Origin of the sequence: Micromonospora sp. GCM10011542 (assembly GCF_042650685.1) — a bacterium.
Classification (GTDB): Bacteria; Actinomycetota; Actinomycetes; order Mycobacteriales; family Micromonosporaceae; genus Micromonospora.
Map to the genome: position 1 here is coordinate 167,868 of NZ_JBHSBO010000050.1, position 55,774 is coordinate 223,641.

The window sequence follows — 55,774 nt, forward strand, 5'->3', positions numbered from 1 at the left end:
CGGCGTCCCCATCACCGCCGACGGTCACCGTGACCATGGCGGCCACCAGGGCGACGGCAGCTCCCCCCACCGTCAGCCACATCAGCCGGCGCCCGTCGTCCGGAGCCCGGTGACGACTGCCGGCCGGGCGGACCAGCGGCAACATGCTCGTGGGCGGAGCCACATCGGCGCTGCGCGGATCATGGGGGGCGGACACGGCCGACATCATGCCACCCGACGACCCGGCCGGAGGGGCCGGCGTCCCGCCGTGCGGCAAGCCACGGCCCGACCTACGGTGGTCGGGATGCGCCGCGCCCTGCTGCCCGGAATCCTCGCCGTCGTCCTCGCTGGCGCGGCCGTGAGCTGTGGTCGCGGCGAGGAGTACGCCCAGCTGCGGCATCCGTTCCACCGGGCGACCCTGCTGGTGGACCCCGACAGCCAGGCCGCGCGTTGGCGGGACGACCACGAAGCCCGGTGGCTGGACCCGATCGCGGACACCCCGCAAGCCCGCTGGCTGACCGGTCCGGCGGACCTGGCTGACCTGCCCCCGTACCTGGCCGCCGCCCGGGACCGGCGGGCGCTGCCGGTGGTGGTGATCTATCACGTGCCGAACCTGGACTGCGCCGGTCGGGATGCCGGGGGCGCCGCGGACGCCGGGGCGTATGCCGGGTTCATCGACCGGATCGTCGCGCTGCTCCGCGGCGGCCGGGCGGCCGTCGTGCTGGAGCCGGACGCGGTTGCGTCCGAGTGCTTCGACGACGCCCGGGCAGCTCTGCTGGCCGACGCCACCCGCCGGCTGGCCGATGTCGGCCAGCACGTCTACCTGGACGCGGGACATCCGCGCTGGCGTACCCCGGAGGAGATGGCGGGGCGGCTGCGCCGATCCGGGATCCGCCGGGCGGAGGGGTTCGCGGTGAACGTGTCCAACCGGCAGTCGACCGTGGACAGCCAACGGTGGGGGCTGCGCGTGTCGGAGCTGGTGGGCGACCGGGAGATGGTCATCGACACCTCCCGCAACGGTCTGTCCGCCCCGCCCGACGCCCAGTGGTGCAACCCGCCCGGGCAGGCACTCGGGCAGCCGCCCACCACCCGGCCCGGACTGGCGCGGGTGGCGGCTCTGTTGTGGATCAAGAGCCCGGGGGAGTCCGACGGACCATGCGGCCGGGGTGAGCCGGCAGCGGGGACCTTCTCGCCCGCGTCGGCCCGCGCGCTGATCGCGGGCTCACCGTGGCTGCCGCCCGCCGACCGCCGGGCGGCGGCCCGCGCCACCGCGCCGGTCAGCTGACCGGCTGCGCCTGCATCGCCACCTCCCCGGTGCGGCGCAGCTTCTGCCACTTCAGGCGTCCGCCGCTGAGAGCGGTGACCACGGAGTGGACGAGCACCAGGTACATGACCTGCCGGTAGAGGAACTGCTGCAGCGGTAGCGCCCACAGCGGGCGCAACGGTTCCCGGTCCAGCCGGAAGGCCAGGATCGCGGTGAGGATCTGCGCCACCAGGACCGCCAGCCAGGCGAGGACGGTCTCGTACCGGTCGAGGAAGAACAGCCCGTACACGGCGAAGATGTCCACCATGGGTGCGAGCAGCGGCAGCAGTACCGAGAAGAGGGCGATGAACGGCAGGCCCCGGCGGCCGAACCGCCCCGACGGCCCGCGTTCCAGCAGGGCCCGGCGGTGCCGCCAGAGCGCCTGCATGGTGCCGTAGCTCCACCGGTAGCGCTGCCGCCACAGCTCCGGCAGGGTGCTCGGCGCCTCGGTCCGGGCGACGGCGCTCTCCTCGTACACCACGCGCCACCCGGCGCGCTGGATGCCCATGGTGAGGTCGGTGTCCTCGGCCAGGGTGGACCTGCTGAGGCCGCCGGCGGCGAGGACGGCCGTGCGGCGGAACGCGCCCAGCGCTCCCGGGATGGTGGGCATGCAGTGCAGCGTGTCGTAGAGCCGGCGGTCCAGGCTGAACCCGATGACGTACTCGATGTGCTGCCAGCGGCCGAGCAGTCGACGCCGGTTGCCCACCTTGACGTTGCCGGCGATCGCCCCGACCCGGGGGTCGGCGAAGGGTTGCACCAGACGGTGGATCGCGTCGCGATCGACCACGGTGTCGGCGTCGACCATCACGAGCAGGTCGTGTCGGGCCAGTGCCACCCCGGCGTTGAGCGCGGCGGCCTTCCCACCGGCGGGCACCCGGGCCACCCGCACGTTGGGCAGGCCGAGCCGTTCGACCTCCTTGGCGGTGCCGTCGTCGGACTCGTCGTCCACCACCAGCACCTCGATCCCGGGATGGGTGCCGGTGGCCAGGGACCGCACGGTCGCGGCGATCGTCGTCCGTTCGTCGTACGCCGGGACGATGATCGTCACCGGGTCGTCGACCTCGCCACCCCAGGACCAGGTGGGAGCCCGGCGCCGTCGGGCGTGCGCGAGGGCGTACCCGAAGAGCAGCAGGGTGCGGGCCAGGGTGAGCACTCCGACCACGATCAGCAGCAGCCACAGCACGCGGACCGTCGCGTCCGCGGCGCGCACCCCCCAGATCAGCAGCGCGCCCCGCGTCTCGTCGAGGGTGCCCAGCTGGGCGGCACCGCCGCCGGGCCAACCGAGTCCCTGCGAGACGGTGGTGAACCGGTAGCCCCGGGCCTGCATCTCCGGAATGAACCGGTCCAGGGCGACGACCGTCTGGGACCGGTCGCCGCCGCTGTCGTGCATCAGCACGATGGCCCCGCGGTCGCCCTCCGGTGTGGCGTTGCGGACGATGGCGGAGACACCTGGCCGCGCCCAGTCCTGGCTGTCGGTGTCGTTGAAGACCGATACGTAGCCCCACCGACCGGTCTCCCGCACCATCGGCCAACTCGCGTCGTCGATGGCGTCCACCCCGCTGGAGTACGGCAGCCGGGCGAGAGAAGTGGTGACCCCGGTGGTGTATGCGATCGCGGCGCGCGTCTGGGAATACTCCAGCTTGCGCCGCCATGACGGCAGATCGGTCAGCTCGGGGTGGGTGAAGGTGTGGATGCCCAACTCGTGTCCCTCGCGGGCCATCCGCTTGGACAATTCCGGGTACCGGCTGACCTGGGAGCCCACCACGAAGAACGTCGCCGGGGTGTGGTGGCGGGCCAGCACGTCCAGCACCTTCGGCGTCCACTGCGGATCCGGGCCGTCGTCGAACGTCAGCGCGATCGTCTTCGCCGGCATCCGGCGGGCGTCCAGGCGGCCGCCGCGCGGGTCGACGACCGTTCCACCCTCGCGGACCACCGCCGGCACCGCCTCCGTGCCGGCCGGGCCGGCCGCCTTGTGGTCAGGAGTGAACCGGGAATTCGCGTACGCGCCGACCGCGAGCAGGTTGAGCAGGATGAAGGTGGCCACCGCGGCCAGTACCCACCGGCGGCGGGTGCCCCGACGCTGAATCAGCGTCGCGGTGGACCGCGGCACGACGTGCTCGCGGTCGACGACCGGTCGCCACCCACGCCAGAGGCCCATCAGGTCCGCGATGCGAACACGTCCACGCCCTGCGCCACCCAGAACGCGAGAATGAGCAGGAGGGCGAGTGCGACCAGGGCGTAGGCGATCAGGCGGAGCCGCTCACCGCGGCGTCCGGAGCCGTCCACGAAGATCGCGGCTGTCACGTCCGGCGGCTGCAGCATCTCGGTGGCGCCGCCAGCGGGCTCGGCGGGGGTGATGGGCTCCACCCGGGCGACCCCACGATGGCCGGAGGCACCGACCGGGCCCCCTTCGACACGCTGGTTGATCGGAACATGGGCAACGCCGCGGCCGGAAACCGGCGGGCTGTTCGGCCGCGCTCGTCCCACATGGCGTGTTCTCGTCTTGTCCATGAACGGAACGAGTACCCGCGTAGTTTGATCGACTATCGCTGACCTGGGAATCAGGCACATCCTGCGCCGATGGTCCTCGCTCAGGCGGCGGTCGGCCGGACTGCCCACCGCCGGGTGCCGGGTGGTCCGGGGGTGGCCGGCCAGCCGCGCCGTCCCGGCGTCGGCGACCCGTCCGCCGCCCGCACCAGGATCGGTACCGGCACCGGTGGTCGCTCGTCCCCCCGTCCCCGACCGCCCGGCGCCGACCGGATCAGCTCGGGTCGACGGGCGGTAGGCCAGTCGCTGTCGAGCTGGAACGGGTCCGGTTCGACCAACTGCAGGGGGACGAGGTTGGTCGGCTCCAGCGGGAGGAGACTGGCCTGCTCCAGCGGGGCGATGCTGGCCGGCTGCGGGGCGAGGTCGGATCGGGCCGGCTCGAGGTGCTCGCTGGCCCGGCGGGTGAAGGCGGCCCGCAGCGTGCGGGGCAGCCGCTCGGCGGCGACCCGGCGCAGCGCCGGCGAGGCGAACGCGTACCCGCCGGCGGGACGGGGGAGCAGCAGTCCGGCGGCGGCGAGCCCGCGCAGCACCGGCCCGCTCCGCCCGGGCGTCCAGTTGAGGATCCGGTCCAGCGCCGCGTCGCCGAATCGGACTCCGAGGCTCGCGGCGGCCATCAGCACGGCCCGTTGCTCACCGTCGAGCCGGTCCAGTTCCGCGTCGACGGCCCGGCGTACCGACTCGGGCACCGGCGGAGCCGCCGGGTCCGTCTCGTCCACCAGCGACCGCACGTACGCCACGGCGTGCCCCGGCCGGCCACCCACCAGCGGCAGCAGCCGGTCGACGAGGCTCACCGGCTGGCCCGCCCGCACCAGCAGGTGACGCAGCAGCCGCCCGGACTGCATCGCGCCGAGCGGCCGCACCGCCAGCCGGTGCCGGCGCTGCCCTGCGACGGGCACGCTGTCGGCCCGGTGCGGCTGGTGCAGGCTCAGCACGGCCAGCGGCAGACCCCGGGCCGTGGCAGCGGTGAACAGGGCGTGCAGGAACCGGCTGACCGCCGGCGCCGCCCGGTCCAGGTCGTCCACCGCGACGATCAGTGGCCGGTCGGTGGCGAGGCGCAGCAGCGCGTCCCGGCAGACCGCCGCGCCGGCGAGCGCGGCGGGCGTACCGTCCGGCGAGGCAAGCAGACGCTCCAGCGCCGGCACCGCCTGGGCGACCCGGGCCGGCGGCAGCAGCGGCGCCAGGGTGGCGGTCAGCCGGTGGCGCACCGTCGCCGGTGGGTCGGTGTCCCGGATACCCGCGATCCCGCGGAGCAGCTCGGCGACCGGCCCCAGCACCTCGTCGGGGTACGGCGGGCAGGCCGCGACGCACCAGCGCACCGGCGTCCCGTCCACCGTGGCCAGCGTCCGGGTCAGCTCGTGCAGCAGCCGGCTGCGGCCGCTGCCCGACGGACCGACCAGCGACACCCAGCGCGGGCTGTGCTCGCGTACCGCCCGGGCCAACTGGTCGCGCGCGGTGGCCAGCTCGCGGCGGCGGCCGATGAGCGGGCCGTCGTGCCGTTCGGTCGGTGGCCGCAGCGGACCGGCGGCGTGCCACAACGGCACCGGCGGGACCCGACCGGCGACCGTCACCGCTGTCAGCCGGCGCAGTTCCACCAGGCCGGCGGTGGCGCGGGCGGTGGCCGCGCAGAGCACGACGGTGCCCGGCGCCGCGTACCCCTGCAACCGGGCCGCGGTGGTGATGACGGCACCGCTGGCCGCGGCGTGGCCGCCGCTGACCGCGGCCGCCAGGTCGACCACCACCTCGCCGGTGGCCACCCCGACCCGGATCCGCAGCGCGGTGCCGGCGACCAGCGGCCGGCGGTCGAGCGCGGCCTGGATCTCCAGCCCGGCGCGGACCGCGCGGTAGGCGTCGAAGCCGTCGGAGTGCGGCGCGCCGAAGATCGCCATCACCGCGTCGCCGATGTACTTCTCGACCACCCCGTTCCAGCGGTGCAGCACCCGGGCCACGGTGTCGAAGTAGGCCCGTTGCAGCGCCCGGACGTCCTCCGGGTCGAGCCGGTCCACCAGCGCGGTGGAGCCGACGATGTCGGCGAAGAGCACGGTGACCGTGCGTCTCTCCTCCGGCACCGGCCAGCGTGTCGACGGTGTGCGCTGTGTGGCGGCGGCGACCGTGGTCATGGGCATCGCACCGGCCTTTCCCCCCGTTGATGGCTTAGTACCTCCGGAGATTCGCACCCCTGGGCCGACGGGGGATCGGCAGAACGACGTATGTCGACCACCTGCAACCTTTAGTCGCATTGTCGACGCGAGGAGTACCACAACGGACACCTGACCGTAGAACGGTACGGGGGCCTGTGATTAGGCTGCGTGCCATGGCCAGCGATGTGGACACCGCACCGCTCGTGGGCCGGGCCGAGCTGCTCCAGACGGTTCGGTCCGCGCTGCTCGGCGACGTCGCGCAGGGGCACACCGCCGCCGTCTTCCTCACCGGCGAAAGTGGCGTGGGCAAGACCCGGTTGCTCGGCGAGGTCGGCACCCGCCTGCGCGACAGCGGCGCCCTGGTGCTGACCGGCAGCTGCCTGGACATCGGGGACGCCTCCCCGCTGCACCCGCTGTTGCAGGCGCTGCGGCGCTTCGACGCGGAACTGTCCACCTCGCACGCGCGGACCTCCTCGGCGGTGCGCGGGCTGTTGCAGATGTTCGCCGACGAGACGGCTGGTCCGGATGGCGCGGGCGCGATGCTGGAGCGGGTCTCCCGTGGGCTGCACCTGATCGCCGAGGGGCGGCCGCTGGTGCTGATCCTCGACGACCTGCAGTGGGTCGACCGGAGCACCCGGCAGCTGCTGCTCTACCTGCTCGCCGGGCTGGGCGACCTCCAGCTCTCGGTGCTGGCCGCGGTCCGCGCCGAGTCGTTGCAGGGCGCGCACCCACTGCGTCGGGTGCTGACCGAGCTGCGTCGCCTGCGGTCGGTACGGGTGCTCGACCTGGCCCCGCTGGACCGGGCCGGCACCGAGCAGCTCGCCGCCGCACTGATCGGCCGGGCGTTGCCGGCCGACGCGGCCGACCAGGTGTGGCAGCGCAGCGGCGGCAACCCGTTCGTCATCGAGGAGTTGGCCCGCGACCTGCGCGACGGCCGGGACGGGTTGTCCGAGACGCTGCGCGAGATCTTCCTCGCCCGGGTGGACGCGCTGCCCCAGCACGCGCACGCGGTGGTGCACGCGGTGGCCGCCGGTGTGGAGCCGGTCGAACACTGGCTGCTGGCCCGGGTGCTGCGGCTCGCCGAGGAGGAGCTGATCGAGGCGGCCCGGGCCGCGGTGGCGCACCGGTTGCTGGTCGGCGCCGACGACGGCTACCGGCTGCGGCACCGGCTCGTCGCCGAGGTGCTGGAACACGAGCTGCTGCCGGCCGAGCGCTCCGCGCTGCACCGCCGCTACGCCGAGGCGCTGACCACCGCGCCGGCCGAGCTGCACCAGGCCCGGCTGGCGTACCACTGGCGGCTCGCCGGCGAGCCGGCCCGGGCGTTGCCGGCCGCGATGGCCGCCGCGCAGGAGGCCGAGCGGCTGCACGGTTACGCCGAGGCGCACCGGCACTGGTCGGTGGCGTTGCAGATGGCCGGCAGCCCCGACGGGACACCGCTCGGGGTGGACCGGGCCGAGCTGCTCGGGCACGCCGCCGAGGCCGCCCACCACTGTGGCGAGCACGCCCGGGCGCTGGCCCTGCTGGAGGAGCTGGCCGAAGGCGGGCAGCCGTCCTGCGCCCTGCACATCCGCCGGGCCCGCTACCTGGCCGCCGCCGGCCGCTCCGCGCTGGCCGAGGCGGAGTACCAGCGGGCGCTGGAGGCCGCGGACTGCTCGCCGCGCGACCGGGCCACCGCCGCCGCCCACCTGGCCGAGCTGCTCCTGCACCTGGGGCGCTACGCCGACGCCGGCCGGTGGGCACGGGAGGCGCTGGAGCTGGCCGCCTCCGCGCCCGACTCCACCACCGAGGTAGTGCTGGCCAGCGCGGCGCTCGGTTTCAGCGACGCCTACCTGGAGGACCCGGACGCGGGGCTCGCCGTGATGCGCGAGGCCCTGGAGACCGCCGAGCGCGCTTGCCGGCCGGAGGACGTGGCCTGCGCGTACCTGCACCTGGCCGAGCTGCTGACCGGTCCGCTGAACATCCTCGAGGAGGGTGTGGTGGTGGCCCGTCGGGGCGCCGAGCGGGTGGCCGAGCTGGGCCTGGGCCGCACCTTCGAGACCCGGTTGCTGGCCATCGCCACCAACGGGCTGTTCCGGGTGGGCCAGTGGGCAGAGGCGGAGAAGGTGGTCGCCGCGGCGCTGCGGCACCGCCCGTCCGGCGCGGACGCCGTGGAGCTGCTGCTCGCCCGCTGCCGGCTGTCGGTGGGTTACGGCGACATCGAGGCCGCCGACCGGGACCTGGACGCGGTGGCCACGGTGCTCGCCGGCGGCGGCGCCCGGCACGTCATCCCGCTGCTCACCCTGCGCGCCGGCCTGGCCATGTGGCAGGGCCGGCACGACCTGGCGCGGCAGGCGGTGCAGCGTGGCCTGACCGAGAGCCGCTCCGACGACGTGACGATCCTCGCCGCGCTGGTCTGGCACGGGTTGCGCGCCGAGGCCGAGGCGCACGCCGGCCGGGCCGTGCCGGTGGACGCGACCGCGGTACGCCGGCTGCGGGACGTGGCCGAGCGGGTGGCCCGCAAGAGCCGTGACGCGGCCCGTCCGGTGCGCTCGGTGGTGGACGCCTTCCTGGCGCTCTGCGCCGCCGAGGTGAGCCGTCTCGACGCCAGTGACCCGGAGCTGTGGGCCCGATCGGTCGCCGAGTGGGACCGGCGCAACCACCCCTACCCGGCGGCGTACTCCCGGCTGCGGCAGGCCGAGGCGTTGCTGGCCCGGCGCAGCCGGGTGGCCACCGCCGGCAAGCTGCTGCGCGAGGCGTACGCGGTGGCGCAGGGGCTGGGTGCGGTGCCGTTGACCTCGGAGATCCGGGAACTCGCCGGCCGGGCGCGGGTGTCGTTGGAGCAGCGTTCGGCGCCGGCCGCCGCCGGGAGGGCGACGCCGGTCGACGACGAGCTGGCCGTGCTCACCGCCCGCGAGCGCGAGGTGCTCGCCGCGGTCGCCGAGGGGCTGACCAACCGGGAGATCGGGCAGCGGCTGTTCATCAGCGAGCGAACCATCGGCGTGCACGTGTCGCACATCTTCGACAAGCTCCAGGTCCGTACCCGCGTCCAGGCCAGCGCGATCCACCTGCGCAACCGGCGCGGCTGACCCACCCACGTATCCGCCGCCGTGTGCGCCGGGATACGTCGTTCTACTGATTCGGCGGACAGGTTCCGGCTGGAAAGCTGAGCTCCGCCGACGGCGGCACGGGGGTGCCGCGGACCACCATGGAGGAGAGATGACCGAACCGGTCTGGGGGCCCGTGCACCGGGACATCGTCGACCTGCTCGCCGACCACCCCGCCGACGTGCCGGCGGTGGTCGACCACCTCACCAAGCTTCAAGACCTGCTGGTCCGACTGCCTCCGCTGGAGGCGAGCTGCCCGCTGGCCGACTTCAACAAGCTCTACCTGACCATCACCAGCAGCGTGCTGGACGGCCTGTACGACGACCGCTTCGTCGACCCGGTGTTCCTGTCCCGGTTGGACGTGGAGTTCGCCGCCCGTTACTTCGACGCGATGCGACTGTGGACCGACTCCAGCCCGGGCACCCCGAAGGCGTGGTCGTGCCTGTTCGAGCGCATGTGCGGCCCGGACGCCCGCCCGCTGCCCTCGGCGGCGGCCGGTGTCAACGCGCACATCAACTTCGACCTGCCGTTCGCCCTGGTCACCACGTTCGACCACCTGGAGTCCGAGCCGGTGGACGGCAGCGACCAGCACCACGACTACCTCGAGATCAACAACATCTTCGCGGACAAGATCCCCGGGTTGCGCCGGGGCTATCTGGAGCGGTGGCAGCTGCTCCTGGACATGCTCAACGGCGACATCGACGACTGGTACCAGGGGGAGCTGGTCGAGTACACCCGCGATGTGGCCTGGCGCAACGCGCAGAAGATCTGGCGCTGCCGGCACGATCCGCACGCCCGAGAGTGTGAGCGCACGCGGCTGGACGACAACGCCGCGGCGCTCGGCCGGCTGCTGCTCTCGCCCCTGGGGGCGTTCCTGCAGTAGCCGGGACGGGGGGTCCCCGCGCTGCGCCCTGGGGGGAGCGCAGCGCGGGGACGCGTCCCGTCGGGACGAGCGGGCCGACGAAGGTCAGCCGCGGCGGGACCGGCTGCGGTAGGCCGCCGCGGCGGCCCGGTTGTTGCACAGTTCGCAGCAGTAGCGTTGTCGCGCCGAGCGGGTGCGGTCCAGGTACGGCGCCCGGCACGGGTCGGCGGCGCAGACTCCGAGCCGGTCCGGCCCGCCGTTGACCACGGCCCGGGCCAGCGCGCCGGTGACCAGCGCGGCGAACGCGCCGATCGGCACCGACGCGGGTGCCGGTGCGAGCCGCAGTCCGCCGTCGGCGTCCGCCTCGACGACGGTGCCGGCGCTGACGCCGGTCAGCACGGTGTTGAGCGTGGCGACCCGGTCCGCCGGTGTCGGCGCCGCGAAGACGGCGTAGAGCCGCTCGCGCAGCGCGCGCAGGTGCGGCAGGTCCTCGTCGCGCAGCCCCACCGCGATCTGGTGGAAGCCCAGCTCCCGCGCGGTCGCCCGGATGGCCGGCACGCTGAGCCGGTCGGCGGGCTCCTGGAGCACCCAGTAGCTGTGCAGCAGCGCGACGGCCAGCCGCAGGCCCGGTTCCAGCGGCGGCACCGGACTCATCGGTGCCCGTCCTGTCCGATCGTCGCCATCTCCCGACCGTTCCCTCGTCTTGACCCGCCGCCCGGCACATCCTACCGTCATCACTTATGAAACACGTTTAACAACTGACGGAGGTGGCTCGTGCGTCGACTGTCCGTACTCCTGTCCACGGCGTTGCTCCTGGTCACCGGCGCGGTCGCCGGCGTACCCAGGGCCGTCGCCGACGCGCCCGACGCCGCCGCGCGTCGGGACGCCGTCCTGGTCCGCGACATCGAGATCGCGGTGCCCGGCGGGCAACCCGTCCGGGCGTACCTGGTGCGGCCGGCCCGCCCGGCCCGTCCGGCCGCGCTGGCCGCAACGCTGTACCTGCACTGGTTCGAGCCGGGCAACGCCAGCCAGGACCGCACCGAGTTCCTGGCCGAGGCGACCGCGCTCGCCAGCCGGGGCGTGGTGTCGGTGTTGCCGCAGCTGACCTTCCCGTGGGCCGGCGACCCGGTCGGCGACGCCCGGGACCGGGCCGCGGTCGTGGCCCAGCTCGACGCCGTGCGGGCCGCGTACCGGACGCTGCTCGCTGAGCCCGGGGTGGACCGGCGGCGCACGGCCGTGGTCGGGCACGACTACGGCGCGATGTACGCCGTCGACCTGGCCGCCCGGGAGCCCGCGCTGCGCACGGCGGTGCTGCTCGCACCGGATGCCACCTGGGCCAACTGGTTCGACGCGTACTGGCTGCACCTGCCGGCCGAGGCGAAGCCCGCCTACCGGTCCGTCTTCGCCGGACTCGACCCGGTGGACGTGGTCGGGCCGCTCGGTGCCGGCGCGTATTTCCAGTTCGCCGGCGACGACCGCTTCGTCGGCCCGGCGACCCGCGCCGCCTTCGCCGCCGCCGCGCCGGCGGCCCGGGTGTCGCTGTACGAGCGGGCCGAACACGACCTGGGTGGCACGGACACCCGGGACGACCGGGTCGCGTGGCTGGCCGGTCGGCTGGCACTGACCGACTGACCGCGGCACCGGGCGGGGGCACGCCGACCCGCCCGGGCGCCACCCGTCCCGCACGGGCGGGCGGGGGAGTGGGCCGGCCGGCCCGGGGGGTGCCGGCCGGCCCACCGGCCCGTGTCGACCCGGGGGCCGCGTCCGCACCCGACGGGGGCGGCGGGCGCGGGGTGTCGGGCGGCCCGGACCGGGTACGCCCCCGGGCATGACCGTTCTGGCCCGGCGCCGCCCCGCCGCGCGACCCCGGCCCGCCCGGCCCGGCCCGCTGCGGCCGGGCGGCTCGGTGCCGCGCCCCATCAGCCGGCCCGGTCACGCGTGACCGGCACCGACGGGCGGCGGTTCCCGTTCCGCTTCGACCCGGTGTTCCGACCGGCGCTGGCGCTGCTCGGCGTGCGGCCGGCGACCGCCTGGGTCGCCGTCACGGACCGGGAGGTGCTCATCCGGTACGGCCCATGGCGGCTGCGCACCACCCGCGACAACGTGACCGGCGTCGAGGCCAGTGGTCCGTACCGCTGGTGGCGCGCGATCGGCCCGCACCTGTCGCTGGCCGACGGCGGAGTGACCTTCGGCAGCAGCACCGCCGGCGGGCTCTGCCTCCGGTTCGGCACGCCGGTGCCCGCCCTGGCACCCACGGCGTGGCCCCGCCACCCGGGGGCGACGGTCACCGTGGCCGACCCGTCCGGCCTGGCCCGGTTGTTCGCCGGCCGGGACGCATCCTGAGGACGGCACCCGCTTCCCCGGTTCCGCCGGGAGGCTCGGCGGGCACGGCCTACCGTCGGATCAGGATCTTCGAGGGCGGGACGGACCATGGGTGACGAACACGGGGCGAAGGCGCGACGCGGGCACGGGCGCCGGCGCCCGCCGGCCGGGCAGGACCCGGCCCTGCGCGCGGCCCGCGACCCGGCCCGCCCCGAACGCGGTGGACGCAGCGGGGTGGTCGTCCCGGAGCGGGTGCCGAGCCCGGTCCGACCGGTGCCGGCGGGTGGGCAACTGCGCCGGTGGCTCTTCGAGCACCGGGTGCAGCCCATCGGCCCGGAAGCCAGCACGGAGCAGGAGCGTACGCACGCCTGGTGGCAGGTGATGTGCCTGACCGGGGTGGACTACTTCTCCACCCTGTCGTACCTGCCCGGCATCGCGGCCGTCGCCGCCGGCGCGCTCTCCCCGCTGGCCACCCTGCTGATCGTCGCGCTCACCCTGTTCGGGATGCTGCCCATGTACCGGCGGGTGGCCCACGAGAGCCCGCACGGACAGGGCTCGGTGGCGATGCTGGAGCGGCTGCTCCCGTTCTGGCGGGGCAAGGTCTTCGTACTGGTCCTGCTCGGCTTCGTGGCCACCTCCTGGATCATCACGATCACCCTCTCCTCGGCCGACGCCACGGTGCACCTGCTGGAGAACCCGTACCTGCCCGACGTCCTGCACGGCCAGTTCGTCCCGGTCTTGGTGACCGTCGCGCTGCTGCTCATCCTCGGCGGGGTGTTCCTGCTCGGCTTCCGCGAGGCCGTGGTGGTGGCCATTCCACTGGTCGCGGTCTTCCTGGTGCTCAACGCCGTCATCGTGGCGGTCGCGGTGGCCCGGATCGGCGCCGACCCCGGCACCCTGTCGGACTGGACGGCCGCGCTGAGGGCCGACGCCGGGGGGCCCGGTGACGTGCTGCTCACCGCCGTGCTGGCCTTTCCCCTGCTGGTGCTGGGGCTCTCCGGCTTCGAGACCGGCGTCAGCATGATGCCCCTGGTCGCGGCACGTGGCGCGGACTCCGAGGCCCGGCTGACCGCCCGGATCCGCAACACCCGACGGCTGCTCACCACCGCCGCGCTGATCATGTCGGTGTACCTGATCCTGACCACCTTCGTGACCACCGTGCTCATCCCGCCCGAGGAGTTCCGCCCGGGCGGCGCCGCGAACGGTCGGGCGCTGGCCCACCTCGCGCACACGTACCTCGGTGAGGGCTTCGGCACCGTCTACGACGTGAGCAGTGTGCTGATCCTCTGGTTCGCCGGCGCCTCGGCGATGGCCGGTCTGATCAACATCGTGCCGCGGTACCTGCCCTCGTACGGGATGGCGCCGGAGTGGGGCCGGGCGGTGCGGCCGGTGGTCATCGTCTACACCCTGATCAGCGTCGCCATCACCATCGCCTTCCGGGCCGACGTCAACGCCCAGGCCGGCGCGTACGCCACCGGGATCCTGGCGATGATGGTCTCCGGCGCGATGGCGGTGACCATCTCCGCGTTCCGCCACCACCGCCGGGCCGCCACCGTCGGCTTCACCGTGCTCACCCTGGTGCTGCTGTACGCGCTGCTGGACAACGTCATCGAGCAGCCGGACGGGATCACCATCTCGGTGCTGTTCATCCTCGGCATCATCGCGGTCTCGCTGGTCTCCCGGGTCTCCCGGACCACCGAGCTGCGCGCCGAGCGGATCGAGTTCGACGAACCGGCCCGCCGGTTCATCGCCGAGTCGCTGGCGCACGACGGGCGACTGAACCTGATCGCGAACAAGCGGCAGGGCGGCTCGGTGAAGGAGTACACCGTCAAGGAGCGGGCGCAGCGCGGGATGAACCCGGTGCCCGGTGCCGCCGACGTGCTGTTCCTGGAGATCGACGTGGTCGACCCGTCGGAGTTCAGCCACGTGCTGCGGGTGCACGGGGTGGAGGTGGGTGGCTTCCGGGTGCTGCGGGCCAGCAGCCCGGCGGCGCCCAACGCGATCGCAGCGATCCTGCTGGCGCTGCGCGACGCCACCGGCGTCCGGCCACACGCCCACTTCGAGTGGTCCGAAGGAAGCCCCATCGCGCACCTGCTGCGGTATCTGATCCTCGGCCGGGGCGACACCCCGCCGGTGGTACGGGAGATCATTCGTCGCACCGAGCCGGACCGGTCGCGGCGCCCCGGCATTCACGTCGGGGGCTGAGCGCGCTGTCAGTCAGCCATGACGCGTCGACCCTTTTGAAGGTGAATGCCAGCACTATTCATGTTCACGCGTTGCTGTCCGTATTGCGGCTTTATCGTGGCCTTTGGTGGTCGGCGGTACGTCGAGCACCCCGCGCCCGGATCGGCGCGCGGTCACGTCATCGCAGGCAGGAAGGCAGGCACCTTGATGTCCACATACCGAGGAGGAGACCGCCCGGCACGACACCGCCGGCGGTCCCGATGGTTCTTAGCCGGTGGATTCCTGGCCGGGAGCCTGGTGGTCGGAGCGGCCGGTGTCGCCGGTGTCGCCGCCGCCGCCGACCGCGACCTTTCCTTCCCGGACCTGGGCCGGCTGGCCTCGGCCGCCCGGAACGACGACCCCCGGGGCGGCGACGAGGGCAAGCGCCCGGAGCGGGACAGGGGCCAGGAGGACGGCGCCGACGCCCGGGAGCACCCTCCCGGCACCGGCAAGCGGGGCGTGGTGTCGGTGCCCTGCGACTCGGCCAAGCTGGTGGCGGCATTGGTGCAGGCCAACGCCGAGGGTGGGGCCGAGCTGCGGCTCGCGAGCAAGTGCACGTACACGCTCAGCGAGGCGTTCCACGAAATCGACCAGTACGACGGCGGGATCCGCGACGCCCGGGAGGCGGCCGACGCCGCGGAGACCCCCGGCGACGCGGACGCCCCGCCGCACAACCCGGCCGACGACACCGCCGGCCTGCCGGTGATCTACCAGCCCATCGTCATCGACGGCGCCGGCGCCACGATCGCCCGCGAGGCGCAGGCCGCGGCGTTCCGCTTCTTCACGGTCCGCGACGGCGGCGAGCTGACGCTGCGGGACGTGAAGCTGCACAACGGCCGGTCGGCCATCGAGGGCGGCAGCGTGCACGTGGTGCACGGCGCCACCGCCGTTCTCGAGCGGGTCACCGTCACCCAGAGCACCTCGCTCTCGCCGGAGGGCGGCGGCGGCGGGGTCTTCAACGACGGCAACATGGTGGTCACCGACTGCACGTTCGTCGGCAACAGCGCCGCCGGCGCCGCGGGCAAGGGCGGGGGCCTGCTCAACGGCGGTGTGCTGACGCTGAAGCGCTCGGAGTTCCACCGCAACAGCGCGAACGGCTACGGCGGCGGGCTCGGCAACTACCGGGGCGCGGCCGACGTGGAGACCAGCACCTTCGAGCACAACAGCGCGGCGCAGGGTGGCGGGCTGGCCAGCTTCTCGGCCCGGACCAAGGTCTACGACAGCGAACTGCTGCGCAACACCGCGCAGATCGGTGGCGGCGCCGCCAACTCCGACGCGGTGCTGGTGATGCGCAAGATGACCATTCGCGGCAACACCTCCACCGTCAACGGCGGCGGCATCTCCACGGTCAAGGGCCTGCTGCCGCTCGACGACAGCGTGGTCGACAACAACACCACCCACGGGCTCGGTGCCGGCATCTACGCCGACAAGTCGAACCTGCTGGTTCGTGGCAGCGACGTGACCGGCAACGAGGCGGCCGGCGCCGCCTCGAAGGGCGGCGGGATCTACGCGACCGCGGGCACGGTGTCGATCTACACCAGCAAGGTCATCCGCAACGCGGCGACGGTGAAGCCGGGCGGCATCTTCGCCCAGCACGGCCAGGTCAAGATCGATGACGAGAGCGCGGTCGTCGACAACGAGCCGACCAACTGCGAGGGCAGCGCGGTGCCGATCGCGCACTGCTTCCGCTGATCCTGGCGGTACCCGCGGAACGCATCCGCCGCTCGGCCGATCCTCGTGATCGACCGGGCGGCGGACCCGTTCCGCCGGGCGGTGCCTCAGCCCAGCGCGCGCAGCGGCTCCGCCAGGTCCGCGGCGAAGAAGTCCAGGAAGCCGTCCGGGTCGGGCCCGGCGTTCTGCAGCACGATGTGGTCGAATCCCGCGTCGACGTACGACCGGACCTTGGCCACGTGCGCCTGCGGGTCCGGTCCGACGGCGAAGAGCTGGCGGATGTGCTTTTCCTCGACGTGGGAGCTGGCCGCGTCGAAGTTGACCGGGTTGGGCAGCTCGCTCATCACCTTCCAACCGGTGACCATCCACCTGCTGGTCTCGAGCACCGCCCGCACCGCCTCCTGCTCGTCGGTGGCCCAGGCCAGCGGCACCTCGGCGTAGCACGGCCCCCGCCCACCGGCCTGCTGGTAGTCGCCGACGATGGACGACTCCGGCTCGGTGGCGAACAGCCCGTCACCCAGCCGCGCGGCCATCTCCGCCGACGCCGCACCGCTGGCCGCCACGGCGATCAGCGGCGGGTTGTCCGGCAGGTCGAAGATCCGGGCGTCCTCCAGTTGGAGATGCCGGCCCTCGTAGGACTGGTAGCCGCCCTGCCAGAGCAGCCGGATGATCTCCAAGGCCTCGTGCAGCCGCTCGTGTCGGCCCCGGACACTGGGGAAGCCCTGCGCGACCACGTGCTCGTTCAGTCGCTCGCCGGCGCCCACGCCGAGGGTGAACCGCCCGTCCGAGACCAGCGCCATGGTCGCCGCCGCCTGCGCGATGATCGCCGGGTGGTACCGGACGGTCGGGCAGGTGACGCCGGTGGCCAGCTTGAGGGTGCTGGTCTTCGCCGCGATCGCGCCGAGCACGCTCCAGGTGAACGAGGAGTGGCCCTGCGCCTCCAGCCAGGGGTGGTAGTGGTCGCTCATCTCCACGAAGTCGAAACCGACCTGCTCGGCCCGGACGGCCTGGCGGATGATCTCCTGCGGCCCGTACCCCTCCGAGGCAAGCTTGTAGCCGATCTGCATGCCGCGCTCCCCGTTGTCCCGTCCGGCCACCGACGCCGGTCGGTTCCCGGCCTCGCCGCCGACAAACGCGACGGGGTCCAGCAATCCAGCCTCCTAGGACGCCCGAGAGGGTGTGCGCCGGAGGATCGAAGGCAGGCGGAGTACACCCGGATTTCTTGAAGTTGGCGGCGCCGAGGCGGAGACCGCCAACTGCATGATCGAGGCGGGGGAGCGCGGGGGGACAGCAGGAGGCCCGCGCCCCAACGGGGGCGCGGGCCGGGGCGTTTGGGTCCTACTTGGACGGCTGGGGCAGTGCGCAGTCCACCTTGGGGTTGGCGCCGATGTAGTTCAGCGGCCCGGCCACGATGGTGACCAGGATGGTGCCGGCCTCGGCGCAGTTGGTGTCGTCGCCGCTGTAGTAGCCGCGCTGACCGGCGGCGATCGCGCCGATGATCAGCCAGATCACGACGATTACTCCGAGTATCGAGGTGCCGCGCATCGCTGCCTCCTGGGGGAATGTGGTGGATCGAGGTGCAGGCGTTGTACCCAATCGCGTCGAATCGCTAACGGTGGCAGGCGGTCGCCGGCCCCACGCCTCCCCGCGACAGGGCGGGCACCCGCCGCCGGGATCGTGCTCGATCGGGGATGTGGTGACCGCCCGCGGTCGTCCGTCCGGCCGATGTCGCCCACCGTCGGTACGGCCGCGCATCGGCCACCCGCCCGGGGTGCCAACCGTCGGCTATCGGATCGACGACGGACCCCACCGCGGTACGGCCCCGGCGACGTAGAACTGGCTCACGGCCCAGCCGAGGAGGAGCCATGGACGCCGCGACACCGACCCTGTACATCGACCGCGCCGAGGACGTCGCGGCGGCGGCGCGGGCGCTGGCCGGCGGTGCGATCGTCGCGGCCGCCTTCGCCAACTTCTACGTCATCGTCACCCGCCCGGACGCCGCCACCGTGCGCCGGGTCAACCTGGCCAAGGGGCGGCCGGTCGACCAGGTCGGCAGCATCACCACCGCCGCCGACCGGATACCGGCGATGTTCGACTGGTCCCGGATCTCGCCCCGGCTGCCGCAGGCCCGGGTCCGCGCACTGATGGACACCCTCTACGACACCGGTCCGTTCGGCTTCCGCGGCCCGGCGGTGGACCGGCTGGCCGCGCACCTCACCCAGCTGGACGGCGGGCTGCGCACCACCCAGGTGATCGCGCCCGGGATCGCCTGCCCGTCCAACGCCTTCTTCGAGCGGGCGCTCGCCGAGTCCGGGTCGGACCACCTCTACATCACCTCGGCGAACCGGTCCCGGCATCTGACCGGCGCCGTCGAGGAACCGGCGCACTGGAAGGCCCATCCGCTCGCCGCCGACTTCGCACACGTGGACGACCTGGTGGTGCTCGCCCACTCCGAGGAGGCGGTGGCACGCGCCGCCTATCCGGGGTACCTCACCACGTCGGTCACCCTGCTCTCCTTCCACGCCCCCGAGGGTGAGCTGGAGGAGCCGCCGGTGCTCACCGTGGACCGGCACGGCTCGCTGCACGTGGACGAGGTGCGCCGCGCCGCCGCGCCGCTCGGCCTCCAGGTGCGCCTCGGCGCCACCGCCGGGCAGCGGTTGCGGGTCCGGGCGTACGCCGGGGCGCTGGTGTGACCGGTTACCGGATCGGCCTGGTGGTGCCCAGCTCGAACACCACCATGGAGACCGAGATTCCGGCGATGCTGCGCCGCCGGGAGGTCGTCGACCCGACGGTCCACTTCACCACCCACGCCAGCCGGGTCCGGCTGCACCGGGTGACCCCGGACGAGTTGGCCCGGATGAACCGGTCCAGCGTCCGGTGCGCCGCCGAGCTGGCCGATGCCCGCTGCGACGTGCTCGCGTACGCCTGCCTGGTCGCGGTGATGTGCGCGGGGGCCGGCGCGCACGAGCGGGCCGAGCGGCGACTGGTCCGCGCCGCCACCCGGGCCGGGCACGGCATGCCGGTCGTGACCAGCGCCGGCGCGCTGGTCGCCGGGCTGCGCGCACTGAACGCCCGCAGGGTCGCGCTCATCGCGCCCTACCTGCCGCCGCTGACCGCGACGGTGGCCGGCTACCTCGCCGGGCACGGGGTACGGGTGACCGAGGCGGTCAGCCTGGCCGAGCCGGACAACGTCGCGGTGGGTCGGATCCCGGCGCGGCGCCTGGTGGAACTGGCCGACCGGCTCGACCTGACCGACGTGGACGCCGTGGTCCTGTCCGCCTGCGTGCAGTTGCCGTCGCTGGCCGCGGTGCCGGAGGTGGAGGCGCGCCTGGGGCGTCCGGTGATCACCGCGGCCACCGCCACGGTGCACCAGCTGCTCATCGGCCTCGGCGTGGACCCGTACGTCCCGGACGCGGGCCGCCTCCTGGCCGGGGCCTGACCGGGGGGTCAGTGCGGCGGGGCGGGAGCCTCCGGCGGGCGGCCACGGCTGCGCCGGAAGTCCGCCAGCGCCACGCCGGCCAGCACCAGCATGCCGCCGAGCGAGGCGAAGACCGGCGGCAGGAACAGCGCCGCGGGCGCGACGGTCAGCAGCGCCAGCAGGCCGCCGGGGCGGGACAACGAGACCCGGCTGAACACCTCGTACTCGAAGGCCGACCGTCCGAGCAGGAACAGCGCCGGGCCGCCGAGGATCACCGCCAGCCAGGCGGGCGGCGTGTGTCCGGTCGGCTCGTGCAGCACCAGGTCGAACCCGGCCGCGGTCGTCACCACCCCCGCGACCATCAGCAGGTGGGTGTAGGGCGCCGTCAACAGGAATTTGCTCGGCGAGCGCGACACCTGGATGGCCTCCGGCAGCAGCTCCCCGGACTTGTGCACGTAGATCCGCCAGAGCAGCAGGGTGGTGAGGAAGGCGACGGCGAAGGCGCCGATGTTCTCCGCCTCGGAGTGGGCCAGGCTGAACATGGTGCCGATGGTCAGGATGGCGTCGCCCAGGGCGATGATGAAGAACTGCTGGTACCGCTCGGACAGGTGCTCCGCGGTGACGTTGCGCTGGGCGGTGGGCACCACGCCCAGCCCCGGGACGGGGTACGCCAGCCGGAAGCCGCCGTAGTCGATGGCGAGCGCGAGCGACCAGAGCGCCAGTCGGGCGTTGTCGCTGGCGTAGGCGCCGGCGATCCAGGGCACCGCCGAAACGGCGAACCAGACGAAGATCCGCGCCGCCCGTTTCTGGGTCTGTGGCTCGTGGCGCACCATTGGCATGAGGAACAGTCCGCGCCCCAGGTGGATCGCCACGTAGGTGGCGGCGAAGACGATTCCCCGGGCACCGAACGCCCCCGGGATCGCGGTGGTCATCAGCAGCGCGCCAGCCATCACCGCGACGATCAGCAGCTTGATCTCGGTGCGTTCCGGGTCGTACATGTCGGTGACCAGGGTGGTGATCGCCCAGGTCCACCAGACGGCGGACAGCAGGATCAGCGCCTTACCGGCCTGGTGCCAGTCCAGGTCCTTGACCATCCCGCGCGAGATGAGCGCGAGCGCGACCACGTAGACCAGGTCGAAGAAGAGTTCGAGCAGCGTCACCCGGCGCGGGGCCTCCGGGTCGCGCAGCGGGGGACGGGCCCGTCGGGGGTCAGGCTCCGGAGCGGCGACGTGCACGGGCTGCTCCTGCGGTGCCGGTCGGCTCGGTGGGCCGTCCGACCCACCCCGACCGACGGTAGCGAGGAGCGCGCCGCCCCACGCGGCATATGCCTGTTTTGCCTGATCGGCTCGGCGTCCGTCCCGGTGGACCGTCCGAGGACGGCCCACCGGGACGGTGGGGAACTCAGCCCTGGGCGTCGCCCGGCAGCACCCCGGCCAGTTCGTCACCCGCGCCGGCCAGCACCCGGGCCTGCTGCGGCCAACTGGCCAGCCCCGGCGCGGCCCGCAGACCGGCGGCCCGGATCAGGTCGCGCAGGGCCGGCTCGTCCAGATCGCCGAGCTGCCGGTAGGTGCGCACCCCGGCGGCCTGCAACGCCGCGGCCATCTTCGGTCCGACGCCCTGGATCCGACGGAAGTCGTCGGCCGGCGCGTCCGGGTCGCTGTCACCGGTGGCGGGCAGGGTGGCGCCCGCCGGGCGGACCGGCGGGGTGGCGGCGGTGGTCGGCCGGACCGGCGGGGTGGCCACCACCGGCCGGGCCGGCTCCTCGGCGGCAACCGCCGGCTCGGCGGCAACCGTCGCGGCGGTCGGCTCTGCCGCCACCGTCATCGGGACGTCCGCCGGCTGCTCGGCGACCGGGGTCGTTGCGGCCACCGGTGCGTCGGCCACGTCGGCGACCCGATCGTGCGACCGCTCGTCGGCGACGGGCGCGACCTGGACCGGCTCGTCGGCGACGGGCGCGTTCTCGACCGGCTGCTCGGCGACGGGCGCGTTCTCGACCGGTGCGGCCTCGACCGCCGTGGGCTCCGCGTCGGTCACCGGGGTGACCTCCGCGGGCGCGGTCGAGTCGGAGGGCGCGACATCGCTGTCGAACCGCTCGGCTTCCGGGGCCGGCCGCGGAGAGATGACGGTCGGGGTCGCTGCCACCTCGTCCACCGGTGCGTCGGTCAGGGCCATGTCGGCCGGGTCGACCGTGCTCGGAGCCTCGGCCGGCGGGAATCCGTCCGGCGTGGCGCCGGCGGTGACCGTGGCCGGCGCGGTGACCGTGTCGACCGGGCTCGGCTCGTCGGCGACCGCGCTGGGGGCGGGATCCACCGTGGCCGCCGGGCGCACCGGGTCGGTGGTGGCCGGGGCCGCCGGGGTGGAGACCACCGCCAGCCCGGCGACCGGGTCACCGTCCACGATCGACGAACCCCGCCCGCTGCCCCGCACGCCCTGCCGGCCGCGCAGCAACGAGCCGGCCACGAAGCCCAGCAGTAGAGCAAGTACCACTATCAGCGAGTGTCCGATAGACCACGCCACGGCGAACCTCCCTCTCACCTAGTCGGAAAAGTCACGAGAAAAACTCGCCGCAGCTTCGCACACGCCCGATGGCGACGTCAGGGAGGACCGGCGTCCAATGGCACCGGTGGGACGGCCACCTCGGCGGGTGCGCGGCGGATGACGCAGCGTGGCACCCGGACGTGGCGGAGCCCGGGCCCGGCAGTTGCCGAACCCGGGCTCCGGGCACAGTCCGGGTCGGGCGGGATCCGGGCCGCGGTGGGTCAGTCGTCGTCGCCCTCGTAGGTGTGGAAGTCGTCGACGAATTTGCGGCGCAACCGGGGCACCCGGCTGGTGACCCCGAAGTAGCCGCGGGCGCCCAGCAGCGCGATCCGCCCCACCACCGGTTTGTACATCCGGTCGTCGCCGTTGGTGCCGCTGCGGTTCAGCGACTCGGCGACCCGTCGGAAGCCGTACGGCACCATCGCCGCCTCGTAGTCGGCGACCGCCTGGAGCAGCGTCTTGTCGCCGGCGGCGGCCCGGGTGAGCTCGCGGCAGAGCAGGCGGGCGTCGCGCAGCGCGGTGTTGGCGCCCACCCCGCGACCCGGCGTCATGGTGTGGATGGCGTCGCCGAGCAGCGTGACGGTGCTGCTCTTCCATGGCGGAACCGGCTCGGAGGTGGACACCTTGATCGGCAGGGCGCTGCCGGCGTCGGCGCGGGTGAGCAGCTCCCGCAGGTGCGGATGCCAGTTCCGGGTGAGGTCCCGGGCGACCCGGAGCAGGTCCTCGCCTCGGCGCTGCAGCACGTCGGCCGGGAACCGTCGCGCGGTGCTCCAGATGATCAGGTTGATGTTGTCGACGGTGGTGTCGTGGGACAGCCCCGGCCAGTCGCGCAGCAGTGCCGCGTCGGCGGCGGCCACCCCGGGTTTCAGCGCCCGGGCGGCGTCCCACTTGAACTCCATCACGTGCAGCACGCCCATCATCCCGCCGGTGCCGAAGATCAGCGAGATGCCCTGCCGGACCCGTTCGGGCAACAGGTCGCGGGTGTGCGGGGCCAGCGGGATCCGGGTGGCGATGTTGATCGTGCCGGCGTCCCGGGTGACCGCGTGCGGCAGGTACTGGCGGCGGACCGCGGAGTGCGTGCCGTCCGCCGCCACCACCAGGTCACCGGTGGCGCTGGTGCCATCGGCGAAGTGCGCGGTGACCGTGCCGTCGTCGCGCTGGTCGTAGGAGACGAAGGTCTTGTCGAAGTGCACCACGTCGGACAGACCGGTCAGCAGGACCTGGCGCATGGTCATCCGGGCCACCGAGTGTTCGCTGTGCTCCGGGCCGGCGTCCGGCCGCAGCTCGAACGAGGCGGTCTCGCTCAGCTTCTGGGTGACCACGTTGAAGTAGCGCGGCGGGCGGGCGCAGGTGGCCAGGAAGGTGGCGAACAGTGACGGCGGCAGGCACTCGCGCAGCGCCCGCGCGCCGGTGGGCCCGATGCCGACCCGGTACCCGAGCAGCCCGTCCGCCCGGTCGCGGTGGCGTTCGTACACGTCGACGCCGATGCCCGCGCGGCGCAGCCCGTGCGCCAGGCACAGCCCGCCGGTACCGGCTCCGATGATCAGGACGTGCGGTGGCGGGGGAGACACGACGGCCCCGCCCGCTCAGCCGGCCGCGTGCGGGGCCGGCGCGTCCGCGGCGTCCCACCGGTAGAAGCATCCGGCGATGGCGTCGCGCGGCGAGCGCCACGTCGGCACGTACGGGGAGGTGTGCGCGGAGAGCCGCTCGTTGACCTGCCGGTACAGCGGGTGGTTGCGGGCGCCGGCCAGCGCGTCCGGATCGACGTCGGCGGTCTCCATCAGGTGGATGAACACGTCGTGCAGGCAGTACAGGGACCGGTGGGTGACCCCGGTCAGGCCGGGCAGTTCGGTGGCGTCGGACTCGGCGAAGATCTGCGCGACCCTTCCCTCCGCGCCCGGGACGATCCGGCTGACGACGAGTAGACGGCTCATGAGGACCCCTTCCGGCGGTGCGCCCCGCCCTCGGAGCGGCAGCCACGACTGGTGTGCCGCCCACCGTGCCGCAGCCCCTGTCACCTCACCGTCACGTCCGGCGCCCGGCCGGTGACGGCCGACCGGCGGTGGCGTCACGGCTGGCCTCGCGGATCGGGGCCAGGGTGTCGTCGAGCAGCGCGCTCATCGTCGCGCTGGGCTCCAGGCGCAACTCCCGCCGCAGCAGGTCGCGGTAGACGTAGAAGGCGTGCACGGCCTCGAAGGCGTTGCCCTCGGCGAGGTGGATGCGCACCACCAACCGGTGTGGCGTCTCGCGCAGCGGCTCGGCCGCCATCGCCTCCAGCGCCGCCTCCAACGCCTCCCCGTGCCGCCCCGCCGCCAGGTTTTGCCCGGCCACCTGTTCCAGCATGTGCAGGCGCAGTTGGCGCAGCCGCTCCCGGTCCAGCAGCACCCAGTCGTCGTACCAGCCGGGCAGCAGGTCGTGTCGGCCGGCGGCGAGCGCCCCGGCGGCGCTACGCGGGTCGCCGCCGTCGCGGACCCGGGCGGCGGTGCCGACCAGCTCGTCCACGTCGAGCCGGACACCCGGGCCCAGCCGTACGGTGTCGCCGGCGATCGTCATCGGGCAGCAGGGATCCTGGCGCAGCCGCCACAGCGCGGTGCGCAGCGACGAGAGCGCCCGGTCCTCCGGCGCCTCCGGCCAGAGCAGCCCGGCCAGCTCGCTGCGGGTGGCGCCGGGGCGCAGCCCGATCAGCGCGATCACCCGTTGCAGCCCGCGCGGCACCACCACCGGCGTCGTACCGCGCAGCAGCCGGAAACCGCCGAGCAGGTGCAACGAGACACCCGGGCCGGGGTGGTCCCCGGCGGTCGGCATGGGCGGTTCAGCGGCCACGGCGGCACCCCCTGCGGAACGCTCGTCCCGACTGTCTGCTGTGTCCCCGGATTGGTTGCCCGTGACGCCACTGTCGACTCGCGCCGCGGGACGCGGCCCGGTGCTCGGGCGTGGTCCCGTCCGTCGAAGTCGTCGGGCTGACCGCGATGAAGATTATCAATAGCCGTCACTGTCAGTCAACGGCGCAGTGATCTCGCTGTCCGCACGGTCAACCATGAGATTGCTTCTGAACTGGGAAAAGTTGAGACTGCTCCGATCCCCTGGCCTGCAGAAACACCTAGCCAATACACAGGTTGCGTCAACGCAGCGTCACGAGGGAGCGTCGCGAACCGGCCGGCCACGGTGACGCTCCCGTGACGACGGCTGCCGCATCGTGTCGGCAGTCGTCCAGCGCGTCCGGGGCTTCCCGCCGCCGGCCCGGACGCCGTGGGGGGAGGCCCAGCAATGGACCGTTCGCTGATCGTCGCCAAGGTCGACCCGACCGCCGAGGAACGGGTCGCCGAGATCTTCGCCGAATCCGACGCGACCGAGCTGCCGCGCCTGGTCGGTGTCCGGCACCGGTCGCTGTACCGGCTGCACGACCTCTACGTGCACCTGCTCGAGACCGAGCAGCCGGCCCACGGCGCGGTGGAGGCGGCCCGGGGGCACCCCGAGTTCATCCGGGTCAGTGACCGGCTGCGCCCGTACGTGTCGCCGTACCTGCCGACCTGGCGCTCGCCGCGCGACGCGATGGCGCACTGCTTCTACCGCTTCGACGCGGCGTCCACCGGACGGTCGTCGTGACCGCCACCGCGCCGCGCGAGGAGCAGCTCTGGTCCCGGTGCGCCGGCTGCGCCAGTCTGCTGTACCGCAAACGGCTGCGCCGCAACCTGGACGTCTGCCCGGAGTGCGGCGCGCACGCCCGACTCGGCGCGCCGGAGCGGCTGCGCCAGCTCGTCGACCCTGCCTCGTTCCGTCCGCTGCCCGACCACCTGCCCGACCTCGATCCGATCGGCTTCGTCGACGTGCTGCCGTACCCGTACCGGCTCACCGGCGCCCGGGCCGCCACCGGCCTGGTCGAGGCCGTGATCTGTGGCACCGCCACCATCGGCGGGCAGCCGACCGCGCTGGCGGTGATGGACTTCCGGTTCCTCGGCGGCAGCCTGGGCTGCGCGGTGGGCGAGCTGATCACCCGGGCCGCCGAGCAGGCGCTCGACGACCGGGTTCCGCTGATCCTGGTCACCGCCTCCGGCGGCGCCCGCATGCAGGAGGGGGCCCTGTCGCTGATGCAGATGGCCACGGTCAGCCAGGCGATCGCCGCGCTGCGCGAGGCGGGCCTGCTCACCGTCAGTGTGCTCACCGACCCGACCTACGGCGGGGTGGCCGCCTCGTTCGCCACCAACACCGACGTGGTGCTCGCCGAGAGCGGCGCGCGGATGGGCTTCGCCGGGCCCCGGGTGATCCGCCAGGTCACCGGCCGGGCGTTGCCGGAGGGGTTTCAGACCGCCGACTTCCTGCTCCAGCACGGGCAGGTCGACATGGTGGTGCAGCGCCGCTCGCTGCGCGGCCGGCTGGTGGCGCTGCTCGCCGCGGCCCGCGCCGGCCGGCCGGCGCGTCCGCCCGTACCCCGGCAGGAGCCCGCACCGCGCGGCGGCTGGCCGGCGGCCGGCGCCGACCGGGCCGCCGCCACGGCGCAGCCGGGCGGCGCCGATGGGCCGGCGCCCGAACGCGACGCCTGGGACACCGTCCGGCTGGCCCGGCACCCCGGCCGGCCGACCACGCTGGACTACCTCGACTCCACCTTCGACGGCTTCGTGGAGTTGCACGGCGACCGGCTCGGCGGCGACTGCCCGGCGGTGGTCGGTGGTCTGGCCCGGCTCGACGGCCGGCACCTGATGGTCATCGGCCACCAGAAGGGGCACAGCACCGCCGAACTGGTGGCGCGCAACTTCGGCATGGCCAGCCCGGCCGGGCACCGCAAAGCACTGCGGCTGATGCGCCTCGCTGCCCGGCTCAGCCTGCCGGTCGTCACCCTGGTTGACACCCCCGGTGCCGATCCCGGCGTGCGCGCCGAGGAACAGGGGCAGGCGGCGGCCATCGCCGAGAACATCCTCAGCCTCACCATGCTGCCCACACCGGTGGTCGCCGTGATCACCGGCGAGGGTGGCAGCGGCGGGGCGCTGGCGCTGGCGGTCGCCGACCGGGTACTGATGCTCCAGCACGCCGTCTACTCGGTGATCAGCCCGGAGGGCTGCGCGGCCATCCTCTGGCCGGACCGCTCCGCGGCGCCGCAGGCGGCCCGCGCGCTGCGGCTGACCGCCCCGGACCTGTGTCGACTCGGGGTGGTCGACGAGGTGGTGCCGGAGCCGGCGGCGGCCGCGCAGGACGACCCGGCGGAGACCGCCCGCCGGCTGCGCGCCGCGCTGCTGGCCAATCTGCTGCCACTGCTCGACGTGCCGACCGCGACGCTCATCCGGCGACGCCGGCAACGGTTCCGACGCTTCGGCGCGGCGCGCGCCGGCATCCGGGCGGGTGCCCGGTGACCGCCGGACCGGCCGCGGACGGGGCCGTGCGTACCGCCGAGCCGTCCGGCAACGGCGCGAGCCACCCCGACGGCGCCGACCCGGACGGTCGCGCGACCGGGGCCCGCCCCGACCCGGAGCCGCCCGCCGGACACGACGGCGCGCGCCCGGAGCGGCACGGGGCCGCCGGGAAGGGCGACGTCCGCCCCGACCCGGCAGTGCGGCCGGACACCGCCCGACCCGGCGTCGGGCCGGCCGGCGAGGAGGTGCTGGCCGGTCTGCGCCGGCAGGCGCGGCAGCTGGTCGCGGAGCTGGCCGGTCCGGTGCGGCGGATCCGCCTGCGCAGCGGCCCGGCCGTGCTCGAGGTGGAGTGGCACCCCGGCGCCGCGCCGCCCACGCCCGCCGCGACCGGCGGCGGCGAGGCCCGGCCGACGAACGGCGCCGCGCCGGCCGCGCCGGTCCGACCGGCCGCGCCGGAGCCCAGCCGCAACGCGGTACGGGCCCCGATCGTCGGGACCTTCTACCGGGCGCCGGAACCGGGCGCGGCGCCGTTCGTCGCGGTGGGCGACCTGGTCCGGGCCGGTCAGGTGGTCGGCATCGTGGAGGCGATGAAGCTGATGAACGAGGTGAGCGCCGAGCGCGCGGGCCGGGTGGTGGCGGTGCTGGTCGAGGACGGCCAACCGGTCGAGTACGACCAGCCGCTGGTCGAGCTGGATCCGGCCTGATGGCGCGGGTGGGTGGGTCATGTTCGAGACCGTGCTGATCGCCAACCGGGGCGAGATCGCGCTGCGGGTGCTGCGTGCCTGCCGGGAACTCGGGGTCCGTACCGCGGTGGTCTACTCCGCGGCGGACGCCGACTCGGCGGCGGTACGCCTCGCCGACCAGGCCGTGCGGATCGGGCCGGCGTCGAGCCGCCGCAGCTACCTCAACGCCGCGGCCATCGTGGAGGCGGCCCGGCAGGTGGGCGCCCAGGCCGTCCACCCCGGCTACGGGTTCCTCTCCGAGGACGCCGACTTCGCCGAGATCTGCGTCGACAACGGGCTGACGTTCATCGGCCCGCCGCCGTCGGTGATGGCCGCGCTGGCCGACAAATCCTCGGCCCGGGCCCTGATGAGTCGCGCCGGACTGCCACTGCCGCCGGGCAGCGTCGCCCCGGTGGCGACGGTGGCCGCGGCGGTCGAGGTGGCCGCCAGCATCGGCTACCCGGTGATCGTCAAGGCCGCCGCCGGCGGCGGAGGACGGGGGATGACGGTGGTACGCAGGCCGGGCGAGCTGCCCCGGGCGTACGCCCGCACCCGGGCCGCCGCGCAGGCCGCGTTCGGTGACGACCGGGTGTACGTCGAGCGGTACCTCACCGAGGCCCGGCACGTCGAGGTGCAGGTGCTCTGCGACGGGCACGGCAACGGGGTGCACCTGGGCACGCGGGACTGCTCGGTGCAGCGGCGCCACCAGAAGCTGGTCGAGGAGGCCCCCGCGCCGGCGCTCTCCGCCGCCACGCTGGACACCATCGCGGAGGCCGCGCTGCGCGGCGCCCTGGAGGTCGGTTTCGTCGGCGCCGGCACGCTGGAGTTCCTGGTCGACGCCGAGGAACGGTTCCACTTCCTGGAGATCAACTGTCGGATCCAGGTGGAGCACCCGGTCACCGAGATGATCACCGGGGTGGACCTGGTGCACGAGCAGTTGCACATCGCCGCCGGGGTGCCGCTGCGCTTGCGGCAGGAGGAGATCCGGCTGCACGGCGTCTCGGTGGAGTGCCGGGTCAACACCGAGGACCCCGAGCGGAACTTCGCCCCGACCCCCGGCCGGTTGGAGCGCTTCGTGCCACCCGGCGGCCCGTTCACCCGGGTGGACACCCACGCCAGCACCGGCTATCTGGTCGGCCCCTGGTACGACTCCCTGCTGGCCAAGGTGGTGGTCTGGGCGCCGGACCGGGAGCTAGCGCTGAACCGGCTGGAACGCGCCCTGGACGAGTTCGACATCGCCGGGCCCGGCATGCGCACCACCATCCCCTTCGTCCGGCGGGTGCTCGACGACGCCGGCTTCCGCAAGGGCCGCTACACCACCGGCCTGGTCGACCGCCTGCTCGCCGCGTCCAAGCCGGCGCCCGCGCGGCCGACGGCCACCCCCGCATCCCGCTCCGCGCCCGCCGCGGAGCCCGAGGCATCCCACAGGAGGACCCGATGACCGTCACCCATGGTCGCCCACTGGCCGCCGAGATCACCGACATCCTGGTGGCCAACTGCGGACTGGACGCCGACGCCGCGGCCCGGGCGCCCGCCGCGTCGCTGGAGGAGCTGGGCATGGACTCGCTCGCCCTGCTGGAACTCTCCGCGGTGGTCGCCGACCGGTGGCAGGTGCGCATCCCGGAACAGGCCGGGCAGCTCACCATCCCGGCGGTGGCGGACCTGGTCGCCCGCCGGGTCGACCCGCCGGGGCACACGGAGAACAGCGTGCTGATCTCCGCGCCGCTGCCACTGGTCTGGGAGATCACCAACGACGTGGAGAACTGGACCGAGCTGTTCACCGAGTACGCGGTGGTGGAGATCCTGCACCGCGACGGGCACACCGTGCGGTTCCGGCTCACCATGCACCCGGACGAGAACGACGTGTCCTGGAGCTGGGTCAGCGAACGCACCGCCGACCCGGTGAGCCGGCAGGTCCGGGCGCACCGGGTGGAGACCGGGCCGTTCGAGTACATGCGGATCCACTGGCGCTACACCGAGGAGCCCGACGGCACCCGGATGACCTGGGTGCAGGACTTCGCCATGAAGCCGACCGCGCCGCTGGACAACGTGGGGATGACCGACCGGATCAACGCCAACAGCGCCATCCAGCTCGCCGTCATCAAGGACCGGGTGGAGCGCATCGCCCGGCAGCGCGCCGACGAGGCCGGCGCCGAGCCGCAGCGCGCCGACGGGGGCCGGCGATGAGTGACCTGACCACCCGCACGGTCGCCGCCCGGGACGTACCGGCCGATCGGCGCCGCGGCGGGGAGCTGCGGGTGCTGCTCGGTCCACGGACCGTCGGCAGCACCTCCGGCTTCCTCGGGGTAGCCACGCTCGCGCCGGGGGAGCGGATCGCCGAGCACTACCACCCGTACAGCGAGGAGTTCCTGTACGTGTCGCGCGGCGCGATCACCGTCGACCTCGACGACCAGCCGACTCCGCTGGCCGCCGGGGAGGCGCTATTCGTGCCGGTCAACGTGCGGCACCGGCTGCGCAACACCGGCGCCGAGCCCGCCGAGGTGGTCTTCCACCTCGGACCCCTGGCCCCGCGCCCGGAACTGGGTCACGTCGACACCGAGCCGGCCCAGCAGCGGGGCGGGTCATGAGCGGACGCCGCACGGTGGTGACCGGCGTCGGGGTGGTCGCACCCGGCGGCGCCAGCCGGGACCGGTTCTGGAAGACGATCACCGAGGGGCGCACCGCCACCCGGCGGATCAGCTTCTTCGACCCGTCGGCGTTCCGCTCCCAGATCGCCGCCGAGTGCGACTTCGACCCGGTGGCCGCCGGACTCACCGAGGCCGAGCTGCGCCGCGCCGACCGGTACGTGCAGTTCGCGCTGGCCTGCTCCGCGGAGGCGGTCGACGACGCTCAGCTGGTGCTCACCGACGCCGAGCGGGACCGGGCCGGGGTGGTGCTCGGCACCGCCGTGGGCGGCACCATGGCGCTGGAGCAGGAGTACGTCCGGGTCAGCGACGGTGGCCAGCGATGGCTGGTCGACGCGGCGCGCGGTGGGCCGTACCTCTACCAGGCCCTGATTCCCAGCAGCCTGGCCGCCGACGTGGCCTGCCGGCACGGGCTGCACGGCCCGGCCCAGGTGGTCTCCACCGGCTGCACCTCCGGCATCGACGCCATCGGCTACGCCCACCAGTTGATCGCCGACGGCGAGGCGGACATCGTGCTCGCCGGGGCCGCCGACTCGCCGATCTCCCCGGTCACCGTCGCGTCGTTCGACGCGATCAAGGCGACCAGCCCGGACAACGACGACCCGGCGCACGCGTCGCGCCCGTTCGACGCCGACCGGCACGGGTTCGTGCTGGCCGAGGGCGCGGCGGTGCTGGTGCTGGAGGAGGCCGGGCACGCCCGCCGGCGCGGCGCGCACGTCTACTGCGAGGTGGCCGGGTACGCGAGCCGCAGCAACGGCTACCACATGACCGGCCTGCGTCCGGACGGGCTGGAGATGGGCCTGGCCGTGAGCGACGCGCTCAAGCAGGGACGGATCGCGCCCGAGCAGGTCTCCTACATCAGCGCGCACGGCTCCGGCACGCGGCAGAACGACCGGCACGAGACCGCCGCGTTCAAGCGGGCGCTCGGCGAGGCCGCGTACCGGGTGCCGATCAGCTCGATCAAGTCGATGGTCGGGCACTCGCTCGGCGCGATCGGCTCGATCGAGATGGCCGCCTGCGCCCTGGCCATCGAGTTCGGTGTGGTGCCGCCGACGGCCAACTGGAGCACCCGGGACCCGGAGTGCGACCTGGACTACGTGCCGAACGAGGCGCGGGAGGTGCCGGTGGACGTGGCGCTCTCGGTGGGCAGCGGGTTCGGCGGCTTCCAGTCGGCGATGGTGTTCCGTCGGCTGGCCGGGGCGGTGGAGGCGTGACCGGCGAGGCGGCCCGTCGACGGGTGGTGACCGGATGACCGCCCGGGCCGTGGTGACCGGGATCGGTGTGGTCGCGCCTAGTGGCATCGGCGCGGACGCGCACTGGCGGACCGTGCTGGCCGGAACCCGGCGCACCGGGCCGATCACCCTGTTCGACCCGGCCACCTATCCCACCCGCTTCGGCGGTGAGGTGCCCGGCTTCGCCGCCGACTCCTACGCCGACAGCCGGCAACGGGTGCAGACCGACCGGTGGACACACCTGGGCTTCGCCGCCACCCGGCTGGCGCTGGACGACGCGGAGCTGCCCGAGCGGGCCCCCGACCCGTACGGCTACGCGGTGACCCTGGCCAGCTCCTCCGGCGGGAACCTGTTCGGCCAGCGGGAGCTGCAACGCCTCTGGGGTGGCCCGACGCGCACCGTCGGCGCGTACCAGTCGATCGCCTGGTTCTACGCGGCCAGCGTCGGGCAGCTCTCCATCCACCACCAGTTCAAGGGCCCGAGCGGGGTGCTGGTCGCCGAGACCGCCGGTGGGTTGGACAGCCTGGCGCACGCCGCGCGGGCGGTGCGCCGGGGCACCCCGGTGGTGATCGCCGGAGCGACCGAGTGCCCGCTGAGCCCGTACGCGCTGGCCTGCCAGCTCCGCTCCGGGCTGCTCAGCGACGTGGCCGATCCGGAGCGGGCGTACCGGCCGTTCGACGTCGCGGCCAGCGGCTACCTGCCGGCCGAGGGGGGCGCGGTCTTCGTGGTGGAGGAGCTGGGGCACGCGCTGGCCCGGGGCGCCCGGATCTACGGTGAGGTGAGCGGCTGGGGCTCCACCCACGACGCCGCGCACACCACGGCGGACAGCGCGGGCGACCCCGCACAGTACGCCCGGGCGATGCGGCTGGCGCTGGACCGGGCGGGCGTCGGGGCGGCGGGAATCGACCTGGTGCTGCCCGACGCGCTCGGCGTCGCCCGCTACGACCGCAGTGAGGCCGAGGCGCTGCGCGCGGTCTTCGCCGACCGGCCACCCCCGGTGAGCACCCAGAAGCCGCTGACCGGCCGGGCGCACCAGGGCGGGTCGGCGCTGGACGTGGCGACCGCGCTGCTGGCGTTCGCGCACGACACGCTGCCCGCCTCGGCCGGGCCGGACGAGGTGGCCGACGGGTGCGAACTGGACTTCCTGCGGGAGCACCGCCGGCCGCGCAGTCGGTTGGCGCTGGTCTGCGCGCGGGGCTTCGACGGGTTCAACAGCGCGCTGGTCCTGCGTGGGGCCGCGCCGACGAGGGGAGCGACGCCATGAGCGAGCACAGCGACCGGCTCGACCGGCTCGACGAGCAGCGGGCCCGCGTGGTCTTCCTGGTGCGGGTGCCGCAGGCGCGCACCGAGCAGTTCCTGGACGCGTACGAGGCCGTCCGGCACCTGGTCGCCGGCGGGGTCCCGGGGCACCTGGTGGACCAGGTGTGCCGCTCGTCGACCGACCCGGAGCAGTGGCTGATCACCAGCGAGTGGGCCAGCCTGGCGGACTTCGAGAGCTGGGAGCGCAGCCCCGAGCACCGCGACCTGGTGCGACCGATGCGGGAGTGCTTCACCGACGCCCGCTCGCTGCGCTTCCACGTCCACGCCCAGACTCCCACCCCGGCCCCGGCCTGAGCGGCCACCCGGCCGACGCTCGCGCCGGGACGGCCCCGGCGTGTTTGACTACGGCCATGGCGTCCGGCCCGCATCCCATGCAGGTGGCGGTCTGCGGGCCGGCCACCGCGACCGAGGCGGAGGCGGCGTCCGCCCGGCGAGTGGGGGAGCTGCTCGCCGACCGGGGCGTCACCGTGCTCTGCGGAGGCGGCGGCGGGGTGATGGCCGCGGTCGCCGCCGGCGCCCGGGCACACGACGGCCTGGTGATCGGGGTACGCCCCGACGACGGCGCCGCGCCCGGCCCGGTCGCCGAGGTGTCGGCGACGATCGTCACCAACCTCGGCCAGGCGCGCAACGCGGTGCTGGTGTGGAGCGCTGACGCGGTGATCGCCGTCGGCGGCTCCTGGGGCACGCTCAGCGAGGTGGCGCTGGCGCTGCGCCGGGGCACCGTCCCGGTGGTGGTGCTGCACGGCTGGCGGGTCCTGGACGGCGCCGGCGATCTGGTCGCCGGTCCGACGTACGCCACCAGCCCCGAGGACGCCGTCCGGTTGGCGCTGCCGGATTGACGTCCGTGCGCGGCCGCGTCGGCGTGGTGGGCCGCCGGGAAGCAGCGCCACCGCCCGGGCTCGGCTGCGCTGCCCAGGCTACCCGGTCCACCCACCGAGACTAGCCGGCGGCCGGGTCCCGCTTGGCCTGGTGGGCGGCGGCGAGGCGCTTCGGCGCCCGGTCGTACCACGCCTCGGTGATCAGCTCGGTGAGCTCGGCGAGACCGATCCGGTCGAGCCGGACCAGCACCGCCGGGTAGTCATCGAAGTGCGGTGTGGTGAAGTAGACCTCGGGGTCGTCGGCGAGCAGCGCCTCCTTGACGCCGAGATCGGGTACCCGGGCTCCGAGGATCGGGCCGTCCGGGGCCGCGTCGCCCAGGGCGGCCAGGTCGGCGCGGCGCAGCGGCCGTTCCCAGACGAACGCCTTGTCCCGTACCCGCCAGGCGGGCAGCCCGTCGTAACTGCCCCGCTCGGTGGTCTCGGGCAGGGCGAGGGCGATCCGGCGGACGTCGTCCCAGCTGGCCATGTCCACACCGTACGGGGATTCAGCGCGCCGCGGCGTGCTCCGCGAGCAGTTGGCCGAGCACGTGCCGGGCCTCGGCGGCCTTGGCCTGGTCCGGGTTGTCCACGGTGATCAGCGCCTTCCAGAGCGCCCAGCCGCGCCCCCGGGCCCAGGTAGCCGGGTCGACGTCGAGGGCGTCGCGGAAGGCGTCCCGGCTGGCGCCGTGCAGCAGGGTCCAGGCGATGACCGTGTCGCAGGCGGGATCGCCGACCCCGCAGCAGCCGAGGTCGATGACCGCGGCCAGCCGGCCGTCCCGGACCAGCAGGTTGCCGGACGCGACGTCGCCGTGGAACCAGACCGGCGGTCCGGCCCAGGTGGCGTCCAGGGCGCTCTGCCAGATGGCGGTTACGGTGTCGACGGGCAGCCCGTCGCGGTGCGTCTCGATCGCCGCCCGGGTCTCCGCGTCGTACGTGGACAGCGGCGTGCCCCGCCAGGCGCTGTGCCGGCCGGCCGCCGGGCCACCGGTGGCGTCGACGCCGCGCAGGGCACGCAGGAAGTCGGCGAGGTCGGTGGCGAACCGGGTCAGGTCGTCGATCCGCTCCGCCCGGGCGGTCCGCCCGTCGATCCAGCGGTAGATCGACCACGGGTACGGGTAGCCGGCGCCGGGGCGGCCGGACCCGAGCGGGGCGGGCACCACCAGCGGCAGCAGCGGGCCGAGCACCGGCAGCCAGCGCTGCTCCTTCGCGACCTGGAGGGCGTACCCCTCGCCGCTGGGCAGCCGCACCGTCATCCGGTCGCCCAGGTGGAAGGTGCGGTTGTCCCAGCCACCCTCGTCGACCGGTCGCACCGGTAGCCCGGCCCAGTGCGGGAACTGCTCGGCGACCAGCCGGCGCACCAGCGCCGAATCGATCCGGTCGGCCACCACGACATCGGCGTGCGGTACCTCGGGGAACCCCTGTCCACTCATCGCCCCGAGCCTCACCAACCGCCCGAACCCCCGCAACCGCTTTACACCTCGGCGCGGCGGCGTCCCGGCTGGAGGGACGCCTCGCCCTGCCCCGGCTCTGCGCCCGATTCCCCGGCTCGCGGTCACCGGCGTACAGCGGTAGTCTCCTCGCCGAGGCGCGCGCGGCGGACCTGGCCGCGATCCGCGCCGGCGGCGGCGCGGACGAGCCGGGCGGCGCGTCCGGGTGCGCCGAATCGGTCGCGGCGACGGTGAGCAGGGGAGGGCGCGGTGGCTGAGCCGAGTCTGGCCGACCCGCCGGCGGTGTCCCTTGCCGACTACGCCGAGCGGGCCCGCGCGGTGCTCCCCGCCGACGTGTGGGACTACGTGGCCGGCGGCAGCGGCGCCGAGGTGACCCTGGCCGCGAACCGGGCTGCCCTGGACCGGGTGGCGGTGCTGCCCCGGATGCTGCGCGGGTTGGACACGGTCAGCCTGGGCACCCGGCTGCTCGGCCGCCCGTACGCGATGCCGGTCGGGGTGGCGCCGATGGCCTACCAGCGGTTGGTGCATCCGGAGGGGGAGCTGGCCCTCGCCGCGGCGGCCGGCGCGGCCGGCGTGCCCTACCTTGCCAGCACCCTGGGCAGCACTCCCATCGAGCAGGTCACCGGCGTCGGCGCCGAGGTCTGGTTCCAGCTGTACTGGCTGCGCGACCGGGCCCTGGTGCGCGATCTCCTGGACCGGGTCGTCGCGGCCGGCTGCCGGGCGCTGGTGGTCACCGTCGACGTCCCGGTGCTCGGCCGGCGCCCCCGGGATCTGCGCAACGCCTTCCGGCTGCCGGCCCACGTCGTCGCGGCGAACCTGCCCGAGGGCCGCGACGCGCTGGCCCACGCCGGCGCTCCCGGGGTGTCCGCGGTCGCCGCGCACACCAGCGCGTCATTCGCTCCGGCGCTGCGCTGGTCCGACCTGGCCTGGTTGCGCGAACACGTCGACCTGCCGCTGGTGGTCAAGGGGCTGCTGGACCCCCGGGACGCGGTCGAGGCGGTGCGCAGCGGCGCGGACGCGGTGGTGGTCTCCAACCACGGCGGACGGCAGCTCGACGGGGCGCCGCCCAGCGTCACCATGCTGCCGGAGGTCGTCGACGCGGTCGGCGAGGAGTGTCAGGTGCTGCTGGACAGCGGCATCTGCGGTGGCACCGACGTGCTGCGGGCGCTCGCGTTGGGCGCGGCCGGGGTGCTGGTCGGCCGGCCGCTGCTCTGGGCCCTCGCCGCAGGTGGTCGACCCGCCGCGCAGGACGCCCTGACGCTGCTCGCCGCCGAGCTGTGCGACGCGTTCACCCTGGCCGGCTGCGCCGACCCGGCGGACGCCCGCGAACTCCGCACGATAGCGGTGGGCTGACCGGTGATCGTCGCGAATGGGTCGACCTGACCCTCGCCGCCGCAGATCGACCTCGAGCTGGACCGGCTGGCCGCCCAGATCGCCGACGAGCTGGCCCGCCGGCCGCTGGCACGACGGGTTGACACATCGCGTTCACCGCGTGGCAATGCGCGACGGCCCGCGTACGCGGGTCCTCGGTGGACGGTCATAATGGGCCACATGGTTGCCTGGGAGTACGCCCTGCTCGTCCGCCGCTATCAGGGACAGGGCCGCAATTTCACCGTCTCGTTCATCTGGTACGGCCCGGACGGGTCACGCAAGGACATCACCCCCTACGGCGACACCGCCATCGCGCACCTGAACCGCGCCGGCCGGGAGGGCTGGGAGCTGGTCTCCGCCGGTGAGGACGTCAACAACGTGCAGGGCAGCACGGAGGTGCACCGCTACCACCTCAAGCGGCCGCTCAACTGATCCCCAACCGGCACACCTGGCGACGATCATCTCGTCACCGAACCCCCGCCCCGGCGTTGATCAAGAGGTTTGGGTCCGGAACCTCTTGATCAACGCCGGGGCGGGGTGGAGCCGGCCGTCAGGTCAGGTCGACGGTGGGGTAGAGGGGGAACGGGGTCAGCAGGTCCGTCGCCTGGCGGGAGATCTTGTCGGCCAGCGCCGGGTCGAGGGTGTACTTGGCCTTCGACGGGGTGCCGTCGGCGTTTGCGCCGGGGGTGGTCTGGGTGAGCACGGCGTGGATCAGCTCGGCGGTCTGGTCCATCTCGGCGGTGCCCAGGCCGCGGGTGGTCAGCGCCGGGGTGCCGATCCGGATGCCGGAGGTGTACCAGGCGCCGTTCGGGTCCTGCGGGACCGAGTTGCGGTTGGTGACGATGCCCGAGTCCAGCAGCGCCTGCTCGGCCTGCCGGCCGGTGAGCCCGTAGCCGGACACGTCGATCAGCACGAGGTGGTTGTCGGTGCCGCCGGTGACCAGCTTCGCGCCCCGGCTCAGCAGCCCCTCGGCGAGGGCCTGCGCGTTGTCCACGATCCGCTGGGCGTAGTCGGCGAAGTCGGGGCGGCGGGCCTCGGCCAGGGCGACCGCCTTCGCGGCCATCACGTGCGGCAGCGGACCGCCGAGCACCATCGGGCAGCCCCGGTCCACCTGGTCGGCCAGCTCCGGCTGGCAGAGCACCATGCCGCCGCGCGGGCCGCGCAGCGACTTGTGGGTGGTGGTGGTGACGATGTGCGCGTGCGGCACCGGGTCGAAGTCGCCGGTGAACACCTTGCCCGCGACCAGGCCGGCGAAGTGCGCCATGTCGACCATGAAGGTGGCGCCCACGGAGTCGGCGATCTCCCGCAGGATCCGGAAGTTGACCTTCCGCGGGTACGCCGAGTAGCCACCGACGAGGATCAGCGGCTTGAACTCGCGAGCCACCTCGGCGACCCGGTCGTAGTCGATCAGACCGGTCGCCGGGTCGGTGCCGTAGCTGCGCTGGTCGAACATCTTGCCGGAGATGTTCGGGCGGAAACCGTGGGTGAGGTGGCCGCCGGCGTCCAGCGACATGCCCAGCATCCGCTGGTTGCCCAGCTCACGGCGCAGCGCGAACCAGTCCGCCTCGGTGAGGTCGTTGACCTGGCGGACCTGGGCCTTCTTCAGCGCGGGCGACTCCACCCGGTCGGCCAGCACCGCCCAGAACGCGACCAGGTTGGCGTCGATGCCGGAGTGCGGCTGCACGTACGCGTGCGCCGCGCCGAACAGCTCCCGGGCGTGCTCGGCGGCGAGCGCCTCGACGGTGTCCACGTTCTGACAGCCGGCGTAGAAGCGGCGGCCCACGGTGCCCTCGGCGTACTTGTCGCTGAACCAGTTGCCCATGGCGAGCAGCGTCGCCGGGGAGGCGTAGTTCTCGCTGGCGATCAACTTCAGCGACTCACGCTGGTCGGTCAGCTCGGCGCCGATGGCGTCGGCCACCCGCGGCTCGACGGCCCGGATCACCTCGAGGGCGCTCCGGAAAGCGGTGGACTCGGCATTGCGCGACATGCGACCTCCTACAGACGTGCGGAAGGCCCAGGCGCTCGGCAAACGTCCACGTGACGAGGCCGCTCCCCGATGGTTCTCCATCCCCACGCGCCAGTAACGGCCCGCGGCGATCCTACCGGGTCTTCCGGGGACCACCCGGCCGACCTCCGCATTCGCCGGCCCGCCGGGTGGTTGGGCGGTCCGTGTCGGGGCACGGTACGCAGGCGGGTCGTACCGGTGCGGGTGCGACCGCCACCGGGACGAGAGGAGTCAACCACCATGACCACACCGAGCACCGACCGGCCGCTCGCCGTGGTGACCGGGGCGTCCAGCGGGATCGGGTACGAGCTGGCGGTGCAGTTCGCCGAGCACGGCTTCGACCTGGTCGTCGCCGCCGAGGACGACGGCATCACGGCGGCGGCCGGGAAGCTGCGTCGCGACGGCGGGCCGCGGGTGCAGCCGGTCCGCGTCGACCTGGCCCGTGAGCAGGACGTGGAGGAGTTGGCGGCGGCGGTCGCCGCGACCGGCCGTCCGGTGGACGCGCTGGCGCTCAACGCCGGGCGCGGCGCCGGCGGCGCCTTCGTCGGCGGCACCGACCTGCGCGACGAGCTGGAGATTGTCGATCTGAACGTGCGATCGACCGTGCACCTGGCCAAGCGGCTGCTGCCCGCGATGGTCGAGCGCGGCGCCGGCCGGGTGCTGTTCACCTCGTCGATCGCCTCCACCATGCCGGGGCCGTTCCAGGCGGTCTACAACGCGTCGAAGTCGTTCGTGCAGTCCTTCGCCGAGGCGCTGCGCAACGAGCTCAAGGACACCGGCGTCACGGTGACGTCGCTGATGCCCGGGCCGACCGACACCGAGTTCTTCGACCGGGCCGACATGCAGGACACCCGGGTGGGCTCGGGGAAGAAGGACGACCCGGCGAAGGTCGCCGCGCAGGGTTTCGAGGCGCTGATGAAGGGCGACCAGACGGTCACCGCCGGCTCACTGATGAACAAGGTGCAGACCGCGGCCGGGAAAATCGTCCCGGACAAGCTCAAGTCCGAGCAGCACCGACGGATGGCCGAGCCCGGTTCGGGCGGCTGACCGGCCGGCTCGCCGGCCTCCGGCACAACACGACGGGCCCGGCTGCGCCGCCGGGCCCGTCGACGTGCGCGGGTGGGTCAGGCGTTCACCGCGTCGAGCGCCTTCTTGATCGCCTTCGGCTCGGTCGGCGTACGCGGCGCGTCCGCGCGCAGCGCGATCATCTTCTCGCCGATCTCCTGGAGCTGCTTGCGGCCCAGCGCCTCGCGCACCTTGGGGAACCACTCCTGCTCCTCCTCCTCGACGTGGTGCGTCACGTTCTCGATGAGCACCGTGGTCTTGGCGGTGAAGCGCTCGTCGTCCGCGTCCATCGTGGCCAGCTCGGCGCAGAGCAGGTCGGCGACGTGGTGCTCCTCGTACGACTCGAGGATGTCGTCCTCCAGGTCGGGCAGCAGCCGGCGGACCTCGGGGTACATCACCTCGTTCTCCAGGTAGGTGTGCACGGTCAGGGCCTCCAGGATCTGACCGACCAGCTTCTGCCGCTCGCTGGCAGGGCCCTCCTCGGCGTCGGCGAACGCCTTGAACAGGCGGCGCATCTCCTTGTGGTCCTCTTTGAGCAGGACGATGGCATCGGTGGACACCGGTTGACCTCCTAGGTTGTCTGGTGGTCGTCCGGTACCCCGGGTTTGAGCTGGAGAAACAGTTTTCCCCCGGACGGGTGGGGCCCGGCGCCGAAGCGCCGGGCCCCATCACTGGTCGTGCCTTTTCGTTACTTCACCACGTTGTACGCGTTCACCATGCCCGCGCCGTAGAAACTGTTGCGCTCGCCGCCGGAGCAGGTCGCGTTGTAGACGGCACCGAGCAGCGGAGCCGGGTTGTAGACACCCTCGGGGCAGCTCTTCGCCTCGGCGGTGCGCTCCAGGAACGACGCCAGCTGGCCCGGAGACATGCCCGGGTGGGCCGACAGCGCCAGCGCCGCGACGCCGGTGGCGTGCGGGCCGGACATCGAGGTGCCCTGCTTGTAGCCCCAGCCGTTGGTCCGCGTCGCGGTGTTGAAGGTGGTGGACAGGATGCCGTCGGTCAGGGTCGACCGGGCACCCTGGGTGCGGAACCGGGTGTCACCACCCGGAGCGGTGACGTCCACGACGCCCTGCCCGTAGGAGGAGTAGTAGCTCTTCTCCCCGGTCGGGCCGACCGCGGAGACGGTCACCACGCCCGGCGCCTCGGCCGGCAGGTCGAGGCAGGCGCTGTTGATGTCGCGCACCTCGGGGGTCCCGTCGCCCGGGCTGAGCGAGTCGACCGTCTTGTGCGCCAGGTCGACGTTGGAGTTGCCGGCGGACGCGACGTTCAGCACGCCCTTGCTGTTCGAGTAGCGGATGGCCCGCTGCACGGCCTGCCACACCGGGCGCTGACGCGCGTCGTTGCGGCAGTTGAACTCCCACGGGTCGATGTAGTAGCTGTTGTTCGTGACCTGCATCCCGTGCTCCGCCGCCCAGAGGAAGCCACAGACCGCCGCCTCGGGGTAGATGAAGCCGTCGTCGTTGACCACCTTGACGGCGGCCACCTTGACGCCCGGGGCGACGCCGGTGACACCGACGCCGTTGATGGCGGCGGCGATGGTGCCGGCCACGTGCGTGCCGTGGTCGGACGTGGTCGGGTTCCAGGCCGCCTCGGTGGTGTCGGAGACGCCACCGATGCAGGACGTGCTCCTGTCCCTGGCGATCTGGCTGGCCAGGTCGGGGTGGGTGGACGAGATGCCGCTGTCCAGCACGCCCACGACGACGTCGGCGCTGCCGGTCGTGACCGCGTGCGCCTGCGGGACGTCGATCATCGGCATGTCCCACTGCTGGCCGAAGAGCGGTTCCTTGGTCGGGTCGCCGGTGGCGTTGGCGACGGCGGGCGCGGAGACCTCCACGGTCTCGCCCTCGTCGAGGGCGGTGCCGAGCCCGGTGGTCGCCGCCACCGACTCGACCCCGTTGCCCACGACCTTCGCGGCGAAGTCGGGGTTGGTGGAGCGGACGACGAGCACACCGATCTGCTCGTAGTTGGCAACCACCGTGCCCTGGGCGGCGGCCACCCGGGCGACCGCCTTGTCGTTCGTCGCACCCTGCGGGGCGAGAACCAGGAACGTGGTGTCCGGGCCGGCGGCCGCCGCCGGTGCCAGTCCGCCGGTGACGGCGAGACCGACCCCGAGCGTCACGGCGGACGCGGCGGCCAGTGTCTTGCGACGGAGGTTCTTCACACAGACTCCCAGAGGCGGGGTACCGGCCGGTGCGCCCCCTGGCGGGGAGCGTCGGCCGGAGGCGGGCGGGATGCCCACCTCCGGTACTCCAGCGTGGATGGTCGGTGTGGCGTTACACACACTCGTCCGAGTGGGACGAAAGGTGTCAGATGGTGGCCAGGGTCTGCGGGATCTCGTCGAGCAGCTCCCGGGCCAGGAAGCCGATCCGGCCGTAGCGGGGGACGAGCCGCTGGCCGCTCACCGCGTGCGCGAACGCCCCCCAGCAGGCGGCCTGCGCCGGCTCCGCGCCCCGCGAGAGCAGCCCGGCCAGCAGTCCGGCGAGCACGTCGCCGCTGCCCGAGGTGCCCAGCCCGGCGTCACCGCTCTCCTCGCGCCAGCCCCGCCCGTCCGGGGCGGCCACGTGCCCGTAGAGCGAGACGACCGCCTCGTACCGGTTGGCCAGCTCGGCCGCCGCGGCGTCCAGGTCCTCGCCCGGGTCCCGGCCGAGCAGGTGCCCGGCCTCGGTGACGTTGGGGGTCAGCACCACGGGGCGGCCGGAGCCGACCAGCAGGTCCGGCTCGTGGCTCAGCGCCCCCAGCGCGTACGCGTCGAGCACGAGCGGAGTTCGCGGGCCGGCCGTGTCGAGGACGAGGTGCAGCAGCCGCCGGGTCTCGTCGATCTCCTTGAGTCCGGGGCCGAGGGCCACCACGTCGGCGTCGGCGAGCAGCTCGCCCAGTTGGTCGTCGGACCGGCCGGCGACCGCGCCGCCGGCCGTCTCCGGCAGCCCGACGACCAGCGCTTCAGGCACCTGGATGCTCAGCGCGGCGGCGGTGGACTCGGCGGCGGCGAGTTGGAGCACCCCGGCGCCAGCGCGCAGCGCGGCCACTCCGGCGAGCAGGACCGCCCCGGGGGTGAAGCGGGAACCGCCGACCACCAGGACGGTGCCCCGGCTCTCCTTGCCGCCGGCCGGCACCGGCAGGGCCCAGTCCCGCAGCAGTCCCGCGGTGATCACCCGGGCCTCAGACCGGTTCGGCATGGACCTCGTCCTCCTTCGTCTGGCGGGCACCCCGCGCGTGCAGGTGGCCGACCTCGTTGAACCCGCCCAACGTCAGCTGGCCCTGCGCGTCGGCGGACCAGTGGGTGATCGAGCAGTTGGCGATGACGTGCTCCCGGGTGAGCGCCATCAGCTCCGGCTCGGTCAGCCCCTCGATGAGATAACGCAGCAGGAAGACAAGCGCGTCGTGGCCGAAGAGCAGCACCCGGCGGCCCTCGTGGTCGCGACGCAGGTCGCCGAGCAGGGTCCGCAGCCGAAGCGCCACGTCGGTCCACGACTCCCCGCCGGGCGGCCGGTAGTAGAACTTGCCCAGCCTGGTGCGGCGCTCGCCCTCCTCCGGAAACCGCTGGTGCACGCCGTGGCCGGTCAGCCCGTCGAGGATGCCCAGCTCGCGGTCGCGCAGCCGCTCGTCCCGGCTCACCGGCACGCCGGTGCCGTGCAGCGCCAGCTCGGCGGTGTGGACCGCCCGCAGGTACGGCGAGACCACCGCCACGTCCGGACGCCGGTCCGCCGGTAGCCCGGCCAGCCAGTTGCCGGTGGCCCGGGCCTGCTCCTCGCCGGTGGGGGAGAGCGGCACGTCCGCGTCCCGGTGGGTGAGCCCGATCAGCTCCGCGCCGGACGCCTCCGCCTCGGTCGCCGCCACGTTCGCCGTGCTCTCCCCGTGCCGGATGATCCACAAGGTTGCCAGTTCGGCCATGCGGCACCCCCTACCCGGCCCGGGTGCCCGGTAACCGCGCCGTGGGCGTACCCGGGCGGCGGGCGTGAACCCCACCCGGCCGGGTAAGCGCGGGCTTCACCGTGAGCCGACAGGGGAGGTACGCCATGACGACCATGGCCAAGGAGAAGATCAGCCCGGTGAAGGACAAGAACTACGACCTGATCCGCGCGATGCAGATGTCGATGGAGAACGTGTACCGGATGGACACGTACATCGCCGACGCCGAGGGACGCGGCGACAGCGAACTCGCGAACTGGTTCCGCATGATCCAGGACAACAGCCGCAAGGCGGGCGAGCAGGGCAAGCAGTTGCTGATGTCCCGGATGCAGCAGGAGAAGCGCTGACCACCGTGATCGCCCGTGACGCGGGAACCGGTCGACGAGCATCCTGACCCGGTTCTTCACACCCTTTGCTCTGCTTCAGCGGAGGCAACGGTTCGCAGCCGTCAGTGTCGTGTCGCGTGGATGGAAGCAGAGCAAAGGGCGGGTGGTGGGGGTGTGGCCCGGGGCGGTCGACCTGGCGGCCCCGGGCCCACGTCCCGCCCGACCCGACCGAGTCCGGTCCGGTTCGGGACAGCGCCGGCACACGTCGATAAGGAACAATGTCCGTCCGGGGTGGCCGGCCCGCCCCGAGACGGAGGTGGTCCGGAACATGACGGTCGTGCGGGGTCTGCGCGAGGCGCTGCTGCTGTTCGTGATCGCCCTGGTGCTGGTCGCGCTGGCCGCCGCGATCTGGGTGGCGGTCGCCGGCGGCGATTTCGTCGGGCGTCTCGGCATCGCCCTGATGGTGGTCGGCGCGCTGCTCGGCGTGACCGGCGACCTGACGCTCAGCCGGATCGGCATGCTGGGTGCCCGTTCCACCTTCGGCGTCGCTCCGGAGCGCGAGGAGGCCGGCGGCGGGCGGGTGCTCACCGGGGTCGGCATCTTCCTGTTCGTCGGGCTGCCGCTGATGCTGGTCGGTATCCTGCTGGTCACCTGACCGACCCGCTGGGTCGCGCCACGCTGGTGTTCGGCGGGGGGCCGCCGGCCGTCCGTCGGCGTCGTACCCTCGGGGGCGTGGCGACGGCGGCGCAGGAGATCCAGGTTGGTGAGCGGGTCGTCCGCGTCTCCAGCCCCGACAAGCCCTACTTCCCCGAGCGTGGGCTGACCAAGCTGGACGTGGTCCGCTACTTCCTGGCCGTCGGTGACGGCATCCTGCGCGCCCTGCGGGACCGGCCGACGATGCTGGAACGCTGGCCGCGCGGAGTGTTCGAGGGCGCGACGATCGCCACCCGGCAGGACAACCGGGGCGATGCCTTCTACCAGAAGCGGCTGCCGGCGGGCGCCCCCGACTGGGTACGCACCGCGCACATCACCTTCCCCAGCGGCCGTACCGCCGACGAGGTGGCGCCGAGCGAGCTGGCCGTGGTGATCTGGGCGGCCAACCTGGGCACCCTGCGGTTCCACCCGTGGCCGGTCACCTCCGCCGACGTGGAGCGCCCCGACCAGCTGCGCATCGACCTCGACCCGATGCCCGGCGTCGGCTTCGAGCAGGTGGTGCCGGTGGCCCACGAGGTGCGGGCGTTCCTCGCCGAGCTGGGTCTGACCGGTTACCCGAAGACCACCGGCGGTCGGGGTCTGCACGTCTACCTGTCGATCGAGCCGCGTTGGAGCTTCGGCGAGTGCCGGCGGGCGGTGCTGGCGCTGGGTCGGGAGATGCAGCGCCGGCTGCCGGACCTGGTCACCACCACCTGGTGGCGGGAGCAGCGGGACCGGCCGGTTTTCGTCGACTACAACCAGATGGCTCGCGACCACACGGTGACCTCGGCGTACTCGATCCGGCCCACCCCCGCGGCGCTGGTCTCCGCACCGGTGGACTGGTCCGAGCTGGACGAGGTCCGGCCGGAGGACTTCGACGTGGTCAGCATGCCCGCCCGGTTCGCCGAGCGGGGCGACCCGCACGCCGGCCTGGACGACCGGCGCTACTCCCTGGAGCCGCTCCTGCAGCTGGCCGACCAGGAGGGCCTGGAGGCCCCGCCCGAGCGGTAAGCAGGGGCCCCTTCTTAACGCCAGGCGTTAATAAGGGTCCCTTGCTCTACCTCAGGCGTTAACAAGGGGCCCTTCCTTGCACTCAGGCCCAGGGGCTGCCGGCGCCGTCGAACTCCTCGAAGACCAGCCAGGTGCGGGTGGACAGCACCCCGGGGATGCTCTGCACCCGGCCCAGCACCACGTCGCGGAGCGCCGCGTTGTCCGGCGCCCGGACCAGCGCGAGGACGTCGTGGTCGCCGCCGAGCAGCGCGGCGTGCTCGATGTAGCGGACCCGGGCCAGCTCCGCCGAGACCTCCCGCCAGGTGTTCTGCTCGATCGTCAACGCGATGTACGCCGAGGTGCCCAGCCCGGCCGCCTCCGGCGCCACCTGCGCCCGGAAGCCGGTGATCACGCCCTCGCGCAGCAGCCGCTCCACCCGCGCGTACGCGTTGGTGCGGGAGATGTGGATCCGCTCGGCCAGGGTGCGTACCGAGGTGCGACCGTCGCGGACCAGTTCGTCGAGGATCCGCCGGTCCACCTCGTCGAGCGGTCGGGCCGATCGTCCCGATTCGGTCGTCCGGTCCGCCCCGGCCCCGGTCTCCTGGCTCACCGATGCCCTTCCCGCATACCAACCGTCCCGCGTTAGCCGTGGATCTTGAGTCAATCATCCGACAGCAGGAGCATAGGGCCACCACACGTCCCAGGAGGTCCCCGCCGTGACGACCACACCCCAGGCGGTCCGCAGGGCATCCCCGCGTACCCGCCGGGCGGCCACCCCGCCCGACCCGGCACGCACGCTGCTGCCGGCCGCCGAGCCGGTCCGCCTGCTCGACGAGACCGGCACGCCGCTGCCGGCCCGCACCGACTACCCGGAGCCGCCCGTCGAGGCGCTGCGCGAGCTGTACCGCCGGATGGTGATCGGCCGCCGGTTCGACACCCAGGCCACCGCGCTGACCAAGCAGGGCCGGCTGGCGGTCTACCCGTCCTCGCGCGGACAGGAGGCCTGCCAGGTCGCCGCCACGCTCGCCGTACGCGACACCGACTGGGTCTTCCCCACCTACCGCGAGTCGATGGCGCTGGTCGCCCGGGGCATCGACCCCGTCGAGGTGCTCACTCTGCTGCGCGGCGACTGGCACTGCGGCTACGACCCCGCCGCCGTGCGGACCGCGCCGCAGTGCACCCCCCTCGCCACCCAGTGCGTGCACGCCGCCGGGCTGGCCCACGGCGAGGCGTACCAGGGACGCGACACCGTGGCGCTGGCCTTCATCGGCGACGGCGCGACCAGCGAGGGCGACTTCCACGAGGGCATCAACTTCGCCGCCGTGTTCAAGGCGCCGGTGGTCTACTTCGTGCAGAACAACCGGTACGCGATCAGCGTCCCGCTGTCCCGGCAGACCGCCGCCCCGTCGCTGGCGTACAAGGGCGTCGGCTACGGCGTACCCAGCGAGCAGGTCGACGGCAACGACCCGGTGGCGGTGCTCGCCGTGCTGACCCGCGCGGTCGCGCACGCCCGGGCCGGCAACGGACCGTTCCTGGTGGAGGCGCACACCTACCGGATGGAGCCGCACACCAACGCCGACGACGCCACCCGCTACCGCGACGGCGCGGAGGTCGAGGCCTGGCGCGACCGCGACCCCCTCGCTCGGCTGGAGACCTACCTGCGCACCCGCGGGAACCTCGACGACGCGGCGGTCGCCGCGGTCGCCGAGGAGGCCGAGGCGTACGCGGCGGACCTGCGGACCCGGATGAACGTCCAGCCCACCGTGGACCCGCTGAGCCTCTTCGAGCACGTCTACGCCGAGCCCACCCCGCAACTGGTCGAGCAGCGCGAGCAGGTCCGCGCCGAGCTGGCCGCCGCGGCCGACGAGGAGGGTGGGCACTGATGGCCACCACCATGGCGAAGGCGCTCAACGCCGCGCTCGCCGACGCGCTCGCCGTCGACGACCGGGTGGTCGTCTTCGGCGAGGACGTCGGGGCGCTCGGCGGCGTCTTCCGGATCACCGACGGCCTCCAGGCCCGTTTCGGGGACACCCGCTGCTTCGACACTCCCCTCGCGGAGGCCGGCATCGTCGGCTTCGCCGTCGGCCTGGCCATGTCCGGGCTCCGACCGGTCGTCGAGATGCAGTTCGACGCGTTCGCGTACCCGGCGTTCGAGCAGATCGCCTCGCACGTCGCGAAGCTGCGCAACCGGACCCGGGGCGCGCTGAGCGTGCCGATCGTCATCCGGGTGCCCTACGCCGGCGGCATCGGAGGGGTCGAGCACCACTGCGACTCGTCCGAGGCGTACTACGCGCACACCCCAGGCCTGAAGGTGGTCACTCCGGCCACGGTCGAGGACGCGTACTCCCTGCTGCGCGAGGCCATCGACGACCCCGACCCGGTGGTCTTCATGGAGCCGAAGAAGCTCTACTTCTCCAGCGCCGAGGCCGAGCTGCCGGCGCGCACCGAGCCGTTCGGTCGGGCGGTCGTGCGCCGCGCCGGCACCGACGCCACCCTGGTGGCGTACGGGCCGGCGGTGCCCGTCGCATTGGAGGCCGCCGAGGCCGCCCGCGAGGAGGGCTGGGACCTGGAGGTGGTGGACGTACGCACCATCGTGCCGTTCGACGACGCCACCATCACCGCCTCGGTACGACGCACCGGCCGGTGCGTGGTCATCCAGGAGGCGCCCGGCTTCGCCGGGGTCGGCGCGGAGATCGCCGCCCGGGTGCAGGAGCGCTGCTTCCACGCCCTGCACGCCCCGGTGCTGCGGGTGGCCGGGCTGGACATCCCGTACCCCGCGCCGATGCTGGAGCACACCCACCTGCCCGGGGTGGACCGGGTGCTGGACGCGGTGGCCCGGTTGCAGTGGGACGACCAGCCGGACGCGCGCTGGCTGAACCAGGGCAGCGCGGCGTGACCACGGTCGAGCGGACGCAGGTCTTCCTCCTGCCCGACCTGGGCGAGGGGCTGAGCGAGGCCGAGATCGTCGAGTGGCGGGTCGCCGTCGGCGACGTGGTGACGGTGGACCAGAGCGTGGTCGAGGTGGAGACCGCCAAGGCCGTCGTCGACGTGCCCTGCCCGTACGCCGGCCGGGTGGTCGCCCTGCACGGCGCGGCGGGCGAGGTGCGCCCGGTGGGCCAACCGCTGATCACCATCGCGCCGCTCGACGGCGACGGCGGTGCCGAGCCGGTCGGACACGCCACCTACCGCGAAGAGGAGCGGGCCGGCTCCGGCAACGTGCTGATCGGCTACGGCACCGGGCACGGCGGATCGGGCCGGCGGCGCCGCCGACCCCGGCTGACTCTCGCCCCCGCTCCGGACGGCACCGCGACCTCCGCTCCGGCCGGGATCGGCGACGCCGCCCCTCCGGCCGGCACCGGGACCGCTGCGCCGGCGGGCAGTCCGACCGCCGCTCCGGCGGGCACCGGAACCGCCGTACCGCAAGGCGCCGGGACCGCGTCGGCGGACCCGGCACGCCCGGTCTGCGGGTCCGCGCCGGCGGCCCTGGTGATCTCGCCGATCGTGCGGCGCCTGGCCCGGGAGCGCGGGATCGACCTGGCCGCGGTGCGGGGCAGCGGCCCCGGCGGCGTGATCCGCCGCGCCGACGTGGAAGCCGCCGGAACGGCACCCGCCGGCCGGCTCGCCGCGGTGCCCGAGCAGCCGGCCCCGTCCGGGCCGGGCGACCTCACCCCGACCGGCGACCAGGACGTGGTCATCCCGCTGACCGGGATCCGCCGGGCGATCGCCGACAAGCTCTCCCGCAGCCGGCGGGAGATCCCCGAGGTCACCATCTGGGTCGACGTGGACGCCACCGCACTGCTGGAGACCCGGGCGGCGATCAACGCGGCGACGCCGGACGCGCCGGTGAGCATCCTGGCCCTGCTGGCCCGGATCTGCCTCAGCGGCCTGCGCCGGTTCCCGCAACTCAACGCCCGGGTCGACACCGAGGGCCAGCGGATCGTGCAGTCGGCCGCAGTGCACCTGGGCATCGCCGCGCAGACCGACCGGGGCCTGGTGGTGCCGGTGCTGCGCGACGCGCAGCGGCTCACCACCGCCGAGCTGGCCGCCGAACTGGCGGCCACCACCACGGCGGCCCGGGCGGGCACCCTGCCGCCGGCCCGGCTCACCGGCGGCACCTTCACCCTGAACAACTACGGGGTGTTCGGCGTGGACGGGTCCACGCCGATCATCAACCACCCGGAGGCGGCGCTGCTCGGGGTGGGGCGGATCGTGGACAAGCCCTGGGTGGTCGACGGGCAGCTCGCCGTCCGCAAGGTCACCCAGCTCAGCCTGACCTTCGATCACCGGGTCTGCGACGGTGGGGTGGCCGGCGGTTTCCTGCGGCACGTCGCCGACTGCGTGGAGCGGCCGGCGCTGCTGATCGCCGCCGTCTGACCCGCTCGACGGCCGTCACCGGCCCCGTACCGCCGGCGCGGTGCGGGGCCGGTCGGCGTTTTCCCGCCACCGCAGCGGGAAAGCGGCCCCGCCGTCGTCGAGGGGAGAGGCCGTGTCGTATCCGGAGACGCCCGCGCCCGGTGTGCGGGTCCACCCGGTGGCGGGGGCGCCGCTGCTCTGCGACGCGCGCCAGGAGGGACTCGCCGGAGACGGCCGGACCAACGACCAGCCGGCCTTCGCCGCGCTGGTCGACCGGCTAGGCGACGCGTACGCGGCCGACGGGCGGGCTCGGGTGATCTACTGCCCGCCGGGGGTGTACTCCATCCGCGACGCCGGCACGGTCTGGCGAACCGGCGTCTCGCTGCTCGGCGCCGGCCCCGGCGCGACCCGCTTCGTGCTCAGCAACGCCGGCAACCGTGCCGACCCCACCCCGCTGGCCTTCTACACCGCCAAGGAGCATGGCGCCGGTCCGGATCGACACCTCGCCTACTGCACGTTCGCCGACTTCGAGATCGACGGCTCCGGGGTGTCGTCGGCCGACTACAACCCCCTCGCCAAGGGGCTCGGCCTGCAGTACGTGGTGCGGGGCATCTTCCGCAACCTCTACATCCACCACACCGCAGCCACCGGGATGGGCTGCGACTTCCTGCAGGACTGCGTGATCGACAGCGTGCTGGTCGTCGGCTGCGGACGGCTGGACAACGGCACCGAGCTGGGCGGCGCCGGCATCGGCGTGGGTATCGGAGGCTGGGGCAGTGTCGAGCGCCTCAACATCGTCAACTGCAGCGCGGTCGGCAACGCCACCAACGGCATCTTCCTGGAAATGCAGTACCCGGACGCGCTGCGCCCGCGGGGCATCCGGATCATCGGCTGCCACTCGCAGGGCAACCGGTTCGGCATCTCCGACTGGGGCGCCAACGGCCTCATCGTCAGCTCGTGCACGATGACGGGCAACCTGGAGGCCGGTTTCCACGTCTCGGCCAAGGGCACCACGCACATGGCCGGACGGGCCGGGGTCCTCAGCGACTGCGTGATCGACGGCAACATCCGCGACGGGGTCAGCATCGGCAACACGCCCGGCCCGTACACCGTGCGCGGCAACCGGATCAGCGGTAACGGCCGCTACGGCTACCACCAGTGCGACCTGGGCGAGGTCGGGCAGGTCCCGGCCGAGAACATCGTGATCGAGAGCAACGACTTCTTCGGCAACGCCGCCGACGCGATCCGCATCGACCGCCCGATGCGTGACGCCACGGTGCTCAACAACCGGATCCGCAGCAACGGCCGGCAGTGCGAGCCGGTGACGACCGGGGGCGGCGACTCGGTGCGGTACAGCGAGCGGTCGCTGGTGGACCGGCGGGCGACCTGGAAGAACGACGGGCACCGGGGCAAGCTGCTGCGGGTCGGCAACCGGGTCGCGGTGGTGGCGGCCAACAACGACACCGAGCTGACCCTCGCCCCGGTACGACCGGACTCGCTGATCGCGTGGAGCGGCGACATCCCACCGCCCGGTGCGCGCTACGAGCTACCGGCCGGCCCGCCGGTGCGGGCCGGCATCACCGTCAACGCGGCGGTGGACCGGGCCGCCATCCGGGGCAACCGGGTCTGGGACGGCCGCGACCCGCGCACTCAGAGCCACGGGCTGTGGATCACCGAGCGGGGCAGCTGCCTGCACTGCCGGATCGAGGACAACGACTTCGGCGGCAACCTGGTCGCACCGGTGCGGCTGGACACCCCACCGGTGGGCGGTCGGTGGGACCGCAACCACGGCGACGAGGACGGCGACTGAACCGCTGCCGGCGGCGACGGGGACGAAACCGGAACCGACGCCGGCGGCGACCCGGCCGAAGCCGGGCCGCCGCCGGAGCGTGGTCAGCCAGCCAGGCCGGCCACCGGGTCGGGGTCGAGCACCACCGTGGCGCTGCCCGTCTGCGGCGGCACACCCGGCTCGGTCGGCGCGTCGGTGTACTCCGCCACGAAGACCGCGCTGAGGTTGTCCGCCCCACCGTGGCCGCCGTCGACGAAGGTCGTGATGGTCCCGGAGCAGCCGGTCGCCGAGGAGAGCGGGTGGCCGTGCTGGTCGTGGCCGAGCACGTAGGTGACCCGCACCCGGGAGCAGTCCACCGGCAGGTCGTCGGTGACCTTCACCTGGTACGCGACCGTCTGCCCGAACTCGAAGGGCTGCCCGGCCACCGGGGTGACGAACTCGACGATCGGCGCGCGCGGCCCGATCAGCAGCGGCAGGGTGGCCGCGGCGGAGCGCCCGGTGCGGTCGGTGACCTTCACCGTCGGGTTGTACGAGCCGTTCGCCCGGTACGTCCAGGTCGGGTTGGGATCGGTGGAGTCGACCGAGCCGTCGGCGTCGAAGTCCCACGCGTAGCGCAGCCGGTCACCGTCCGGGTCGACCGTGCCAGCGCTGGAGAACCGGACCGTCAGGGGCGCCTGCCCGGCGGTCGGGTCCGCGCTGATCTTCGGGATCGGCGTCCGGTTGCCTCGTACGAAGTCGATCCGGGAGAGCTGGGCGTCGGGGTTCTCGGCGAAGTAGCCGTCGCCGTACTCGAGCACGTACAGCACGCCGTCCGGGCCGAACTCCATGTCCATCGGGTTGTCCACGACCAGCGACGGCACCACCGGCCGGATGTCGTTGACGTCGCCGTCTTCGTCGAGGCGGAACTCCTTGATGTAGTCCCGGGTCCACTCGTAGAACAGCGGCACCCCGTCGTAGTAGGCCGGCCAGCGGGTACGCGACGTGCTCGTCCCGTCGTAGTCGTACGCCGGGCCGCCCATCGGGCCGATGCCGCCGCTGCCCAGCTGCGGGAACTCACCCGACGCCGCGGAGGGGTACCAAACCTCCGGCTGCTCGACCGGTGGCAGTATCCGCTTGCCGGTGTTGTGCGGTGAGTCGTTGACCGGGCGCTTGCAGTTGAACTTGGCGCCGGACTGGCCGGTGGCGAAGTCATAGTCGCGGTAGGCGATCGTCGGCGTCACGCAGTACGGCCAGCCGTAGTTCGCCGGCTTGTCGATGCGCATCCACCGACCGTGCCCGGCCGGCCCGCGCTCCGGGTTCGGGTTGGAGGCGTCCGGGGAGTAGTCGCCCAGGTACACGTCGTCGGTACGCCGGTCGACGGCGAACCGGAACGCGTTGCGCAGACCCATCGCGTAGATCTCCGGGCGGGTCTGCGCCGTACCGGGCTTGAACAGGTTGCCGGCCGGCGCCGTGTAACCACCGCCGGCCTTCACCTTGATCCGCAGCAGCTTGCCGCGCAGGTCGTTGGTGTTGGCCGAGGTGCGCTGGGCGTCGTACGCCGCGTTTCGGTCGGCCCGCTCGTCGATGGGGATGTAACCGTCGGAGGCGAACGGGTTGGTGTCGTCACCGGTCGACAGGTACAGGTTGCCCTTGCTGTCGAAGTCGATCTGGCCGCCGACGTGGCAGCAGATGCCCCGGTCGGTGGGCACGTCGATGATCTGCTGCTCGCTGGCGAGGTTCAGCCTCATCCCGTCCAGCTTGAACCGGGACAGCCGCAGCGCGCCCTTGAACCGCTGCCAGTCCGCCTCGGTGCCGGTCTCCGGCGCGTCCCCCTCGTTGACGCCGGGGGTCGCCGGGTCGTCCACCGGCGTGTTCATCGGCGGCGAGTAGTAGAGGTAGACCCACTTGTTCTGGGCGAAGTTCGGGTCGATCGCGACCCCCTGCAGCCCTTCCTCGTCGTGCTCGTAGACGGGGATGTCAGCGGCGAGGGTGTTGAGCCCGGTGCGCGGGTCGTGGATGCGGACCTCGCCGGTGCGGGAGGTGTGCAGCACCCGCAGGTCGGGCAGGACGGCGAGGCTCATCGGCTCGCCGGGATAGTCGTTCAGTGTCACCTTCTGGAAGCTGCTGTCGGGCGGCGCGGCCGGCGCGGGCGCGGCGGTCGCCGCCGCCGGTGGCGCGGCCAGGCCGGCGGTCACCAGCAGCAGGGCGGACAGCAGTGCGGTTCTGTTCATCAATGGTCCCCCGAGGTGTGGTGGTCAGTACCGGAGCGAGGCGAGTTAGTTGAAGCCGACCCGTGCGGTGTCCAGGGCGTCGGCCGGGGCGCGCGGCGCGGTGCCCGCGTCGTCGCGCTCCACGATGTACTCCTCGATGCCCGCCTCCCGCTCATGGGCGAAGATCCGGCCGAAGCCGATGACGCCGGTCCCGAGGTCGGCGAAGCCGCCCTCGACGTCGAGGTCCTTGACGTGCACCTGGCGGATCCGGCCGCGGTGGGCGCGGATCACGTCGACCGGGTCGTGCGCGCCCCGCCAGGCCCAGTACAGGTCGAGTTCGAAGTGGACCAGCCGGGGGTCGGTCTGCTCGGCGAGGATCTCGAAGCCGGTCGACCCGTCGGTCAGCGGCACGAACTCCAACTGGTGGTTGTGGTAGCCGAAGTCCAGCCCGGCCCGCTCGGCCAGTCGGCCGGCCCGGTTGAGGTCGCGGGCCAGGGCCCGGTAGACGGCGGGGTCCCGGATGGGCCGGCCGTCGGCGCCCCGACCGAAGTACGGGTGCACGATCTTCTGGCAGCCCACGACGTTCGCGTCGGCCAGGGCGCGTTCCCAGGCGGCGGCGTCGAACGGCTGCGGAATGCCGGTGTGCCCGGAGGTCGCCCGCAGCCCGGCCGCGTCCAGCGCGGCCCGGAACTGCGCGGCGGTACGCCCGACGAAGCCGGCGTGCTCCACCCGCCGGTAGCCGATCCGGCGCAGCTCGGCGAGTGTGCCGGTCAGGTCGGCGGCGAGCTGGTCGCGCAGCGTGTAGAGCTGGATGCTGATCCGGTCCACCGGCACCCGACGCCGGCCGGGGCGGTGTTCGGCCGGCGCGGCGCTGGCCGGGCCGCCGAGCACGCCGGTGGTGCCGACGGCGGCGGCGGAGACGGTCGCGGCGCGGAGCAGGCCGCGTCGGCTGACCGGCTCGGACGCCGGCGCCGGCTCCGGTCGGGTGGTCTGCTGATCCATGGTGGTGATCCCTTCCTGCCGGCCGTGAGGCAGCGGCGGTGGTCGGTCGACCGGCAGCCGTCGCCGGGCGCGCCGGACCGGCCGGAGCGTGCTCCGGCGGAACGGGGATCGGGCTTCGTCTCGAGGCCCAGAAGCTTCGCTGTTGCCGACAAAAGTCCGTCCCCGGGATGCGGCCGAGGGCGTCGGGGTTGCCCGGTTCGTCTCCCCACCCGCCGCCCGCCTCGGGGCGTGGTGGGCGGGCGATGCGGGCGGAAGCGGTGCGGCCGGGTCCGGACCGGACGATGCCGCTCGGTCGGCGCAGCGCCGGCCGTACCGGATCGGTCCACCCAGTCGGGGCCGGGTCGCGCCTTTTCCGCCAACCGGCGCAGCACCGGAAATTGCGCCGACAAATTGCGCAGCCGATTCTTTCGAATTGCGTGGACGACCTTG

Annotated in this window: 51 protein-coding genes and 1 riboswitch (1 of these 52 running past the window's edge); of the genes, 29 read left to right on the forward strand and 22 right to left on the reverse strand. The window is 73.7% G+C overall.

The annotated features are described in order from the left end of the window. Nucleotides 1-196, reverse strand: partial view of an FIMAH domain-containing protein gene (locus ACFOW4_RS19135; protein WP_377529544.1) — the 5' end (the start) only. It extends 422 nt beyond the left edge of the window; only the first 196 of its 618 coding nucleotides appear in the window; its start codon is at nt 194-196; its stop codon lies beyond the left edge, outside the window. Nucleotides 197-283: 87 nt separating this feature from the next. Here ACFOW4_RS19135 and ACFOW4_RS19140 point away from each other — a divergent pair, with 87 nt between their 5' ends. Next, nucleotides 284-1,264, forward strand: a complete 981-nt coding sequence (locus ACFOW4_RS19140; RefSeq protein WP_377529547.1) for a glycoside hydrolase family 6 protein — start codon at nt 284-286, stop codon at nt 1,262-1,264. Here the strand turns inward: ACFOW4_RS19140 and ACFOW4_RS19145 are convergent. From ACFOW4_RS19145 to ACFOW4_RS19155, 3 genes are all read right to left on the reverse strand, one after another. Beyond that, entirely contained in the window at nt 1,257-3,440 is a 2,184-nt protein-coding gene (locus ACFOW4_RS19145; RefSeq protein ID WP_377529548.1) for a bifunctional polysaccharide deacetylase/glycosyltransferase family 2 protein, read from the reverse strand. The genes ACFOW4_RS19140 and ACFOW4_RS19145 overlap by 8 nt on opposite strands. Further along, on the reverse strand, nt 3,440-3,649 hold the full coding sequence (locus ACFOW4_RS19150) for a hypothetical protein (protein ID WP_377529550.1): 210 nt from the start codon (nt 3,647-3,649) through the stop codon (nt 3,440-3,442). The genes ACFOW4_RS19145 and ACFOW4_RS19150 overlap by 1 nt, the downstream gene beginning before the upstream one ends. Before the next feature lie 224 nt (nt 3,650-3,873). Further along, complete coding sequence (locus ACFOW4_RS19155) at nt 3,874-5,952, reverse strand: AAA family ATPase (RefSeq protein WP_377529552.1); 2,079 nt, start codon at nt 5,950-5,952, stop codon at nt 3,874-3,876. A 188-nt stretch (nt 5,953-6,140) separates the two neighbouring features. Between ACFOW4_RS19155 and ACFOW4_RS19160 the strand changes: the two genes are divergently transcribed. After that, nucleotides 6,141-9,032: a helix-turn-helix transcriptional regulator gene (locus ACFOW4_RS19160; RefSeq protein ID WP_377529554.1), complete on the forward strand. Its 2,892-nt coding sequence runs from the start codon at nt 6,141-6,143 to the stop codon at nt 9,030-9,032. 130 nt (nt 9,033-9,162) lie between these two features. Continuing rightward, nucleotides 9,163-9,933 (forward strand): DUF5995 family protein, encoded by a 771-nt coding sequence (locus ACFOW4_RS19165; protein ID WP_377529556.1) that lies wholly within the window; start codon nt 9,163-9,165, stop codon nt 9,931-9,933. An 84-nt stretch (nt 9,934-10,017) separates the two neighbouring features. On the opposite strand, the gene ACFOW4_RS19170 is transcribed toward ACFOW4_RS19165, so the two are convergent. Continuing rightward, entirely contained in the window at nt 10,018-10,566 is a 549-nt protein-coding gene (locus ACFOW4_RS19170) for a CGNR zinc finger domain-containing protein (RefSeq protein ID WP_377529557.1), read from the reverse strand. Between the two features lie 120 nt (nt 10,567-10,686). Here ACFOW4_RS19170 and ACFOW4_RS19175 point away from each other — a divergent pair, with 120 nt between their 5' ends. The 4 genes from ACFOW4_RS19175 to ACFOW4_RS19190 all read left to right on the forward strand — a co-directional run bounded on the left by ACFOW4_RS19175 (nt 10,687) and on the right by ACFOW4_RS19190 (nt 16,149). Then, entirely contained in the window at nt 10,687-11,544 is an 858-nt protein-coding gene (locus ACFOW4_RS19175; RefSeq protein ID WP_377529560.1) for an alpha/beta hydrolase family protein, read from the forward strand. A gap of 306 nt (nt 11,545-11,850) precedes the next feature. Continuing rightward, nucleotides 11,851-12,255: a hypothetical protein gene (locus tag ACFOW4_RS19180; RefSeq protein WP_377529562.1), complete on the forward strand. Its 405-nt coding sequence runs from the start codon at nt 11,851-11,853 to the stop codon at nt 12,253-12,255. An 87-nt stretch (nt 12,256-12,342) separates the two neighbouring features. Further along, nucleotides 12,343-14,439 (forward strand): amino acid transporter, encoded by a 2,097-nt coding sequence (locus ACFOW4_RS19185; RefSeq protein ID WP_377529564.1) that lies wholly within the window; start codon nt 12,343-12,345, stop codon nt 14,437-14,439. Between the two features lie 186 nt (nt 14,440-14,625). Next, nucleotides 14,626-16,149: a hypothetical protein gene (locus tag ACFOW4_RS19190; RefSeq protein WP_377529567.1), complete on the forward strand. Its 1,524-nt coding sequence runs from the start codon at nt 14,626-14,628 to the stop codon at nt 16,147-16,149. Between the two features lie 86 nt (nt 16,150-16,235). On the opposite strand, the gene ACFOW4_RS19195 is transcribed toward ACFOW4_RS19190, so the two are convergent. Both ACFOW4_RS19195 and ACFOW4_RS19200 read right to left on the reverse strand, forming a co-directional pair. Beyond that, complete coding sequence (locus tag ACFOW4_RS19195) at nt 16,236-17,195, reverse strand: TIGR03557 family F420-dependent LLM class oxidoreductase (RefSeq protein ID WP_377529738.1); 960 nt, start codon at nt 17,193-17,195, stop codon at nt 16,236-16,238. 271 nt (nt 17,196-17,466) lie between these two features. After that, a complete protein-coding gene (locus ACFOW4_RS19200) occupies nt 17,467-17,673 on the reverse strand; it encodes a hypothetical protein (protein ID WP_377529570.1) in 207 nt (68 codons plus the stop codon). Nucleotides 17,674-17,993: 320 nt separating this feature from the next. On the opposite strand from ACFOW4_RS19200, the gene ACFOW4_RS19205 reads away from it, so the two are divergent. After that, the gene (locus ACFOW4_RS19205; protein ID WP_377529571.1) at nt 17,994-18,821 is read left to right on the forward strand and encodes a hypothetical protein; all 828 of its coding nucleotides are present in this window, start codon (nt 17,994-17,996) and stop codon (nt 18,819-18,821) included. Beyond that, complete coding sequence (locus tag ACFOW4_RS19210) at nt 18,818-19,567, forward strand: Asp/Glu racemase (RefSeq protein WP_377529573.1); 750 nt, start codon at nt 18,818-18,820, stop codon at nt 19,565-19,567. Before ACFOW4_RS19205 ends, ACFOW4_RS19210 begins: the two co-directional genes overlap by 4 nt. Nucleotides 19,568-19,575: 8 nt before the next feature. On the opposite strand, the gene ACFOW4_RS19215 is transcribed toward ACFOW4_RS19210, so the two are convergent. The 5 genes from ACFOW4_RS19215 to ACFOW4_RS19235 all read right to left on the reverse strand — a co-directional run bounded on the left by ACFOW4_RS19215 (nt 19,576) and on the right by ACFOW4_RS19235 (nt 24,907). Then, nucleotides 19,576-20,781, reverse strand: coding sequence for a low temperature requirement protein A (locus ACFOW4_RS19215; RefSeq protein ID WP_377529575.1), 1,206 nt, complete (start codon nt 20,779-20,781; stop codon nt 19,576-19,578). Between the two features lie 166 nt (nt 20,782-20,947). After that, nucleotides 20,948-22,033, reverse strand: a complete 1,086-nt coding sequence (locus tag ACFOW4_RS19220) for a hypothetical protein (RefSeq protein WP_377529578.1) — start codon at nt 22,031-22,033, stop codon at nt 20,948-20,950. Between the two features lie 272 nt (nt 22,034-22,305). After that, nucleotides 22,306-23,655: an FAD-dependent oxidoreductase gene (locus tag ACFOW4_RS19225; protein WP_377529580.1), complete on the reverse strand. Its 1,350-nt coding sequence runs from the start codon at nt 23,653-23,655 to the stop codon at nt 22,306-22,308. Between the two features lie 15 nt (nt 23,656-23,670). Further along, nucleotides 23,671-24,018, reverse strand: a complete 348-nt coding sequence (locus ACFOW4_RS19230; RefSeq protein ID WP_377529583.1) for a TcmI family type II polyketide cyclase — start codon at nt 24,016-24,018, stop codon at nt 23,671-23,673. 91 nt (nt 24,019-24,109) lie between these two features. Further along, the gene (locus tag ACFOW4_RS19235; RefSeq protein WP_377529585.1) at nt 24,110-24,907 is read right to left on the reverse strand and encodes a BTAD domain-containing putative transcriptional regulator; all 798 of its coding nucleotides are present in this window, start codon (nt 24,905-24,907) and stop codon (nt 24,110-24,112) included. A 444-nt stretch (nt 24,908-25,351) separates the two neighbouring features. Here ACFOW4_RS19235 and ACFOW4_RS19240 point away from each other — a divergent pair, with 444 nt between their 5' ends. Genes ACFOW4_RS19240 through ACFOW4_RS19285 form a run of 10 tightly spaced genes read left to right on the forward strand, consistent with a single transcriptional unit; the run spans nt 25,352 to nt 34,187 of the window. Beyond that, nucleotides 25,352-25,690, forward strand: a complete 339-nt coding sequence (locus tag ACFOW4_RS19240; protein WP_377529588.1) for a TcmI family type II polyketide cyclase — start codon at nt 25,352-25,354, stop codon at nt 25,688-25,690. Continuing rightward, nucleotides 25,687-27,429, forward strand: a complete 1,743-nt coding sequence (locus tag ACFOW4_RS19245; RefSeq protein ID WP_377529590.1) for an acetyl-CoA carboxylase carboxyltransferase subunit alpha — start codon at nt 25,687-25,689, stop codon at nt 27,427-27,429. The genes ACFOW4_RS19240 and ACFOW4_RS19245 overlap by 4 nt, the downstream gene beginning before the upstream one ends. After that, nucleotides 27,426-28,133 (forward strand): acetyl-CoA carboxylase biotin carboxyl carrier protein, encoded by a 708-nt coding sequence (gene accB / locus ACFOW4_RS19250; RefSeq protein WP_377529592.1) that lies wholly within the window; start codon nt 27,426-27,428, stop codon nt 28,131-28,133. The genes ACFOW4_RS19245 and accB overlap by 4 nt, the downstream gene beginning before the upstream one ends. 19 nt (nt 28,134-28,152) lie before the next feature. Beyond that, nucleotides 28,153-29,592: an acetyl/propionyl/methylcrotonyl-CoA carboxylase subunit alpha gene (locus tag ACFOW4_RS19255; RefSeq protein WP_377529594.1), complete on the forward strand. Its 1,440-nt coding sequence runs from the start codon at nt 28,153-28,155 to the stop codon at nt 29,590-29,592. Then, nucleotides 29,589-30,338 (forward strand): SRPBCC family protein, encoded by a 750-nt coding sequence (locus ACFOW4_RS19260; protein WP_377529596.1) that lies wholly within the window; start codon nt 29,589-29,591, stop codon nt 30,336-30,338. The genes ACFOW4_RS19255 and ACFOW4_RS19260 overlap by 4 nt, the downstream gene beginning before the upstream one ends. Next, nucleotides 30,335-30,739, forward strand: coding sequence for a cupin domain-containing protein (locus tag ACFOW4_RS19265; protein WP_377529598.1), 405 nt, complete (start codon nt 30,335-30,337; stop codon nt 30,737-30,739). Before ACFOW4_RS19260 ends, ACFOW4_RS19265 begins: the two co-directional genes overlap by 4 nt. After that, nucleotides 30,736-32,010, forward strand: coding sequence for a beta-ketoacyl-[acyl-carrier-protein] synthase family protein (locus ACFOW4_RS19270; RefSeq protein ID WP_377529600.1), 1,275 nt, complete (start codon nt 30,736-30,738; stop codon nt 32,008-32,010). Before ACFOW4_RS19265 ends, ACFOW4_RS19270 begins: the two co-directional genes overlap by 4 nt. 34 nt (nt 32,011-32,044) lie before the next feature. Then, on the forward strand, nt 32,045-33,292 hold the full coding sequence (locus ACFOW4_RS19275; protein WP_377529601.1) for a beta-ketoacyl synthase N-terminal-like domain-containing protein: 1,248 nt from the start codon (nt 32,045-32,047) through the stop codon (nt 33,290-33,292). Continuing rightward, nucleotides 33,289-33,642: an antibiotic biosynthesis monooxygenase family protein gene (locus tag ACFOW4_RS19280; protein WP_377529603.1), complete on the forward strand. Its 354-nt coding sequence runs from the start codon at nt 33,289-33,291 to the stop codon at nt 33,640-33,642. The genes ACFOW4_RS19275 and ACFOW4_RS19280 overlap by 4 nt, the downstream gene beginning before the upstream one ends. A 56-nt stretch (nt 33,643-33,698) precedes the next feature. Then, nucleotides 33,699-34,187, forward strand: coding sequence for an LOG family protein (locus ACFOW4_RS19285; RefSeq protein WP_377529605.1), 489 nt, complete (start codon nt 33,699-33,701; stop codon nt 34,185-34,187). Nucleotides 34,188-34,287: 100 nt separating this feature from the next. On the opposite strand, the gene ACFOW4_RS19290 is transcribed toward ACFOW4_RS19285, so the two are convergent. Beyond that, nucleotides 34,288-34,692 (reverse strand): MmcQ/YjbR family DNA-binding protein, encoded by a 405-nt coding sequence (locus ACFOW4_RS19290; RefSeq protein WP_377529607.1) that lies wholly within the window; start codon nt 34,690-34,692, stop codon nt 34,288-34,290. 19 nt (nt 34,693-34,711) lie between these two features. After that, the gene (locus tag ACFOW4_RS19295) at nt 34,712-35,635 is read right to left on the reverse strand and encodes an aminoglycoside phosphotransferase family protein (protein WP_377529609.1); all 924 of its coding nucleotides are present in this window, start codon (nt 35,633-35,635) and stop codon (nt 34,712-34,714) included. A gap of 267 nt (nt 35,636-35,902) precedes the next feature. Between ACFOW4_RS19295 and ACFOW4_RS19300 the strand changes: the two genes are divergently transcribed. Both ACFOW4_RS19300 and ACFOW4_RS19305 read left to right on the forward strand, forming a co-directional pair. Continuing rightward, complete coding sequence (locus tag ACFOW4_RS19300) at nt 35,903-37,006, forward strand: alpha-hydroxy acid oxidase (RefSeq protein ID WP_377529611.1); 1,104 nt, start codon at nt 35,903-35,905, stop codon at nt 37,004-37,006. Nucleotides 37,007-37,195: 189 nt separating this feature from the next. Next, nucleotides 37,196-37,456 carry a hypothetical protein gene (locus ACFOW4_RS19305; RefSeq protein ID WP_377529613.1) on the forward strand — a complete coding sequence of 87 codons (261 nt, stop codon included), beginning with the start codon at nt 37,196-37,198 and terminating at the stop codon, nt 37,454-37,456. 118 nt (nt 37,457-37,574) lie between these two features. Here ACFOW4_RS19305 and ACFOW4_RS19310 read toward each other — a convergent pair whose 3' ends face one another. Next, on the reverse strand, nt 37,575-39,011 hold the full coding sequence (locus ACFOW4_RS19310) for a glycine hydroxymethyltransferase (protein ID WP_377529616.1): 1,437 nt from the start codon (nt 39,009-39,011) through the stop codon (nt 37,575-37,577). A gap of 18 nt (nt 39,012-39,029) precedes the next feature. Continuing rightward, nucleotides 39,030-39,119: riboswitch (ZMP/ZTP riboswitch) on the reverse strand. Between the two features lie 150 nt (nt 39,120-39,269). On the opposite strand from ACFOW4_RS19310, the gene ACFOW4_RS19315 reads away from it, so the two are divergent. Then, entirely contained in the window at nt 39,270-40,076 is an 807-nt protein-coding gene (locus ACFOW4_RS19315; RefSeq protein ID WP_377529617.1) for an SDR family NAD(P)-dependent oxidoreductase, read from the forward strand. A 77-nt stretch (nt 40,077-40,153) separates the two neighbouring features. On the opposite strand, the gene ACFOW4_RS19320 is transcribed toward ACFOW4_RS19315, so the two are convergent. From ACFOW4_RS19320 to ACFOW4_RS19335, 4 genes are all read right to left on the reverse strand, one after another. Continuing rightward, a complete protein-coding gene (locus ACFOW4_RS19320; protein ID WP_377529619.1) occupies nt 40,154-40,654 on the reverse strand; it encodes a hemerythrin domain-containing protein in 501 nt (166 codons plus the stop codon). A gap of 128 nt (nt 40,655-40,782) precedes the next feature. Then, nucleotides 40,783-42,255 carry a S8 family serine peptidase gene (locus ACFOW4_RS19325; RefSeq protein ID WP_377529621.1) on the reverse strand — a complete coding sequence of 491 codons (1,473 nt, stop codon included), beginning with the start codon at nt 42,253-42,255 and terminating at the stop codon, nt 40,783-40,785. Between the two features lie 145 nt (nt 42,256-42,400). Next, entirely contained in the window at nt 42,401-43,270 is an 870-nt protein-coding gene (locus ACFOW4_RS19330) for an NAD(P)H-hydrate dehydratase (RefSeq protein ID WP_377529624.1), read from the reverse strand. Continuing rightward, nucleotides 43,254-43,985 carry a histidine phosphatase family protein gene (locus tag ACFOW4_RS19335; RefSeq protein WP_377529626.1) on the reverse strand — a complete coding sequence of 244 codons (732 nt, stop codon included), beginning with the start codon at nt 43,983-43,985 and terminating at the stop codon, nt 43,254-43,256. Before ACFOW4_RS19335 ends, ACFOW4_RS19330 begins: the two co-directional genes overlap by 17 nt. Nucleotides 43,986-44,110: 125 nt before the next feature. On the opposite strand from ACFOW4_RS19335, the gene ACFOW4_RS19340 reads away from it, so the two are divergent. The 3 genes from ACFOW4_RS19340 (at nt 44,111) to ACFOW4_RS19350 (ending at nt 46,033) form a co-directional block, all read left to right on the forward strand. Next, entirely contained in the window at nt 44,111-44,350 is a 240-nt protein-coding gene (locus tag ACFOW4_RS19340; protein WP_377529629.1) for a hypothetical protein, read from the forward strand. A 307-nt stretch (nt 44,351-44,657) separates the two neighbouring features. Beyond that, nucleotides 44,658-44,984 carry a hypothetical protein gene (locus tag ACFOW4_RS19345; RefSeq protein ID WP_377529631.1) on the forward strand — a complete coding sequence of 109 codons (327 nt, stop codon included), beginning with the start codon at nt 44,658-44,660 and terminating at the stop codon, nt 44,982-44,984. 77 nt (nt 44,985-45,061) lie between these two features. Then, nucleotides 45,062-46,033, forward strand: a complete 972-nt coding sequence (locus tag ACFOW4_RS19350) for a DNA polymerase domain-containing protein (protein ID WP_377529633.1) — start codon at nt 45,062-45,064, stop codon at nt 46,031-46,033. An 82-nt stretch (nt 46,034-46,115) separates the two neighbouring features. On the opposite strand, the gene ACFOW4_RS19355 is transcribed toward ACFOW4_RS19350, so the two are convergent. Beyond that, nucleotides 46,116-46,622 (reverse strand): Lrp/AsnC family transcriptional regulator, encoded by a 507-nt coding sequence (locus ACFOW4_RS19355; RefSeq protein ID WP_377529634.1) that lies wholly within the window; start codon nt 46,620-46,622, stop codon nt 46,116-46,118. Nucleotides 46,623-46,728: 106 nt separating this feature from the next. On the opposite strand from ACFOW4_RS19355, the gene pdhA reads away from it, so the two are divergent. The 4 genes from pdhA to ACFOW4_RS19375 all read left to right on the forward strand — a co-directional run bounded on the left by pdhA (nt 46,729) and on the right by ACFOW4_RS19375 (nt 52,175). Continuing rightward, nucleotides 46,729-47,895 (forward strand): pyruvate dehydrogenase (acetyl-transferring) E1 component subunit alpha, encoded by a 1,167-nt coding sequence (gene pdhA / locus ACFOW4_RS19360; protein WP_377529636.1) that lies wholly within the window; start codon nt 46,729-46,731, stop codon nt 47,893-47,895. Next, nucleotides 47,892-48,908, forward strand: a complete 1,017-nt coding sequence (locus ACFOW4_RS19365) for an alpha-ketoacid dehydrogenase subunit beta (RefSeq protein WP_377529739.1) — start codon at nt 47,892-47,894, stop codon at nt 48,906-48,908. The genes pdhA and ACFOW4_RS19365 overlap by 4 nt, the downstream gene beginning before the upstream one ends. Continuing rightward, entirely contained in the window at nt 48,905-50,386 is a 1,482-nt protein-coding gene (locus ACFOW4_RS19370) for a dihydrolipoamide acetyltransferase family protein (protein WP_377529639.1), read from the forward strand. The genes ACFOW4_RS19365 and ACFOW4_RS19370 overlap by 4 nt, the downstream gene beginning before the upstream one ends. 112 nt (nt 50,387-50,498) lie before the next feature. Then, nucleotides 50,499-52,175 (forward strand): right-handed parallel beta-helix repeat-containing protein, encoded by a 1,677-nt coding sequence (locus ACFOW4_RS19375; RefSeq protein WP_377529641.1) that lies wholly within the window; start codon nt 50,499-50,501, stop codon nt 52,173-52,175. 83 nt (nt 52,176-52,258) lie between these two features. Here the strand turns inward: ACFOW4_RS19375 and ACFOW4_RS19380 are convergent, their stop codons facing one another. Then, nucleotides 52,259-54,364 carry a PQQ-dependent sugar dehydrogenase gene (locus ACFOW4_RS19380; protein WP_377529643.1) on the reverse strand — a complete coding sequence of 702 codons (2,106 nt, stop codon included), beginning with the start codon at nt 54,362-54,364 and terminating at the stop codon, nt 52,259-52,261. A gap of 45 nt (nt 54,365-54,409) precedes the next feature. Further along, nucleotides 54,410-55,345 (reverse strand): TIM barrel protein, encoded by a 936-nt coding sequence (locus tag ACFOW4_RS19385; RefSeq protein ID WP_377529646.1) that lies wholly within the window; start codon nt 55,343-55,345, stop codon nt 54,410-54,412. Nucleotides 55,346-55,774 lie beyond the last annotated feature (429 nt).

Bases quoted from the DNA above. Each gene is read 5' to 3' on its own strand.
- ACFOW4_RS19305 (WP_377529613.1), top strand. From the start codon at position 37,196: ATGGGCCACATGGTTGCCTGGGAGTACGCCCTGCTCGTCCGCCGCTAT.
- ACFOW4_RS19310 (WP_377529616.1), bottom strand. From the start codon at position 39,011: ATGTCGCGCAATGCCGAGTCCACCGCTTTCCGGAGCGCCCTCGAGGTG.
- ACFOW4_RS19290 (WP_377529607.1), bottom strand. From the start codon at position 34,692: ATGGCCAGCTGGGACGACGTCCGCCGGATCGCCCTCGCCCTGCCCGAG.
- ACFOW4_RS19345 (WP_377529631.1), top strand. From the start codon at position 44,658: ATGACGGTCGTGCGGGGTCTGCGCGAGGCGCTGCTGCTGTTCGTGATC.
- ACFOW4_RS19200 (WP_377529570.1), bottom strand. From the start codon at position 17,673: ATGCGCGGCACCTCGATACTCGGAGTAATCGTCGTGATCTGGCTGATC.
- ACFOW4_RS19295 (WP_377529609.1), bottom strand. From the start codon at position 35,635: ATGAGTGGACAGGGGTTCCCCGAGGTACCGCACGCCGATGTCGTGGTG.
- ACFOW4_RS19165 (WP_377529556.1), top strand. From the start codon at position 9,163: ATGACCGAACCGGTCTGGGGGCCCGTGCACCGGGACATCGTCGACCTG.
- ACFOW4_RS19315 (WP_377529617.1), top strand. From the start codon at position 39,270: ATGACCACACCGAGCACCGACCGGCCGCTCGCCGTGGTGACCGGGGCG.
- ACFOW4_RS19190 (WP_377529567.1), top strand. From the start codon at position 14,626: ATGTCCACATACCGAGGAGGAGACCGCCCGGCACGACACCGCCGGCGG.
- ACFOW4_RS19240 (WP_377529588.1), top strand. From the start codon at position 25,352: ATGGACCGTTCGCTGATCGTCGCCAAGGTCGACCCGACCGCCGAGGAA.
- ACFOW4_RS19340 (WP_377529629.1), top strand. From the start codon at position 44,111: ATGACGACCATGGCCAAGGAGAAGATCAGCCCGGTGAAGGACAAGAAC.
- ACFOW4_RS19265 (WP_377529598.1), top strand. From the start codon at position 30,335: ATGAGTGACCTGACCACCCGCACGGTCGCCGCCCGGGACGTACCGGCC.
- ACFOW4_RS19155 (WP_377529552.1), bottom strand. From the start codon at position 5,952: ATGCCCATGACCACGGTCGCCGCCGCCACACAGCGCACACCGTCGACA.
- ACFOW4_RS19230 (WP_377529583.1), bottom strand. From the start codon at position 24,018: ATGAGCCGTCTACTCGTCGTCAGCCGGATCGTCCCGGGCGCGGAGGGA.
- ACFOW4_RS19270 (WP_377529600.1), top strand. From the start codon at position 30,736: ATGAGCGGACGCCGCACGGTGGTGACCGGCGTCGGGGTGGTCGCACCC.
- ACFOW4_RS19185 (WP_377529564.1), top strand. From the start codon at position 12,343: ATGGGTGACGAACACGGGGCGAAGGCGCGACGCGGGCACGGGCGCCGG.
- ACFOW4_RS19380 (WP_377529643.1), bottom strand. From the start codon at position 54,364: ATGAACAGAACCGCACTGCTGTCCGCCCTGCTGCTGGTGACCGCCGGC.
- ACFOW4_RS19330 (WP_377529624.1), bottom strand. From the start codon at position 43,270: ATGCCGAACCGGTCTGAGGCCCGGGTGATCACCGCGGGACTGCTGCGG.
- ACFOW4_RS19280 (WP_377529603.1), top strand. From the start codon at position 33,289: ATGAGCGAGCACAGCGACCGGCTCGACCGGCTCGACGAGCAGCGGGCC.
- ACFOW4_RS19145 (WP_377529548.1), bottom strand. From the start codon at position 3,440: ATGGGCCTCTGGCGTGGGTGGCGACCGGTCGTCGACCGCGAGCACGTC.
- ACFOW4_RS19335 (WP_377529626.1), bottom strand. From the start codon at position 43,985: ATGGCCGAACTGGCAACCTTGTGGATCATCCGGCACGGGGAGAGCACG.
- ACFOW4_RS19275 (WP_377529601.1), top strand. From the start codon at position 32,045: ATGACCGCCCGGGCCGTGGTGACCGGGATCGGTGTGGTCGCGCCTAGT.
- ACFOW4_RS19260 (WP_377529596.1), top strand. From the start codon at position 29,589: ATGACCGTCACCCATGGTCGCCCACTGGCCGCCGAGATCACCGACATC.
- ACFOW4_RS19195 (WP_377529738.1), bottom strand. From the start codon at position 17,195: ATGCAGATCGGCTACAAGCTTGCCTCGGAGGGGTACGGGCCGCAGGAG.
- ACFOW4_RS19140 (WP_377529547.1), top strand. From the start codon at position 284: ATGCGCCGCGCCCTGCTGCCCGGAATCCTCGCCGTCGTCCTCGCTGGC.
- ACFOW4_RS19170 (WP_377529557.1), bottom strand. From the start codon at position 10,566: ATGAGTCCGGTGCCGCCGCTGGAACCGGGCCTGCGGCTGGCCGTCGCG.
- ACFOW4_RS19205 (WP_377529571.1), top strand. From the start codon at position 17,994: ATGGACGCCGCGACACCGACCCTGTACATCGACCGCGCCGAGGACGTC.
- ACFOW4_RS19255 (WP_377529594.1), top strand. From the start codon at position 28,153: ATGTTCGAGACCGTGCTGATCGCCAACCGGGGCGAGATCGCGCTGCGG.
- ACFOW4_RS19285 (WP_377529605.1), top strand. From the start codon at position 33,699: ATGGCGTCCGGCCCGCATCCCATGCAGGTGGCGGTCTGCGGGCCGGCC.
- ACFOW4_RS19160 (WP_377529554.1), top strand. From the start codon at position 6,141: ATGGCCAGCGATGTGGACACCGCACCGCTCGTGGGCCGGGCCGAGCTG.
- ACFOW4_RS19385 (WP_377529646.1), bottom strand. From the start codon at position 55,345: ATGGATCAGCAGACCACCCGACCGGAGCCGGCGCCGGCGTCCGAGCCG.